The sequence below is a fragment of the Pauljensenia sp. 20925_1_34 genome, from assembly GCF_041432775.1.
Lineage (GTDB): Bacteria > Actinomycetota > Actinomycetes > Actinomycetales > Actinomycetaceae > Pauljensenia.
In genome coordinates this window covers 1-56,641 of the sequence record NZ_JAPWAG010000015.1, presented here as the reverse complement: position 1 = coordinate 56,641, position 56,641 = coordinate 1, and the positions used below count along the sequence as shown (strand labels likewise).

General features: G+C 66.2%; 38 protein-coding genes and 1 riboswitch. Of the genes, 24 read left to right on the top strand and 14 right to left on the bottom strand.

Features of this window, described 5'->3' with window-relative positions; translation table 11 throughout:
* Positions 1 to 619 precede the first annotated feature (619 nt).
* On the bottom strand, positions 620 to 1,213 hold the full coding sequence (locus O3669_RS07045) for a DUF2218 domain-containing protein (protein ID WP_371524182.1): 594 nt from the start codon (positions 1,211 to 1,213) through the stop codon (positions 620 to 622).
* A 161-nt stretch (positions 1,214 to 1,374) separates the two neighbouring features.
* Here O3669_RS07045 and O3669_RS07040 point away from each other — a divergent pair, with 161 nt between their 5' ends.
* The 6 genes from O3669_RS07040 to O3669_RS07015 all read left to right on the top strand — a co-directional run bounded on the left by O3669_RS07040 (position 1,375) and on the right by O3669_RS07015 (position 9,127).
* Positions 1,375 to 2,847: an amino acid permease gene (locus O3669_RS07040; RefSeq protein ID WP_371524181.1), complete on the top strand. Its 1,473-nt coding sequence runs from the start codon at positions 1,375 to 1,377 to the stop codon at positions 2,845 to 2,847.
* Between the two features lie 28 nt (positions 2,848 to 2,875).
* Positions 2,876 to 2,977: riboswitch (TPP riboswitch) on the top strand.
* A gap of 30 nt (positions 2,978 to 3,007) precedes the next feature.
* The gene (locus tag O3669_RS07035; RefSeq protein WP_295920718.1) at positions 3,008 to 3,607 is read left to right on the top strand and encodes an ECF transporter S component; all 600 of its coding nucleotides are present in this window, start codon (positions 3,008 to 3,010) and stop codon (positions 3,605 to 3,607) included.
* A gap of 10 nt (positions 3,608 to 3,617) precedes the next feature.
* Positions 3,618 to 6,134, top strand: coding sequence for an ATP-binding cassette domain-containing protein (locus O3669_RS07030; RefSeq protein ID WP_371524183.1), 2,517 nt, complete (start codon positions 3,618 to 3,620; stop codon positions 6,132 to 6,134).
* Positions 6,131 to 6,739, top strand: coding sequence for a hypothetical protein (locus O3669_RS07025; RefSeq protein WP_371524180.1), 609 nt, complete (start codon positions 6,131 to 6,133; stop codon positions 6,737 to 6,739). Before O3669_RS07030 ends, O3669_RS07025 begins: the two co-directional genes overlap by 4 nt.
* A 4-nt stretch (positions 6,740 to 6,743) precedes the next feature.
* Positions 6,744 to 8,276 carry a phospholipase D-like domain-containing protein gene (locus O3669_RS07020; protein WP_371524179.1) on the top strand — a complete coding sequence of 511 codons (1,533 nt, stop codon included), beginning with the start codon at positions 6,744 to 6,746 and terminating at the stop codon, positions 8,274 to 8,276.
* Positions 8,273 to 9,127: a class I SAM-dependent methyltransferase gene (locus O3669_RS07015; RefSeq protein ID WP_371524178.1), complete on the top strand. Its 855-nt coding sequence runs from the start codon at positions 8,273 to 8,275 to the stop codon at positions 9,125 to 9,127. The genes O3669_RS07020 and O3669_RS07015 overlap by 4 nt, the downstream gene beginning before the upstream one ends.
* 20 nt (positions 9,128 to 9,147) lie before the next feature.
* Here the strand turns inward: O3669_RS07015 and O3669_RS07010 are convergent, their stop codons facing one another.
* The 6 genes from O3669_RS07010 to O3669_RS06985 are packed head-to-tail and all read right to left on the bottom strand — an operon-like array spanning position 9,148 to position 12,336.
* Positions 9,148 to 9,480, bottom strand: a complete 333-nt coding sequence (locus tag O3669_RS07010) for a DUF2185 domain-containing protein (protein WP_371524177.1) — start codon at positions 9,478 to 9,480, stop codon at positions 9,148 to 9,150.
* A gap of 44 nt (positions 9,481 to 9,524) precedes the next feature.
* Complete coding sequence (locus tag O3669_RS07005; RefSeq protein ID WP_371524176.1) at positions 9,525 to 10,037, bottom strand: hypothetical protein; 513 nt, start codon at positions 10,035 to 10,037, stop codon at positions 9,525 to 9,527.
* Between the two features lies 1 nt (position 10,038).
* On the bottom strand, positions 10,039 to 10,590 hold the full coding sequence (locus tag O3669_RS07000; RefSeq protein ID WP_371524175.1) for an ankyrin repeat domain-containing protein: 552 nt from the start codon (positions 10,588 to 10,590) through the stop codon (positions 10,039 to 10,041).
* Positions 10,591 to 10,605: 15 nt separating this feature from the next.
* Positions 10,606 to 11,580, bottom strand: a complete 975-nt coding sequence (locus O3669_RS06995; protein ID WP_371524174.1) for a hypothetical protein — start codon at positions 11,578 to 11,580, stop codon at positions 10,606 to 10,608.
* Positions 11,570 to 11,908, bottom strand: coding sequence for a type VII secretion target (locus tag O3669_RS06990; protein WP_371524173.1), 339 nt, complete (start codon positions 11,906 to 11,908; stop codon positions 11,570 to 11,572). Before O3669_RS06990 ends, O3669_RS06995 begins: the two co-directional genes overlap by 11 nt.
* Positions 11,905 to 12,336, bottom strand: a complete 432-nt coding sequence (locus O3669_RS06985) for a hypothetical protein (RefSeq protein WP_295966933.1) — start codon at positions 12,334 to 12,336, stop codon at positions 11,905 to 11,907. The genes O3669_RS06990 and O3669_RS06985 overlap by 4 nt, the downstream gene beginning before the upstream one ends.
* Before the next feature lie 180 nt (positions 12,337 to 12,516).
* Between O3669_RS06985 and O3669_RS06980 the strand changes: the two genes are divergently transcribed.
* From O3669_RS06980 to O3669_RS06945, 8 genes are all read left to right on the top strand, one after another.
* A complete protein-coding gene (locus O3669_RS06980; protein ID WP_371524172.1) occupies positions 12,517 to 14,238 on the top strand; it encodes an alpha/beta hydrolase in 1,722 nt (573 codons plus the stop codon).
* Between the two features lie 311 nt (positions 14,239 to 14,549).
* A complete protein-coding gene (locus tag O3669_RS06975) occupies positions 14,550 to 16,412 on the top strand; it encodes an Ig-like domain-containing protein (RefSeq protein ID WP_371524171.1) in 1,863 nt (620 codons plus the stop codon).
* 693 nt (positions 16,413 to 17,105) lie between these two features.
* A complete protein-coding gene (locus O3669_RS06970) occupies positions 17,106 to 20,921 on the top strand; it encodes a S8 family serine peptidase (protein WP_371524170.1) in 3,816 nt (1,271 codons plus the stop codon).
* Positions 20,922 to 21,135: 214 nt separating this feature from the next.
* Positions 21,136 to 24,504: a S8 family serine peptidase gene (locus O3669_RS06965; RefSeq protein ID WP_371524169.1), complete on the top strand. Its 3,369-nt coding sequence runs from the start codon at positions 21,136 to 21,138 to the stop codon at positions 24,502 to 24,504.
* Between the two features lie 218 nt (positions 24,505 to 24,722).
* Positions 24,723 to 28,535 carry a S8 family serine peptidase gene (locus O3669_RS06960; RefSeq protein ID WP_371524168.1) on the top strand — a complete coding sequence of 1,271 codons (3,813 nt, stop codon included), beginning with the start codon at positions 24,723 to 24,725 and terminating at the stop codon, positions 28,533 to 28,535.
* 229 nt (positions 28,536 to 28,764) lie between these two features.
* The gene (locus tag O3669_RS06955) at positions 28,765 to 32,589 is read left to right on the top strand and encodes a S8 family serine peptidase (RefSeq protein ID WP_371524166.1); all 3,825 of its coding nucleotides are present in this window, start codon (positions 28,765 to 28,767) and stop codon (positions 32,587 to 32,589) included.
* Between the two features lie 220 nt (positions 32,590 to 32,809).
* Positions 32,810 to 33,346, top strand: a complete 537-nt coding sequence (locus tag O3669_RS06950) for a hypothetical protein (RefSeq protein WP_371524165.1) — start codon at positions 32,810 to 32,812, stop codon at positions 33,344 to 33,346.
* A gap of 262 nt (positions 33,347 to 33,608) precedes the next feature.
* Positions 33,609 to 34,007 (top strand): hypothetical protein, encoded by a 399-nt coding sequence (locus O3669_RS06945; protein ID WP_371524164.1) that lies wholly within the window; start codon positions 33,609 to 33,611, stop codon positions 34,005 to 34,007.
* An 857-nt stretch (positions 34,008 to 34,864) separates the two neighbouring features.
* On the opposite strand, the gene O3669_RS06940 is transcribed toward O3669_RS06945, so the two are convergent.
* Positions 34,865 to 38,092: a flippase-like domain-containing protein gene (locus O3669_RS06940; protein ID WP_371524163.1), complete on the bottom strand. Its 3,228-nt coding sequence runs from the start codon at positions 38,090 to 38,092 to the stop codon at positions 34,865 to 34,867.
* A gap of 113 nt (positions 38,093 to 38,205) precedes the next feature.
* Between O3669_RS06940 and O3669_RS06935 the strand changes: the two genes are divergently transcribed.
* The 3 genes from O3669_RS06935 (at position 38,206) to pheA (ending at position 42,197) form a co-directional block, all read left to right on the top strand.
* Entirely contained in the window at positions 38,206 to 38,832 is a 627-nt protein-coding gene (locus tag O3669_RS06935) for a DedA family protein (RefSeq protein WP_295921361.1), read from the top strand.
* A 3-nt stretch (positions 38,833 to 38,835) separates the two neighbouring features.
* Positions 38,836 to 41,121, top strand: a complete 2,286-nt coding sequence (locus O3669_RS06930) for a DUF6541 family protein (protein WP_371524161.1) — start codon at positions 38,836 to 38,838, stop codon at positions 41,119 to 41,121.
* Between the two features lie 68 nt (positions 41,122 to 41,189).
* On the top strand, positions 41,190 to 42,197 hold the full coding sequence (pheA, locus tag O3669_RS06925) for a prephenate dehydratase (protein ID WP_295921366.1): 1,008 nt from the start codon (positions 41,190 to 41,192) through the stop codon (positions 42,195 to 42,197).
* Positions 42,198 to 42,280: 83 nt separating this feature from the next.
* Here the strand turns inward: pheA and O3669_RS06920 are convergent, their stop codons facing one another.
* Positions 42,281 to 43,606, bottom strand: coding sequence for a diacylglycerol kinase family protein (locus tag O3669_RS06920; protein ID WP_371524159.1), 1,326 nt, complete (start codon positions 43,604 to 43,606; stop codon positions 42,281 to 42,283).
* A gap of 262 nt (positions 43,607 to 43,868) precedes the next feature.
* Between O3669_RS06920 and serS the strand changes: the two genes are divergently transcribed.
* Both serS and O3669_RS06910 read left to right on the top strand, forming a co-directional pair.
* Positions 43,869 to 45,146, top strand: a complete 1,278-nt coding sequence (serS, locus tag O3669_RS06915) for a serine--tRNA ligase (RefSeq protein ID WP_371524157.1) — start codon at positions 43,869 to 43,871, stop codon at positions 45,144 to 45,146.
* Positions 45,143 to 46,060: an HAD hydrolase family protein gene (locus tag O3669_RS06910; RefSeq protein WP_371524156.1), complete on the top strand. Its 918-nt coding sequence runs from the start codon at positions 45,143 to 45,145 to the stop codon at positions 46,058 to 46,060. The genes serS and O3669_RS06910 overlap by 4 nt, the downstream gene beginning before the upstream one ends.
* A gap of 16 nt (positions 46,061 to 46,076) precedes the next feature.
* Here O3669_RS06910 and O3669_RS06905 read toward each other — a convergent pair whose 3' ends face one another.
* The 3 genes from O3669_RS06905 to O3669_RS06895 are packed head-to-tail and all read right to left on the bottom strand — an operon-like array spanning position 46,077 to position 49,221.
* The gene (locus O3669_RS06905) at positions 46,077 to 46,661 is read right to left on the bottom strand and encodes an RloB family protein (protein WP_371524154.1); all 585 of its coding nucleotides are present in this window, start codon (positions 46,659 to 46,661) and stop codon (positions 46,077 to 46,079) included.
* 5 nt (positions 46,662 to 46,666) lie between these two features.
* Positions 46,667 to 47,983, bottom strand: a complete 1,317-nt coding sequence (locus tag O3669_RS06900) for an ATP/GTP-binding protein (RefSeq protein WP_371524153.1) — start codon at positions 47,981 to 47,983, stop codon at positions 46,667 to 46,669.
* Positions 47,984 to 48,039: 56 nt separating this feature from the next.
* Positions 48,040 to 49,221 (bottom strand): alpha/beta fold hydrolase, encoded by a 1,182-nt coding sequence (locus O3669_RS06895; RefSeq protein WP_371524152.1) that lies wholly within the window; start codon positions 49,219 to 49,221, stop codon positions 48,040 to 48,042.
* 132 nt (positions 49,222 to 49,353) lie between these two features.
* On the opposite strand from O3669_RS06895, the gene O3669_RS06890 reads away from it, so the two are divergent.
* Complete coding sequence (locus O3669_RS06890) at positions 49,354 to 49,953, top strand: TetR/AcrR family transcriptional regulator (protein ID WP_371524151.1); 600 nt, start codon at positions 49,354 to 49,356, stop codon at positions 49,951 to 49,953.
* A gap of 1 nt (position 49,954) precedes the next feature.
* Here the strand turns inward: O3669_RS06890 and O3669_RS06885 are convergent, their stop codons facing one another.
* Complete coding sequence (locus O3669_RS06885; protein ID WP_371524150.1) at positions 49,955 to 50,218, bottom strand: type II toxin-antitoxin system RelE/ParE family toxin; 264 nt, start codon at positions 50,216 to 50,218, stop codon at positions 49,955 to 49,957.
* Positions 50,202 to 50,444 carry a ribbon-helix-helix protein, CopG family gene (locus O3669_RS06880; RefSeq protein ID WP_371524148.1) on the bottom strand — a complete coding sequence of 81 codons (243 nt, stop codon included), beginning with the start codon at positions 50,442 to 50,444 and terminating at the stop codon, positions 50,202 to 50,204. Before O3669_RS06880 ends, O3669_RS06885 begins: the two co-directional genes overlap by 17 nt.
* A 248-nt stretch (positions 50,445 to 50,692) precedes the next feature.
* On the opposite strand from O3669_RS06880, the gene O3669_RS06875 reads away from it, so the two are divergent.
* The 4 genes from O3669_RS06875 (at position 50,693) to O3669_RS06860 (ending at position 56,173) form a co-directional block, all read left to right on the top strand.
* A complete protein-coding gene (locus tag O3669_RS06875; protein WP_371524147.1) occupies positions 50,693 to 52,297 on the top strand; it encodes a xylulokinase in 1,605 nt (534 codons plus the stop codon).
* Between the two features lie 543 nt (positions 52,298 to 52,840).
* On the top strand, positions 52,841 to 53,722 hold the full coding sequence (locus O3669_RS06870) for a DUF5926 family protein (RefSeq protein ID WP_371524146.1): 882 nt from the start codon (positions 52,841 to 52,843) through the stop codon (positions 53,720 to 53,722).
* Between the two features lie 91 nt (positions 53,723 to 53,813).
* Positions 53,814 to 54,659: a glycosyltransferase gene (locus tag O3669_RS06865; RefSeq protein ID WP_295920329.1), complete on the top strand. Its 846-nt coding sequence runs from the start codon at positions 53,814 to 53,816 to the stop codon at positions 54,657 to 54,659.
* Positions 54,656 to 56,173, top strand: coding sequence for a DUF2079 domain-containing protein (locus O3669_RS06860; RefSeq protein WP_371524144.1), 1,518 nt, complete (start codon positions 54,656 to 54,658; stop codon positions 56,171 to 56,173). The genes O3669_RS06865 and O3669_RS06860 overlap by 4 nt, the downstream gene beginning before the upstream one ends.
* The last annotated feature ends 468 nt before the right edge of the window (positions 56,174 to 56,641 follow it).

Sequence of the window (56,641 nt, the reverse complement as noted above, 5' to 3'; positions counted from 1 at the left end):
ACCCGTTACGGGGCGCTGCACCCGTTACGTAGCGCTGCACCTCTTATGGGGCGCTGCACCCGTTCAGAACGGGTGCATTGCTTACGGATCGGGTGCACCGCCCACACCAACAAGCCCAAACGCGGACATACGCGCCTCCCCACGCACAGGCAGCACACCACTAACGACCAAGCCGCCCCAGCGCACCGCCGCCCCGCAACGAACTCCTTCGCCAAGATCCGTTGCAACCACCACTAGAACCTAGAGGGTGTAGGAGTTGCTGTGCGAACCGTGGTGGAGCTTGTGACTCCGAAGCGTTGCGCCATTTTGGGGAGCGTTGCACTAGTTGAAGGAGCAATGCACTAGATGGGGGAGCATTGCACTGGATAGTAGCTAGTGCAATGCCCTGCTAAGTAGTGCAATGCTGGCGAAAGTAGTGCAATGCCTCCCGGGGTCGAACGCTGCGCGAGCTGCATCGACATGTGCCGGGAGTGGGTGTCAGCTTCCCGAAATTTCGCACGTAATTCCCCTGCGATTGTTTCAATGTTTGAAGTCAGAACGTTGGAATTCTGCGGTTTTGAGGCCTAAACGCGTCTGGCCGTCAGGGAATTACGTGCGGAATTGATGGGGCCCGCCGCGGCTACTCTGTTGCGTGCCCGGATGCCGCGTGCCCGGCCTCGCGCTCCGCGTCGCGCGCCGCCTTCTTGGCGCGGGCGTGCGCCTCGACCTCTTCGGGGGTGAGGGGGCCCTGTGTGGTGCCTTCGCTGCCGTCGGTGCGCTCCCACGAAATGGCGAGGCTGTCGCGCGCGCCGAAGCGCGCCAGGTGGATGCCGACGATGAATTCGAGGCGATCGGCGCGCTCGGGCTCCGTGCGTAGCTCGAGTCGCAGATCAGACGCCGACGCGATCACGTCGAAACGTCCCAGAACCGGACCCTCGCGGTCGAACAGCAGGTATCCGCTGCCCGCCTCCTCGTCCCACGAGCCCGTGATCTTGTGGCCCATGTGGCTCACAAGCTGCTTGCCGTAACGCGCCGCGCGCTCCGTGGACACCGATGCCGTGGCGATCAGAGGGAACGAGGCCGATGCGGGCTCCTCCGGCGCCGCATCGACGGGCGCGGGGGTGGCGGCTTCGATGGGGGCGGTTTCAGTGGATCGGGCGGGAGTGCCCGAGGTGGCCGCAGGGGAGTGGGTGGCCGAGGCCTCGTCGAAGGAGGAGTGTCTCTTTGATTCCATAAGGCTAACCTAACTTGCACGTGGGCTGCGTGCCATGCGACACCTGAATTCGGACGCGGGCGGGCCGTTGCGGTAGCGTTGGAGGGTCAAGCGCGCTACGTGCGCGCGCAAAGACCGCGCAAAGCGCCGCCCGTGGGCGGCATCGGCGGAAAGGAATACTTATGAGCAGCGAGCCAGTCGCGCATGACGAGCCCGGGCAGCAGGGCGGTGAAAAGCTCCAGCGAACGCTGAAAAATCGCCACATTCAGCTGATCGCCATTGGCGGTGCAATCGGAACGGGCCTGTTCATGGGCTCGGGTAAGACGATCTCCGTCGCGGGCCCCTCGATCCTGCTGGTGTACACGATCATCGGCGCAGTCCTGTTCCTCTTCATGCGGACGCTGGGTGAGCTGCTGCTCTCCGATCGCAAGTACGCGACCTTCGCGGACATCGCGCGCGACCTGATCGGCCCGTGGGCCGGCTTCGTGACGGGGTGGACGTACTGGGCGTGCTGGGTCGTCACCGGCGTCGCGGACATGATTGCGATCACCGGCTACACGCACTTCTGGTGGCCGGACCTGCCCCCGTGGATTCCCATCACTGCCACGACCCTGCTGCTCTTCGCCCTCAACGCGATGACGGTCAAGGCCTTCGGCGAGACGGAGTTCTGGTTCGCGCTCGTCAAGATCATCGCGATCATCGCCCTGGTCATCGTCGGTTTCGGTATGGTCGCCATGGGCACGATCGACGAGGAGGGGACCGCCGCCGCCGTCTCGAACCTGTGGAGCCACGGCGGCTTCTTCCCCAACGGATTCACCGGCTTCCTGGGCGGCTTCCAGATCGCGCTCTTCGCCTTCATCGGCATCGAAATGGTCGGCACGACGGTCGCCGAGACCGACGACCCGGACACCACTCTCCCCAAGGCCGTCAACTCGATCCCCGTGCGCATCATGCTCTTCTACGTGGCGGCGCTCGCGGCCATCATGATGGTGACCCCCTGGGACCAGGTCAGCCCCGAGCGTTCCCCCTTCGTCACGATGTTCTCGTTGACCGGCCTGGGCGCTGCGGCAACGATCGTGAACCTGGTCGTGCTTTCGTCGGCGGCCTCGAGCGCGAACTCGGGCATCTACTCGACGTCTCGCATGCTCTATGGCCTGGCCCGACAGGAGCAGGCTCCCGGCGTCTTCGCGCGCCTCTCGAAGCATCACGTGCCCCTCAACGCCCTGTTCCTGTCTTGCGTGTGCCTGCTGTCGGGCATCGTCATCATGGGGATGGGTGGCTCAATCTCGGCGGCGTTCACGCTGGTGACCTCCGTGTCCGCCACTCTGTTTATGGGCGTGTGGGTGGTCATCGTCGTGTCCTACCTGGTGTACCTGCGTCGCCGCCCCGAGCTACACAAGGTCTCTCGCTTCAAGTCGCCTGGCGGCGCGCTCGGCGCGTGGGTGGTCCTGGCGTTCATGGGGGCCATGGGCGTCATCCTGGCGATGTGGGACGATACTCGCCCCGGCCTCGTCTATTCCCTGGTGTGGATCGTGTTCATCGTGGGCGCGGCTTTCGCGAATCGTCACTACCTGCTGCGTCGTGCGGAGCGCGGAGTCCTGGGCGATGGGGGGACGGGCGAGGGGCGCCATCAGGGCCCCCACCTGCACGAGTAGCGCAATGAATACCAAGTGACTATGCTCACTAGTGTGCCACGGGAGCTCGAATCGAGCTGAGAGGGGACCATCCCCGACCGTAGAACCTGATCCGGATCATACCGGCGTAGGAAGGCTCTTCCCACGTGGCCGCCGTGCAACACGAAGGGAGTATTCTCGCATGGCCTCCACTGCCCCTTCCCTCCGCTGGAGGGTTATTGACATCGTCACTGCCGCAATCCTGGGTGTCGCGTGTGGCCTCATTTTCGTCGCCTGGAACCAGGTTGGTTACGCGGGCTACGAGGCTCTGAAGGCGATCCTGCCGGGTCTCGGCGGCCTGGTGACGGGCATCTGGCTGCTGGGCGGCACGCTCGGCGGCTACGTCATCCGCAAGCCCGGCGCCGCGCTCTTCGTCGAGCTGCTGGCCGCGACCGTCTCCATGGGTCTGGGTTCCCAGTGGGCGATTGGCGCGCTGTATTCGGGCATTGCCCAGGGACTCGGTGCCGAGATTGTTTTCGCCGCGTTCGTGTACCGCCGATTCAACGTGTGGGTGGTCTCTGCCGCTGGTGCCATGGCTTTCGCAGCTGAGTGGTGCCTTGAGCTCTTCACGGAGGGCAACCTCGCGAAGGAGGTCTCTTTCAACGTTGTTTACCTGGTGTCCGGCGTGGCGTCGGGCATCGTCCTGGCCGGCTTGCTCGCGTGGGCGCTGACGAACGCGCTGGCGAAGACGGGCGCCCTGGACCGCTTCGCCTCGGGCCGAGGAGCGCGCGAGCTTGTCTGATTCCCCCTCCATGAACGAGGCCTCCTCCGCCTCCCCCCGCCCCGTGTCCTCCCCGGATGGCCGGGTGCCGCTGGGTGAGGGGGCGGGCGCGCGCGTGTGCGCGCGCGGATGGGGATGGCGTCACGCTGGGCGCAAGAACGCCGCGCTGTCGGGCGTTGATCTCGATATCGCGCCGGGTGAGCGCGTGCTGGTGCTCGGGCCGTCCGGGTCGGGCAAGTCGACGCTCATGGGCGGCCTGGCGGGCCTGCTGGGTGGCGCCGAGGAGGGCGAGGCCACCGGCACGCTCACCGTTGACGGCGTTGCCCCGGCGCAGGCTAGGGGCCGCGTGGGCCTCCTCATGCAGGACCCCGAGGCCCAGGTGGTCCTGGCCCGCGTGGGTGACGACGTGGCCTTCGGCATGGAGAACCTGGGGGTTCCCCGCGAGGAGATATGGCCTCGCGTGGCCGACTCCCTGAATGCGGTGGGCTTGGATGTGCCCCTGCATCATTCGACGACGGAGCTGTCGGGCGGGCAGAAGCAGCGCCTGGCGCTCGCGTCGATTCTCGCGATGGGTCCGGGCCTGCTGCTCCTGGACGAGCCGACCGCGAACCTGGATCCGAGCGGCGTCGCCGAGGTGCGCGCCGCCGTCGAGGCCGTTGTGGAACGCACGGGCGCGACGATGGTGGTCGTCGAGCATCGCGTGGACGTGTGGGCGCCCCTCGTGGACCGCGTCATCGTGGTGGCCGACGGTCGCATCGCTGCCGACGGCCCCCTCGACGAGGTCCTCGACCAGCAGGGCGGCGCCCTGCGCGAGCGCGGCATCTGGCTTCCCGGCGACGACGTCGCCGCCGAGGTCGGCCCCGCCCCCGAGATAGCCCCGGCCTCGTCCGAAGCCGCCCCGATCGCCCGCGTTACTGACCTGACGATCGGCTACGCGGCGGACGCCCCGGTGCGCAGCGGCATCGACCTGACGCTCGAGCGCGGCGTCTCCACCTGCATCGTTGGCGCGAACGGCGCCGGAAAATCGACGTTTGCGCTGACGCTGGCGGGCCTCCTGCCGCCCCTGGAGGGCACGGTCGAGGTCGAGACCGCCGACGGCACGGCCGGCGATCCCCACGGCTGGCCGAGCAAGCGGCTGCTCGGCCGCATGTCCATGGTCTTCCAGGAGCCCGAGTACCAGTTCCTGGCCTCCACCGTCGCCGAGGAACTCGCCATCGGCCCGCGCGCGGTCGGCATGACCGAGGAGGAGATCGCCCCCCTCGTCGAAGAACACCTGGAGGCCCTGGGCCTCACTAAGCTTGCGCGCGCCAACCCGATGACGCTGTCGGGCGGCGAGAAGCGCCGCCTGTCCGTGGCGACCGCCCTCATCAGCGCCCCCGAACTGCTGATCCTCGACGAGCCGACTTTCGGCCAGGACCGCGGCACGTGGCTGGGCCTCGTGCGCCTGCTGCGCGCCGCCCTCGAGCGCGGCGTGACCCTGGTGTCCATCACGCACGACCCCGCGTTCGTGGCCGCGATGGGACAGCGCGTGATCGACCTGGGGTTGGTTGGGATCCGAGGTGGGGGAGAGTCGCGCGATTCCGCCGAGTCCGCGCTCGCCTCCCCACGTGACGAGGCCTACTCTGGTTGCGCGTCCCGCACGAGTGTCGGGTCGGAATCTGACGATAGCGCGGACGCGACGATAACCGGCGATGCGACGGGTGCTGACGCGCCTGCGGGCGAGGTGCCTGCCAGTGCGGCGACTGCGGGTGCCGCACGGATGTGTGCGCCCACCACCGCCCGAGCGCCCCGGCGTGGCCTCCTGGCCCGCACGAACCCGGTCGCCCGCGTGCTTGCCCTGCTGGTCGCGACCACGCCGCTGCTGATCTCGATCGACCCTGTGAGCGCAGGGGTCGCGCTGGCCCTCGAGCTCGCACTCATCCCTCTGTCGGGCGTGTCGGCGCGCAGCTTCGCGCTCAAGGCGACGCCGCTGGCGGTGGCCGCGCCGCTGGGAGCGCTGTCCATGCTGCTCTACGCCTCGCCGGGCGGCCGGGTGTTCTGGGAATTCGGCCCCGCAGCCATCTCTGAACACTCGATATGGCTGGCCCTGGGCATCGGCCTGCGCATGTGCGCCCTCGTCATCCCGGCGATTGCGCTGCTCGACCGCATCGATCCCACAGACATGGGCGACGGCCTCGCACAAATCCTGCACCTGCCCGCCAGGCCCGTTCTGGCGTCGCTGGCCGGTGCGCGCATGACGTCGCTCATGGCTGCTGACTGGAAGGCCCTCGAGAGGGCCCGACGCGCGCGAGGCGTCGGCGACGCCTCGCGCATCCGTTCCTTCCTGCGCGGCTCGTTCTCGCTGCTCGTGTTCGCGCTGCGTCGCTCCGGCAAGCTCGCCACCACGATGGAGGCGCGCGGCTTCGGCGCGAAGGGTCAGCGCACGTGGGCGCGTCCCTCGCGCCTGCGCGCCGCGGACGCCGTGCTTATAGCCGTCGCCGTGGCCATTCCCGCGATCGCGCTGGCCGTGAGCGTGTGGGCCGGAACCTTTGCGCTGGTGGGCCGATGACCGGCCAGCGTGGGGCGGCCACGTCCCCCGAGGCCGCGCGCAGGGGAGTGGGGGAGAGGGTCACCGTGCCAGTGACCCTCTCCCCCGAAGAGGCCGCGCGCGACCTCGCCCCTCGCCTGCGCGCCCTCGCGAAGGAGGCCGCCGGGGCCTCGTCGATGTGCGAGGCCGCGCCCGCGGGCGTCCCCGTCGTGACGATCGACGGGTACTCGGGGTCGGGCAAGTCCACCCTGGCCGCGGCCCTTGAGCGCCAGCTGGAGGGCTGGCAGATCCTCCACCTGGACGACTGGTACCCGGGCTGGGACGGGCTGGCCGAAGGTGCCCGCGTCGCCCGGGCAATCGCGCACGACCTGCGCGCGGGGCGACCCTCGTCCTACGTCACCTGGGACTGGGAGGCCAGCGCGCCCGGCCACGCCGTGCGGGTCCCCCTGGCGCCCGCGATCATCGAGGGCTGCGGTGCCCTCGAGGCCGAGGCCGACCTGTCCGTGTGGATCGCCGACCCCGGCGAGGAGGAACGCCGAAGCCGCGCCATCGCGCGCGACGGGCAGACCTACGCGCCGCATTGGCAGCGATGGGCCCGTCAGGATCTGGGGCGGCCGGTAAAATAGGCACATGATGCCGCCACATCCTGATCCCCCGCTGTGGGCCTGGCTCCTCTTCGGGGCTTTCGAGTTCGCCATCCGCGCCGTCGCGCTGGGCGTCGTTCCCAAGCACAGGCGCGCGTCGACCTCGAACGCGTGGCTGGTGCTGATTTTTCTCTCGCCGTTCGTGGGTGTGCCGCTCTACTTCATTTTCGGATCCTGGTGGGCGATGGGACGCCGCCTCGACGACGACCCGGAGGCACGAGAGCTCATCGACGCCATCGTGGCCGGCTCGACCGCGCCTCAAGCCGAGTCCTACGACGTGCAGACCGGTGAGGATGGTCTGCCCATCGGCTCGGACGACGACACCTCGTCCATCATGCGACTGTCGGGCAACCTGACCGGGTTTCCGGCGTCGGTGGGCTGCGTCGGCCACCTCTACAACGACACGGCCGAGACGTTCCGCGCGATGGCCGACAGCGTCGACAAGGCCACCCATCACGTCAACGTCCTGTATTTCCAGACATCCTGGGACGAATACACGGCCCCCCTGTACGAGGCCCTGGCTCGCGCGAAGGCACGCGGTGTCACCGTGCGCTTCCTCGTCGACCACCACGGCATGCGCACGATTCCCGGCCATAAGGCCTTCCGTCGGCGCCTCGACGACATGGGGATCCTGTGGCACCAGATGCTCCCCTTCGCGCCGCTGAGCGGCCAGATCCGCCGACCCGACCTGCGCAACCATCGCAAGATCCTCGTCATCGACGGGCGCGAGGCGTACGTAGGCTCCCACAACCTCGTGGCCCCCGACTACGACACCCCTTCCTACGCAAAGGCCGGCATACTCTACGACGACACGAGCGTGTCCGTCACCGGCCCCATCGTCTCCCAGATCCAGGCGGTTTTCGCCGTCGACTGGTACTACGCCTGCAAGGAAGTCCTCACGCCCGCCGACCTCACCCCGCCCATCGCGCCCACCGCGCCCACGGACGAACAGCGCGAGAATCCCCAGGCCTCGGCGATGCAGATCATCCCCTCGGGCCCCGCGTTTAAGGGCACGCCGAACCTGCGCGCCTTCGTGCACATGATTTCTTCGGCGCGCACACACGTGACGATCACGAGCCCCTACTTCATCCCCGACGAGGCGCTCATCACCGCCCTGACCAACGCCACCCTGTCCGGCGTCGAGGTCGAGCTCTTCGTCTCCGAGCAATTCGACCAGTTCTTGGTCGGGCACGCCCAGCGCTCGTACTACGGCACGCTCCTCAAGGCCGGCGTTCGCATCCACCTGTACCGCAAGCCGCGAATGTTGCATTCCAAGTACGTCATCGTGGACGGCAGCCTGTGTGCGATCGGCTCGTCCAATATGGATGTGCGCTCCTTCGGCCTGAACTACGAGATCACTCTCGTCGCGGACGACGCGCGCCTGGTCGAGCTGCTGCACGGTAACGACCAGCGCACCCGTGAGCGCTCGCGTGAGTTGACCTACGAGGAGTGGCGCAGCCAGCCCTGGTACGTTCACTACGTCGACGACGTGTGTCGACTGGGCAGCGGGCTTCTGTGAGCGCCCCCGGGGACGAGGCCGTGGTCGGCCTTGTGGATGAGCCGCCGGATGCGCGTGGGAGCGCGGATTGTGCCACGTTGTCGGACGGTGCGTCCGCCTCGCTGGATGTCAACCCATTCGTCGGGGAGGGCGGCGCCTACGCCTCCGTGCGCCCCGCCTACCCGGGCGAGGCCGTGGCCGCGTTGATCGATGCCGCGCGGCGCGCGCGGGGCGTGGATGCGTCGGGCCGGGATGGTTCGCTGCGCGCTGCCGACATCGGCGCGGGCACCGGCAAAATGAGCGAGCTCCTGGCCCGCGCCGGGGCCGTCGTGGACGCGGTGGAACCCTCTGGGGCGATGCGCGCCCAGGCCTCGTCCATTCCTGGCGTGACGTGGCGCGCCGGCGTCGCCGAGGAGACGACCCTGCCGGACGCAGTGTTCGATATCGTCGTGTTTGCCCAGTCGTGGCACTGGGTTGATCCCGAGCGTGCGGGCGTCGAGGCCGCTCGCATCCTCGCGCCGGGCGGCGTGCTCGGCATCGTGTGGAACCAGATGGACGTGTCGATCCCGTGGGTGCACCGCCTGACCCGCATCATGCGCTCTGGAGACGTCCACCGACCCGACCGGCCGCCCACGCCGGGCGGCGGGTTTGCGCCCATGCGACTGACGCAGGTCGCCTGGCAGGACGTCATGACGCCCGAGCAGATCCTCACCCTGGGGACCACGCGCTCGTCCTACATCCGATCCACCCCGGCCGGGCGCGAGCGCATGCAGGCGAACCTGCGCTGGTACCTGTACGAACACCTGGGCTACGCGCCGGGCCAGGACATCGCCATCCCCTACACGACCCTCGTGTGGCTCACTCACCTGTGAGGGCGGGGCCGCTGCGTGAGTCAGCGGAAGGAAATCTCTTTCTCGGTCTTGTTATCGAACCATCGCCGACGTCCGTCAGGTTCGACGACGAGCTGGATGTCGGAGCCGACCGGCAGGTCGTAGATGCCGATGCAGGCGGGCTCAAGGGCGCACAGCTCGTTGAAGTCGACCACCGTCATGTTGGCCGGATCGGCCAGGTACTCGTCGGTATCGCGGTCGGACAGGACGCGCCAGCCCGTATCCTGCGGGGCGATGGGTGCCTCGCGGGTCAGCCACTTGATGTTGCCCGTCCGCTCGACGATCTTGCGTGAGACGATCGCAGCCCCGGCGTTGGTAATGAACGTGGTGGTCATGAGCGTTCCTTTGTGTCTGCTGCCGCGCGGGCGGCGAGCGGGTCTTACTCGACGGGGACCATGAATCGGTCCGAGGCCCCCTCGGGTAGGGCGAGGCACTGGGCGCGAGCCTCGCGCAGGGCGGGTTCCAGGACCGCGAGGATCGGGTTCCACGAGTCGAGGGGACGGGCGATGTCCAGGCTTGTGCCATCCTCGCTCACGCACATCTCCTCGAAGACTTGGATCGTAACGCCCGCGAACTCCACGGCAGGGTGCTGGCAGAAGTAGGTCCCGGGCAGGTAGGTGACTTCCTCGAGGTTGAACGTCGGTGCGCCCGCCATGAGGGGTGCCAGGTCGCGCCCGTTCGCGCCCACGATCACCGCGACGAGAGGGGCGCGCAGGTTGTTCGTGGCGATTGCGATGCTGCGTGAGGTCGCCGTCAGTGCGGGCGAGGTAACCACGCGGGCCTGCGTGACGGAGGGGTCGACGAAGCCTCGGAAGGTGATTGCTGGCGTGGGGGGCAGCTTGTTGAGAAGCGACAGGAAATTGCGCGCGCTGTCCTCGAAGGTGGGGGTCATGTCATGTGTCCTGGGTCGAAGTGGTGGGGTCGATGCCGAGGCGTGTGGCGATGCGATCGGCCAGTGCCTGTCGGTGGGGCCATCGGCGAGCAACGTTGTACACGGTATCGTGCGAGCCTGTGAGCTGTGCGTCGAAACCGGGGTCGTGCGCCTCAAAATACAGGTCGTACAGGGGAGTGAGTTCCTCGTCGGAATACTCCTGGTTGGAGATCAGGTGGACGAGGGGGATACATCCGTGGGCGTCGGGCGCCCCGAGGGGGACGCCGCGTTCGATGAGGCGGCGACACAGGGCGACATCCTCGGTGATGTCGTGCGCGCGTTGCGCGAAGAGAATGTGGAACGGGTTCGTTCCATCCTTAGTGCCCGCATCGAGAACGCACTCGCGGTCTAAGAGGAACTCGCACATGGGGTAACGCTGCGCAGGGTCGACGTTGCTGATCGCCTCAATGAATAAGCTCTTGCCCCAACGCACACGCTTCTCGTCCCCGACCCGGTACAGTCCCATGAACTCGCCGAAGGTTCCCCTGTATGCAACTGTGAATACTGACTTCATAGGCGGCTCCAACCGTTACTCATCGATACGAGCCCTGTTTCTTGATGAAAATTCGACTCTGTAGTTGCCCGCCGGATCGCCCGAGTGGGGGTGTGGCCCCTCCGACAGGTCTCCCTTTGGGGTGGGTGCGTCGGCCGACGTTTTCGGCGCGGGGGCGTCGCTCGCCATCGAGGCCTTGGGCGGGGCCGCGCCATCAGCGCGAGCTGTCGGCGCGTCAGCGTGGGTGAGGTTGTGGAGCCATTCTTTGAGCGACTTGAGCAGCTGGTCGGCGTTGGTCAGCTGAGCGCCCAGGTTCGACAGGGATTCCTTCAGGGCGGTGATGCGCTTGGAGACGCCGCCCATCAGGGAGGCGACCCTGGTGGAAATCTGCTCCATGACGAGGGGGAATGCCGTCCCGAAAGACGCAACCAGCTCCACCGCATACGACAGGATCGAGCCGACGACCTGGCTGATCGCGTCGCGCACAAAGTCGTGAACGAATTGGATGATGACGGCGCACACGTCGTAGGCGGTGCCCACCGCCCCCGACAGGGTGCCCGCCATTGCGATGCCCGCGGTCGTGGCGCTGGAAGCGGTGACGTAGGCGCTGGCTGTGCTGCCTGTGGACGACCCGTCAGGGAATGAAGCCCGCACGTCTTGTTCGATGTTGTGCGCCGCTGCCCGCAGGGTCGCGGAGATGTTCTTCCAGGTCTGGCCGTTTGCGCGCAGCTGGTCGGAGTCGCCGGCGAGCTGGAGCATCCAATCCTTGAAAGGCTGGATATGGTCGAAGACCCACCCGATGCCCCAGGCCATGAGGGTTCCGAGGGGGTCGGACACGTACGCGATGGTGTCGACGCCCATGGCGACGCCCGCCAGGGCCTCGCTCACCCACGACTTGTTGGTAATGGCCGAGCTGAGTTGCTCGATATCGTCGAGGAGGCCCGCGCCCGACAGGGGCGAGGTGGTGTCCTGGCGCTCGGCGACGAGAGAATTCGTGCCGTCAGCGGACACCGAGGCCTCCCCGTCCACCCAGACTGACCTCGGTCAGGCTGGCCGCCGAAGCCGCCTCGTGCGCCTCGAAGTCGCGCGCGCTGGCGATCAGGGACTGGGAGAGCTTGTCCAGGGCGATGCTCGCACCGTTGATGGCCAGGTGCTCCCCGGCCTCGACGAGCTGGAAGAGAGGGGCGATGAAAGGGCCGACCATCGCCCCGAAAGCGCCCTTGTTGGCCGAGGCCTGGCGCAGCGCGTCGGAGGCCAGCTCCAGGTCGCCCTGGTAGGAGCTGAGCCGATGCGCGTGCGCGGTCATAGCCGACGGATTGGCCGCATAATTCTCGCTCACCCCCAGGGCCTCCGTCGGCGAACCAGGAGAGTGGAATCATCTTCGGCGGGGTCGTCGGGTTCGGGGATGCCGTACAGTGAGCGCATGCGTTCAATGCCTGTGTACCGGGGGCCGAAAGCCTCCTGGGAAGCTGCGATCACCTGTTCGCCAGCGTTGCGGCGGGCGGCCGCGTAGGCGGCCATGATGGCCTCGCACATCTCGTTGGGCGCGCCCTCGATGCCAATGCCGAGCAGCGTCCCTGCTGAATCGACAATGATCTCGACACTGCTGTCGGGAGAGACGCCTACTCCTTGGACAGATTCGATGCGCTGACGCATCGCGCGGGCGCGTTCCGCCTGCTCTCGTACCTGACGCTCCTGACGGCGAATCAGGTTGGGATCATCCTCGAATAATGACATTGTCACCCCCCACCAATAGACGATATCCATTGTAGATGAAGCCTTAACCTGGTGGCAAGAATACATCTCCGGCCATCACTGGGCACCCCGTTACAATCGCATCCATTTCCATGCGCCCGCTTGTCACTTGCGGCCGGGGCGAGGGTGCCTCGGGGTGAGAGGCCTCGTTCCTGCTCTGAGAGCGCACCCGCCTCCTGGCACAATGTCCGCATGGGTTTGTCGTTTCTGGGTGTCATTGCGGCGCTGGCGATGTACGCGGTGAGCGTGTCCCCCTCGCTCATGGCGCGCTCGTGGGCCTGGCACGCCGTTGCCTCGGGAATCCTGGTCGCCTGCGGATATGTCGCCGGCGTCGTCGTGCAGAACGTGGCCCAGCTTGTCATTCGCCTGACCGGCCTGACGATCAGCGCCTCCGAGCCCGTCGAGCTCGGCTTCCGCATCGGAATCGGAGCTCTCTTTGCGCTCTGGTGGATCTACGCCGTCATCCAGTCTTATCGCAGGGCACGCAAGGCTGCGGCGCTCGTGAACATGCCGGGGGAGACCTTCGGCGAATACCTGTTGGGAACCGCGGGAGCGGTCGTCGTGTCATGGATGCTGCTGCATATCGTTGGAGCCCTGAACCGGCTGTGTTGGATGCTCATCGCATCCCTGGACGCGCACATGCCGCGCCCGGCCGCCATCGTGGTGAGCATGGTGATCCTGTTCGCGATCATGTTCTTCTTGACGTCCAAAGTCATTCTGCGAGGCGGCATCGGTTTCTTTCGCCGCAAGGCCGAGCAGCTCAACATGCGTACGGCGCGCGGCATCTACCAGCCTGTCGTCCCTGAGCGTTCGGCGTCCCCGGCCTCGTCCGTCACCTGGGAGTCGGTGGGTGGGCAGGGGCGCGTCTTCCTTGGGCGCGGCCCCTCGCGCCTCGACATCGCGCAGGTGTGTGGTGGGGTGGCGATGGAGCCCATCCGCGTCTACTCCGGGATGCCCACGGGCGGGTCGGGCATTGAGCAGGCGGCCGCCACGGTCGTCGCCGAGCTGCACCGCACGGGCGCGTTCGACCGGGCCGTCATCCTCATCGCGGCGTCCACCGGGTCCGGGTGGGTGGACGAGTGGCAGGTCCAGCCCCTGGAGTTCCTCACGCGCGGGAACTGCGCCACGGCCTCGTTGCAGTACTCCTACGTGCCCTCGGCGCTGAACTGGCTGACGGGACTCGAGCCCGCGCAGGAGGCCTCTGCCGCGCTGTTTGCCGCCGTGCGCGCCGAGCTGGATCTCATGGACGAGGCCGACCGACCCGCCCTCTTCGTGTGCGGTGAGTCCTTGGGGGCCTTCGCGTCGCAGTCCGTGTTCGAGTCCTTCGAGGACGTCCTGGCGCGGGTGGATGGTGCCCTGTGGGTGGGCACTCCCTCATTCACGCCGATGCATGCGGCCCTGACGGCCGCTCGGCACAAGGGCAGCCCCGAGGTGGCCCCCGTCGTCCATAATGCTCGGCGCGTGCGCTTCGTCAACGAGCCCTCGGACCTGCGTACCGACCTGTATGGGCGCGAGCTTGGGCCGTGGGGGTTCCCGCGCGTCGTCTATGCTCAGCATCCTTCGGATCCGGTCGTGTGGTGGACCAACAAGCTCATCTGGACGCAGCCGGACTGGCTGCGCGAACGCGCCGGGCGCGACGTCTCGTTGAACGTGGAGTTCACGCGATTCGCGACCTACATTCAGGTACTCGCCGACCTGCCCGTCGCGGGGACCGCGCCCGGCGGCCACGGGCACACCTATCACGAGGAGCTCATTCCGCTGTGGCGAGGAATTCTCGGCTTCGATCGTCTTTTCGACGAGGCCCCCGTGCACCCGCGCCTGGCGGCCCTGGATGGGGGCTGGGTTGATGATGCGATGCTTGAGCGCATCGGGATCGTCGTGCGCGCGAACCTGGAGCTGTCGGATCGGCAGTGACGAGGCCGGGGCGGCGTGCGCTTACCGGGTAGACAGTAGAGTGGTTCATTGCAATATTCAGGAATTTAAACGATCTGTGATTGAGAAAACGTGCGCGCGAGTCGAAACATATGTGCATTGGTTAGTTTGCCGTTGAAAACCGGCCTAAAAATGGGCCTAGGTGTCACTGAAAGCTCCACGTAATAGCTTGTATCTTGCGGGTGGTAAGTGGGTAATGGCTTGCTAGGTATTCATTTACGCAGTAGCGTTCGTCCTACGAGCCTTAAGCCTAACCGGGCGGTATGGCTCGTTGGATCAACATTGGAGTGAGTATGTCCCAGTTAGTTCATAGGGCGTTCCTGGCGACCTTGGCGACCGGCGCGATGGTGGCGTCCGGTGCAGCCTTCGGAGCCCCCGCGTTTGCGGCGCCCGACCCCGACATGTACGGCCCCACGATTTCTGGTGTCACGACCATCAGTGAGGGGCTCGGCGGTTCCGTCAGCTTCAAGGTCGAGGACAACCCGGGCCTGTCCAGCATTGACCTGCGCGACCCGGCCACCGACGCCATCTTCTATCGTCGCGTCGTCGACTTCCCCGGCAACGTCACCGCCGACGGCGTTCACCACTACAGCTTTGAGATCAAGTTCTCCGACATCCAGGCGGCCTGGACGAAGGCTGGCCACACGGAGGCCTTGCCCGCGACCGTGAAGCTCGTTGCGTGGGGGAGCGACGGAAAGCCCTCGAAGCGTGCCGACGTCGCGATCGAGCCCGTCGCCATGACCTCCCTCGACTTCGGTATCGAGTCGGGTCGGCTCACCATGACTGTTGGTCAGCAGACGATGATCGGCGTCACGCACCAGCCTGAGAACGCCAACATGACGAAGATCAATTGGTCCGGCGATGACATCGACGTCCTGAACGTCGATGATGAGTCGGGCCTCGTGACTGCCCTGAAGGAAGGCTGCTCGGACGTTAGGGCTGTCGCTGACTACATGGATCCGATGGTCTTCGACCCGGTGATGGCCACCGTCAACGTCTGTGCCACCGAGCTGGGCGAGGACGAGATTGCCGTCGATCACCTCCGCGTGGACATGGAGGAGGGTGAGACCGTTACCCTCAAGCCGCTGCTGCCCGAGAAGTTCAAGGACGCGACCCTGACCTGGGGCCTGGAGTATGGCGGTGTGGTCATCCTGAAGGCTGCCGAGGACGGCAAGAGTGCGACGATCACCGGCGGCAACATTGCCGACTGGGATCAGGTGAACCTGACCGCCACCCTGCCCGACGGAACCGAGGCAACGGCGACGACGATCGCCGTTGTGAAGTCCCTGAAGCAGGATGCGACCGCTCCCGCGCCGTGGGTTGACCCGCAGCCGCAGCCCGATCCGCAGCCTCAGCCGGACCCGCAGCCTCAGCCGGACCCCCAGCCGCAGCCGGACCCGCAGCCGCAGCCTCAGCCTGATCCGCAGCCTCAGCCGCAGCCGGATCCGCAGCCTCAGCCGGACCCGCAGCCTCAGCCGCAGCCGGACCCGCAGCCTCAGCCGGACCCGCAGCCCCAGCCGCAGCCCGATCCCCAGCCTCAGCCGCAGCCGGACCCGCAGCCCCAGCCGCAGCCGGACCCCCAGCCCCAGCCGCAGCCCGCTCCCACGGGCACCTGGATGCAGGACTCGATGGGCTGGTGGTACCGCAATGCTGACGGTTCCTACCCGGCGAACACTGCAGTCACGATTGACCGTCGCGTCTTCCGCTTCGATGCCAGGGGCTACATGCGCACCGGCTGGGTGATGGACCAGGGCTCCTGGTTCTACCACGACGCGAACGGCTACATGGTGACCGGCTGGCTGAACCTGGGTGGCACCTGGTACTACCTGGACGGCAACGGCGCTATGAAGACCGGATGGCTGGACCTGGGCGGTACCTGGTACTACCTGAACGCCTCGGGCGCTATGCAGACCGGCTGGCTGAACCTGGGTGGTACCTGGTACTACCTGGACGGCAACGGCGCGATGGCGACCGGCTGGCTGAACCTGGGCGGAACCTACTACTACCTGAACGCCTCGGGTGCTATGAAGACCGGATGGCTGGACCTGGGCGGTACCTGGTACTACCTGAACGCCTCGGGTGCCATGCAGACCGGCTGGATCAACCTGGGTGGCACCTGGTACTACCTGGACGCCAACGGCGCATGGGTCAAGTGACCTGACGCCTCTGACACGCACCGGCCGGGCCCGGGAACGCGAAACGCTGCGTTCCCGGGCCCGGCCCGTTTGACAATTCAGTTGGGCTTAACGGGCTCTTCGCATTGTGGGGTGTGGGGGTGGTGTTCGAAGTGTCCCGGGGATCGTGGACAGTGTCGTGGGACGACGACCGCACACAGGAGTTCGCCTGGGGTGCCTCATCAACCAAAACTCGCACGTAATTTGGGTACCCTAACTTTTCATAGGTATCGGGAAAACCGCAGAATTCCAACGATGTGATTTCAATGTTTGAAATACATGTCGGGGAATTACGTGCGACATTTCTGAGGAACCACAACATGAGGCGCCACAAAGGCATCACGAAGTGCCCCAAGCAGAAGACAACCCAAGCCCGGAAGACAACCCACAACCCCGGCCAACACCTCGCCCTAGGCCACATCACACCACAACGACACGAAAGGGAGGGGCCGCACCCCTCCATGCGCACCTGGGCCCTACTGGTAGTAGGACGGGAACGCAGCGTTTCGCGTTCCCGGGCCCGGCCCGTTTGACAATTCAGTCGGGCTTAACGGTTGGGTAAGCGGGATTGAGATTGTCACTCTCGCCTTTTCCGGTAGCGTAGTCTCAGGCGGCTGCGACGTGGGGGTGCCCACACCGGCAGCAGTCGTCTGTGATACTCAATGGAGAAGGCTTATGTCAATGAAGAAACCAGCTTCCCTCCTGGCGTTTGTCGGCGCGCTCGCGCTCGTGGTGACGGGCCCAGCGTCCGTGGCTTCGCCGATGCTCCCAGGCCACTTTCCCGCACAGGACACCCCGGCCTCGGCCCCGGTGGGCGACGTCAATACTGCGCTGACCTCGAAGGACGGGCAGACGCAGGAGGCCGATTCGCCCGGCCAGGACCCGGCGCGTGTCGTCGGCATCATCGTGCAGCTCGCCGATGGGACCGACCGCGCTGCGGCCCTGTCCTCCGTGAACGAGGCCGTGGCCGGGGTTTTCCCAAACGCCTCGGTGAGCGTGGAGCGCGAGTACGCCAACGTCCTGGACGGCTTCGCCCTCAAGGCGCCCGCCGGGTCGCTGGACGCGATCCGCAAGGCCCCGGGCGTCACGGCCGCGTTCCTTGAGCGCGAGGGGCACGTGAGCGACGTGGCCGCCGTCGATGCCGAGGGCGGCACCCGGGCCTCGAGGGTGGAGGGGCAGGACCCTGCGAACCTGAGCGCCCAGCTCATGATGCGCACCGACCAGGTCACCCAGAAGGGCGAGGGAAAGGTCATCGCCGTCATTGACACGGGCGTGGACATGACGCACCAGGCATTCACGCCCGCGCTGGCCGCCACGCCCGCCCTGTCCGAGGATGCCGTGGACGCCCTGCGGCCCAAGCTGGGGCAGGGCACGACCGGCGTGTACGTCAACGAGAAGTTCCCCTTCGCCTACGACTACGCGGACGGTGACAACGATGCCTCCCCGCGTGAGGGCGGCTCGGGCTTCCACGGGACGCACGTCGCCGGCATCGCAGCCGGTAACGCCGACAAGATCGTCGGCACGGCCCCCGACGCGCAGATCATCGTCGGCAAGGTGACGCGCACCGAGGACGACGCGCTCCTGGATTCGGCGCTGCTCGCCTCCCTCGACGACATGGTGGTCCTGCACCCGGACGTCATCAACCTGTCGCTGGGGTGGACGGCCGGCATGGACAACGAGGCCGACTCGGTCTACGCGACCGTCTACAAGAAGCTGGCGGAGGAGGGCATCACCGTCAACGCGGCCGCGGGCAACGCCTTCTCGACCGGATACGGCAACAACTCCGGCAAGGGCCTGCCCTACGCCTCCGACCCCGACACCTCTGTGATGGACGAGCCCGCCACCTACCCCTCGGTCGTGGCCGTAGGCTCCGTCGAGAACGCGCTCATCCGGAACGCCTTCACGGCCGCCGGCATGGACATCGGCTACCAGCGCTCGCGCGGCATGAACGGCGAGAAGGTCGCCTACTTCTCCGACCTGCCGGCTGGCACCTACGAGTACGTGGACGCCGGATTCGCCTCCGAGGAGGATGTTGCCGCCCTGAAGGAGAAGTTCCCGAACGGGCTGTCCGGTAAAATCGCGCTCGTCTCGCGCGGCAAGATGACCTACCAGAAGAAGGTTGAGAACCTCTACGACCTGCACCCTGCGGCTGTCCTGGTCTACAACAACGTCTCGGTCGGCTCGCTGATCATCATGAACCTGACGACCCAGGACGTCCCGGCTGCGTTCATCTCCCAGGCCGACGGCCTGGCGATGCTCGAGGCCGCCGACCATCACCTCACGATGACCGAGGGGCAGGTCCTGCCCCAGTCCACGATCTATGAGGCCTCCGAGTTCTCCGCGTGGGGCGTGTCCCCGGACCTGCGCCTCAAGCCTGAGATCGCGGCGCCCGGTGGCAACGTGTTCTCGGCGATACCGAACGGTGCGTACGAGCAAACCTCGGGTACGTCCATGGCGACCCCGCAGATGGCGGGCATTTCCGCGATTGTCCTCCAGCGCGTCCAGTCCGACCCGCTCTTCGCCTCGATGAGTGCGCGCGAGCAGGCCGACGTCGTCCAGAACCTCATCATGGGAACCGCGCGCCCGCTGACCGACGCGGCCCAGACCTCGGGCGCCCTGTACTCCCCGCGCAAGCAGGGAGCCGGTCTGGTTGACGCCTTGGCGGCCACGACCTCGTCCGTGTATCCGACCGTGAAGGGTGCTCCCGAGCCGTCCCGTCCCAAGGCGGACCTGGGCGACGGCACCAAGGGCTGGCACTTCGACGTCGTCCTCCACAACCTTTCCGACGCGCCCGCGACCTACGAGCTCGGCTCCCAGGCGCTCTCGGAGATCGTCGACGGAGGGTTCTTCACCGAGCACTCCTCGGATTGGCGAGGCCGTGGCGTGGACATCGCGTTCAGCGGCTCCGCCTCGTCGGCGGGGGAGGGCGCGAGCGTGACCGTCCCCGCGGGCGGGGAGGCCACCGTCGGCGTTGACGTGACGCCCGGCGCCGAGTTCGCCCAGTATGTCGCGGACAACGCGCCGTCCGGCACCTTCCTCGACGGCTTCGTGCGCTTCGCCTCGCGTACCGAGGGTCAGCCCGACCTCGCTGTGCCCTTCCTGGGCTTCTACGGCGACTGGGGTAAGGCTCCGATCTTCGACGCGCTGGCCTCCGACGGCGGAGCGCACACCCGCGCCTCGGCCATCATCAACGGAAAGACCGGCGACCTCCTCGGCTACAACCCCCTCGTCAAGGCAGCCGATCGCGTCGGCGCCCCCAACGCCCAGCGCTACGTGATCTCCCGGGCCGAGGCCTCGGGCGCCCCCACGGTCCTCGAACCGCGCACGGGCACACTGCGCAGCGTCCACACGCTGACCAGCACCTACACGAACGAGGCCGGGGAAGCCGTCGCGTCGGTGACGAACTACCGGAACTGGAAGTCCATCTACCTGACGAGCACAGAGGAGAACACGTGGGTCGAGGCCTACCACGACCCCACGGCCCTAGATGCCACCGCAGACGCGTTCAAGGATCTGCCCGACGGCCAGTACACGCTCACGATTGCCGCCCGCAACGACGGGCCGTCACCCACCGAGCAGTCCATCTCCTACATGTTCCGCCTCGACACCGCGGCGCCCGTCATTTCCGAGCTGGTGTACTCCGGAAAGGATGAGGGCTTCGTCGTCACCTTCGACGTCACCGATGCCTCGCCGCTGGCGGCGGTCGACCTGCACGATCCGGCCGACGGCCTGTGGTTCTACCGCCACGTCTTCACCGAGGACGAGGGCAGTGTCGGCGCCGACGGTCGCTACACGTACCACGTGGAGATTCCGATGAGCGTGATCCAGCAGGCGTGGACCGATCAGGGCGGCACGGGCGACGTCATCGCCAACCCGTACATCCTCGCGTGGGATTACGGCTTGAACCCCTCCGAGGTCTTCCCGATCAACCTGCCGAGCGGCAACCCGGGCACGCCCAGCCCGTGCGTGAGCCCCGCGGGCGGCCACTGGGCCAAGGACGCCACCGGCTGGTGGTACGTGTGTGCCAACGAGACCGGCTACCTCGCCGGGGGATGGTTCACGATTGACGGCGCCGACTACCAGTTCGGCCCCTCCGGCTACATGATGACCGGGTTCCTCAAGCGCCCGAGCGGCGAGTGGGTCTACGCGGACGCTACCGGGGCGCTGGCGAACGGATGGGTGCGTGACGGCGTGTATGGAGGGCCCTACTGGTACTACCTCGACCCGGCTACGAACGTCATGCGCACCGGATGGCTGTTTGACCGCGGCTCCTGGTACTACCTGGGATCCTCCGGCAATATGCACACCGGATGGATAGAAGTAGGCGGCGCCTGGTACTACCTGGACTTGACAGGAGCGATGCGCACCGGATGGCTCAAGCAGGGTGACGCCTGGTACTATCTGGGGCCTGACGGAGTGATGTTGACCGATGTGCAGATAATCAATGGGCGCACCTATGTCTTCGGCCCTTCAGGTGCCCTGATCGGGTAAGCGGAGGGGAAGATATCCCTGCAATACCTGGGTTTGGCGGCGCTTCGTACGGGTGTCGTCAAACCCAGGATTCGTTGTTGAAAAAGTTTGGGAAATGTTAAAAAAGGGCTTTTAGATTCCGCGATAAGTGTTGTACTCTGATCTCCAGTGACCACTAGGTCAAAGTTTGTTCCGGCCCGTCCGGGTCACCGACACCATCATTGGAGTTAGACATATGACACCGAAGAAACCGGCGAAGCTGCTCGCTATCGCCGGCGCATGCGCGGTTGCCATCGCGCTGCCCACGTCCCTTGCAATGCCGGGGTCGTTCATCCACCAGGCCGGCTCTGATGCCGACGCCGCCCAGTCTGAACAGTCAGCCGCCGATGCGGCTGCGGCGAGCGAGCCCGCTCCCGAGCTTCCTGTGGGTGATGTCGACAACGCGCTGACCTCGCCTGACGGCGAGTCCCTCTTCGACGAGGATGCCCCTGCCACGGTCGAGGACGACTCCTCGACCGTCGTGGACATGATCGTCCAGCTGGAGGACGGCACCGACACGACCGCCGCACTCGCCTCCATCAACGAGGCCGTGGCTGCGGCCTTCCCGGACGCCTCCACCGAGGTGACCCACGAGTACGTCAACACCTTTACAGGCTTCGCGCTGAGCGCCCCCATCGGCTCGATGGACGCGATCCGTGGTGTGAGCGGCGTGCAGAGCGCGTTCCTCGACCACGAGACGCGCGTGAGCGACGAAGGCGATGACACGCCCACCGACGCGGAGGGCACCGGCGCCGCCGAGTCCGACAGTGCCGCCGACGCCGAGAGCAGCCCCATGGCTGCTATGCGCGCCGCGCAGCACGGTGACGTCACGTCCGCCCAGGCCATGATGAAGGCCACCAACATCTCCCAGACCGGCTCTGGCAAGGTCGTCGCCATCATCGATACGGGCGTGGACATGTACCACTCCGCGTTCCGTGGCAACCTGTCCGGAACCCCCGCCATCGATAGCTCCAAGGGCGCTGCCCTGGCGCGCCAGGTGGGCAAGAGCGGCACCTACGTGTCCGAGAAGTTCCCCTTCGCCTACGACTATGCGGACGATGACAACGACGCCTCCCCGGCTGGTTCTCATGGCACGCACGTGGCCGGCATTACCGCTGGTAACGGCGGTCAGATCACGGGTATTGCCCCCGATGCTCAGATCATCGTCGGCAAGGTCGCGCGCAGCCGCGGCGGTGGTATCCCCGACTCCGCCCTGCTCGCCGCTCTCGATGACATGGCGATCATCAAGCCCGACGTCGTGAACCTGTCCCTCGGCCGCACGGCCGGCATGGATAGCGCGGCCGACACCCTGTTCGCAGGCGTGTACGAGAAGCTGCAGAACAACGGCATCATCGTCGATGTGGCCGCCGGTAACGAGTACTCGGCTGCCTACGGCAACAAGTCGGGCAAGAACCTGCCCTACGCCTCCGACCCGGACTCCTCGACCCTGGGTGAGCCCTCCACCTTCGCGCCCGTCGTGTCGGTTGCCTCCATCGAAAACGCGCGCGGCGGTCGTGGCGCCTACAAGATGTCCGACTTCAGCTCGTGGGGCGTGTCTCCCGACATGCGCCTCAAGCCCGAGGTGACCGCCCCCGGCGGCAACATCTACTCCGCCGTGCCCGGCGGTGGCTACCAGTACATGTCCGGCACGTCCATGGCGACCCCGCAGATCACCGGCGTCAGCGCCGTTGTCCTCGAGCGCGTCCAGAACGACCCGCTCTTCTCCTCGATGACCGCACGCCAGAAGGTCGACGTGGTGCAGAACCTCACCATGGGTACCGCAGTCCCCGTCACCGACCCGAACGGCAGCAACGGCGCCTACTACTCCCCGCGTAAGCAGGGCGCAGGCCTCGTCAACGTTCAGGCTGCCACGACGACGGGCGTGTACCCGACCGTCAACGGCGCGACCGACGCCTCCCGCCCCAAGGCGGACCTCGGCGACGGCACCAACGGCTGGCACTTCGACGTCACCCTGCACAACGTGTCCGGCACGGCGGCGACCTACGACATGTCCGCTCAGGCCCTGTCCGAGAACATCTCGGGTGGCCTCTTCACCGGCACGTCCAGCGACTGGAACGGCAAGGGTGTCAACGTCACCTTCTCCAAGAACAGCGTGACCGTCCCCGCCAAGGGCGAGGCCACCGTTGGCATCGACATCACGCCCGGCAGCCAGTTCGCTCAGTACGTCTCCGAGAACGCGCCCTCGGGCACCTTCCTGGACGGCTTCGTGCGCTTCACCTCGCGCACGAATGGCCAGGCTGACATGACCGTCCCCTACCTGGGCTTCTACGGCTCCTGGGGCACGCCGTCGATCTTCGACCAGCTCGTCTCCGAGGGTGACGGCCACGCCGCGTCCTCGGGCATCTACAACGGTTCGAACGGCAACCTCCTCGGCTACAACCCCCTCGTCAAGGGCCGCGACCGTCAGGGTCGTCCCAACGCCGAGCGCTACGTGATCTCCCGTTCCACGGCCTCGGGTGCGCCCACGGCCATCGCTCCTCGCACGGGTACGCTGCGAAGCGTCCACACGCTCACCACGACCTACGCGAACGAGGCCGGCAAGAGCATCGTTTCCTTCACCTCCAAGCAGAACTGGAAGTCGGTGTACGACTCCGACGAGCAGCGCATGAGCTGGGTTGAGGAAAACCACGAGTCGCGCTCGATCAACCTCAACGACTACAAGTACTCGAACCTGCCCGACGGCAAGTACACGCTGACGATCGCCGCCACCAACGACGGCCCGTCTCCGACCAAGCAGTCCATCACCTACAACTTCCGCGTTGACACCAAGGCTCCGGTCGTCGAGAGCGCCACGGTGAGTGGATCCACCCTCGAGGTCGTGATCAGCGACGAGTCGCCGCTGGCAGGCTTCACCGTGAACGATCCGAACAGCGGCCAGTACATCTACCGCGACGTCATCCGTAACGATGCCGACCAGACCTACTCCAACGGTCGTTACCGCTACAAGGCAACCGTCAACATGAGCGAGATTCGCGGCGGCGGCTATAACAAGCCCTACGTCCTCGCGTGGGACTACGGCCTCAACCACTCCAAGGCCACCACGGTGGGACAGTCCGCCGGTAACGGCGGCGGCGCGGATCAGCCTGGCGACAACGGTGGCAACACCGGCGATCAGCCCGGCAACGGTGGCAACACCGGCGATCAGCCCGGCGACGGCGGTAACACGGGCGATCAGCCCGGCACCGGCAACGGCGGCAACCCCGGCACGGGCGTGTGCACCCCCTACAAGTCCGGCCGCTGGGTTGGCGACGGAGCGCGCTGGTGGTACGTGTGCAACGACGGCAGTGGCTACCTGCGTAGCGGCTGGTACCTCATCGGCAACCGCTACTACTACTTCGGCCCCGATGGCTACATGTACACCGGCTGGCTCAACCGTGGAGGCCGCTGGTACTACCTGAACAACTCCGGTGCCATGGAGACCGGCTGGGTCAAGGTCGGAAACCGCTGGTACTACATGGGCTCCGACGGCTCGATGTACACCGGTACGCAATCGATCGACGGACAGAGTTACACGTTCGATGATTCTGGCGTGTGGGTCAAGTGACCTGCTAGCTCCTTCCTGACACACCCCTGGGCCCGGAAACGCTGTGATGACTGCGTTTCCGGGCCCAGGCCTCGTTTATGGACGGGCTCCTTGTCAGCACGTGGAACGCTGACGAAGGGCCCTTGTTGTGTCGTGTACCCTACGAGACAATGACCGATGGGTTGAACTTTGCATGACACCCCATCGGTTTTCCATCAACACATGGGAGTTTTACGACTATGACACCGAAGAAACCAGTGGCGCTGCTTGCGCTCGCTGGGGCGTGCGCGCTCGCGCTCGTGGCGCCCGCGGCCATCGCGTCGCCGCCCGCCCCCGCCCCCGCCACCCCACAGCCCGCGCCGTCCGCGACCGAACCGATCATTCCGGTCGGCGACGTCGACACCGCGCTGACCTCGAAGAGCGGCCAGACCCCGGCCGCTGCGCCGACCCAGGCCTCCGCTGCTGAGGACTCTGCGCGCGTCGTCGGCATCATTGTCGAGCTGGCGAGCGGCACCGACCGCGCTGCCGCCCTCGCCGCCATGAACGAGGCCGTGGCAGCCGCCTACCCGGGCGCCTCCGCCGAGGTGAGCCGCGAGTACACCAACGCCTTCAGCGGATTCGCGCTGAAGGCCCCCGCTGGGTCGCTTGACGCGATCCGCGGCGTGGCCGGCGTGAAGGCCGCGTTCCTCGAGCGTGAGATTCAGGTCGACGATAACGTGACGCCCGACGCCGAGGGTGGTTTCGCGGCCGCGCGCCTGGCGGGCCAGAATCCCGACAACCTGAGCGCCCAGCTCATCATGCACGCCGACCAGGTGTCCCAGAAGGGCGCGGGCAAGGTCATTGCCGTCATCGACACGGGCGTGGACATGACCCACCCGGCTTTCGCCGGTGCCCTGTCCGGGACTCCCGCCCTGGATGCGGGAAAGGTGGCCTCCCTGGCCGCGCAGCTGGGTGCGGGCAAGACGGGCACCTACGTCTCCGAGAAGTTCCCCTTCGCCTACGATTACGCGGACGATGACGCCGACGCGTCCCCGGCAGGTTCCCACGGCACGCACGTCGCCGGTATCGCCGCGGGTAACGCCGGTGAGATCATGGGCGTGGCCCCCGACGCGCAGATCATCGTCGCGAAGGTCGAACGCGACAGCGGCGGTATCCCGGACTCCGCGCTGCTATCCGCCCTGGATGACATGGCGGTCCTGCGCCCCGATGTCGTGAATCTTTCGCTCGGCCAGACAGGTGGCATGGACAACGCCGCCGACAGCGTCTACGCGGGAATCTTCGAGACGCTGCAGGAGAAGGGGGTCGCAGTCGACGCGGCCGCCGGTAACGAATTCTCCGCAGGCTACGGCAACAACTCGGGTAAGAACCTGGCCTACGCCTCCGACCCCGACTCCTCGACCCTGGATGAACCCGCTTCCTACGCCCCCGTGGTTGCCGTTGCCTCCCTCGATAACGTGCTTCAGGCCAACGGTTTCAAGGCGGCTGGACGAGACATCGCCTACCAGCGTGCGCGCGCGGAGAACGGTGACAAGATCGCTGACATCGCCGAGCTGCCCGCTGGCGACTACGAGTACGTTGACGGTGGAATCGCCTCCGAAGAAGATGTGAAAGCTCTCAAGGAGAAGTACCCGGACGGACTGGCCGGTAAGTTCGTGCTCGTGTCGCGCGGTAAGCTGACCTTCGACGCGAAGGTGTCGAACCTTGCAGACCTCAAGCCCGCTGGCGTCCTCGTCTACAACAACGTCCCCGGCGACGCGCTCATGGTCATGAGCCTGTCGACGCTGAGCGTGCCCGCCGGTTTCATGTCGCAGGCCGATGGTCAGGCCATGCTGGCTGCCGCCGACCATCACCTGACCCTCGTTGAGGGCATGACGATCACGCCCAGCAGCAAGCATTCGATGTCCGGCTTCAGTTCGTGGGGCGTCACCCCTGATCTGCGGCTCAAGCCCGAGGTGACTGCCCCCGGCGGCAACATCTATTCCTCGGTGCCTGACGGCGCATACGGGTTCATGTCCGGCACGTCCATGGCGACGCCCCAGATCGTCGGCGTGAGCGCCGTCGTGCTTGAGCGCGTTCAGAACGATCCGCTCTTCGCCTCGATGAGTGATCGTGAGAAGGTGGACGTCGTCCAGAACCTCATCATGGGCACAGCCGCCCCCGTCGTCGATCCGCTCCAGGACACTGGTGCCTACTACTCTCCGCGCAAGCAGGGATCCGGCCTGGTGAACGTTCTGGCTGCTACGACCTCGTCTGTGTACCCGACCGTGAAGGGTGCCCCCGAGCAGTCCCGACCCAAGGCCGACCTGGGGGATGGCACGAAGGGCTGGCACTTCGACGTTGTCCTGCACAACCTGTCCGACGCCTCGGCGACCTATGAGATGAACTCTCAGGCGCTTTCCGACATCGTGACGGACGGCTTCTTCAGTGAGCGCTCCTCCGATTGGCGCGGCAAGGGCGTGGAGATTGCCTACTCCGGCGCTGCCTCGGCCACCGGCGAGGGCGCGACCGTCACTGTGCCCGCGAAGGGCGAGGCCACCGTCGGCATCGACGTCACCCCCGGATCCGCGTTCGCCCAGTACGTGACAGACAATGCGCCGTCGGGTACCTTCCTGGAGGGCTTCGTGCGTTTCACGTCGCGCACGCAGGGTCAGTCTGATCTGACCGTGCCCTACCTGGGCTTCTACGGCGACTGGGGTAAGCCCGCGATCTTTGACCAGCTTGCCTCTGAGGGCGATGGGCACGTCCTGGCCTCGGGCATTTACAACGGTAGGAACGGAGACCTGCTCGGGTTCAACCCCCTGCGCAAGGTGTCGGAGCGTACTGTTCGTCCCCAGTCCGACAAGTACGTCATTTCACGCTCGACGGCCTCTGGTGCTCCCACGGCCATCGATCCGCGTACAGGCACTCTGCGGTCCGTGCACACGATGACCACCACCTACACGAACGCGGCTGGCGAGGTCGTCGCCTCGTACACGTCTCACCAGAACTGGAAGTCCGCCCTGGACTCGAATGGGGTCATGACTGCGGTGGAGCAAGGCCATGCGTCCAGGGGCCTGGACCTGACGTCCGACGAGTTCAAGAACCTGCCCGATGGCGCGTACAAGGTGACGATTGCCGCCAGCAACGACGGTCCTTCGCCGACCGAGCAGTCTATCTCCTACGACTTCCGCGTCGATACGACGCCTCCGGTCATCGAGCGGGCAAGCGTGGACCTTGGTGATATGGCTGGCCCCGTTCTCGATCTGGAAATCAGTGACGAGTCACCCATCGCCGGCTTTACCCTGCACGACCCCGGAAGCGGACTGTGGTTCTACCGCAGTGTTACTGAGGATGACGCCCACCAGTGGTACAGCGAAGGCAGGTACCGCGAGAGCCTAAGTATCGGTCTGGGTGAGTTTGAGCTCGGTTGGACCGATCAGGGCGGCGAGGGCGACATCATTGCGCACCCCTACCTGCTCGCGTGGGACTACGGCCTCAACCACTCCGAGGCCGTCACGATTGACCTGCCTTCCGACAACGAGGGTCCGATCGCTCCGTGCGTGAGTCCCACGGGCGGACACTGGGCCCACGACTCCACTGGCTGGTGGTACGCCTGTGCGAGCGGCACGGACTACCTCAAGGGCGGCTGGTTCACGATCAACGGCTCCGACTACCTGTTCGGTCCCAACGGCTACATGTCCACCGGTTTCCTCCAGCGTCCCTCCGGCGAGTGGGTCTACGCGGATTCCGAGGGTGCTCTGGTGGGCGGCTGGGTCAGCGACGGCGGCTCCTGGTACTACATGGATCCCGACACCAAGGTCATGCGCACCGGCTGGCTGCTCGATCGCGGCTCCTGGTACTACCTGTCCGACAGCGGTGCGATGGCCGTCGGCTGGGTGCAGGTGGATGGTTCCTGGTACTACCTGAAGGCCTCCGGGGCGATGGCCACCGGCTGGGTCAAGGTGGGCGACTCCTGGTACTACCTGTCCTACTCGGGAGCGATGCTGACGGGCACGCACACGATCAACGGACGCACCTACGTCTTTGACGAGAACGGTGCGTGGGTCGGATGAGAGCGAGGCGCTAGCGCCTGACGATCATCGCCACGAGGCCCGGGAACCTTGCTATGTAAGTGTTCCCGGGCCTCGTCACAGTTTGTCGGTAAAATATTCTCCAATTGTTCCCCAATGTGAAACAAAGTTTGTCAAAAGTTGTTCGTGAGGTATGTTAGGTGTGGCGGCCGACACGGCGGAGCCCTTCCGCCCCAGGGACGGCCACTGTCGACACATTGGAGTTACGCACATGACAACGAAGAAACCAACGGCGCTCCTCGCGCTCGTCGGTGCCTGCGCGCTTGCGGCCACAGGCCCGGCGTCGCTCGCAGCGCCGACGACTCCCACGCCACCGCAACCCACCGAGCAGGCCACGGCCTCGTCCCTGCCCGTGGGCGACATCGACACCGCGCTGACCTCGAAGAGCGGGCAGACCAGCCAGGCCGATCAGGCCCAGGCGAGCGACGAGGCCGACTCGGCCGCCGTCGTGAGCATCATCGTCCAGCTCAATGACGGTGCAGACCGCGCCGCCTCCCTCGCCTCCATCAACGAGGCCGTGGCCGGCGCCTTCCCCGGAACCTCCGCCCAGGTGGAACGCGAGTATGACAACGCCCTGCGGGGCTTCGCGCTCAAGGCCCCCGCCGGCTCTCTCGACGCGATCCGCGCGGCGAGCGGCGTCAAGGCCGCCTTCCGTGATCGCGAGACCCGCGTCGAGGATGCCGACGACCAGGTCGCTGGCGAGGGAGCGACGAACTCCGCCCGTACCTCAACCCAGGACCCCGCCAACCTCAGCGCCCAGCTGATGATGCACGCCGACCAGATCACCCAGAAGGGCGACGGGAAGGTCATCGCCGTCATCGACACGGGCGTGGACATGACGCATCCGGCGTTCGCGGGCGCCCTCGGGGGAACCCCCGCGCTCTCGGCGGACAAGGTGGCGTCCCTGACCCCCCAGCTGGGCGACGGCAAGACCGGCACCTACGTGTCGGAGAAGTTCCCCTTCGCCTACGACTACGCGGATAACGACCCGGACGCCTCGCCGACCGGACAAGCCGGATCGCACGGCACGCACGTCGCCGGCATCACCGCGGCCAACGCGGGCGAAATCGTCGGCATCGCGCCCGACGCGCAGATCATCGTCGCCAAGGTCGCGCGCAGCGTCGAGGGCGACATCACCGATTCCGGGCTGCTCGCCGCACTCGACGACATGGTGATCCTGCACCCCGACGTCGTCAACCTGTCGCTCGGCCAGCTCGGAGGCATGGACAACGAGGCCGACTCGGTCTACGCGACCGTCTTCAAGAGCCTGCAGGACGTGGGCGTGACCGTCAACGCGGCAGCCGGCAACCACTACACGGCCGGATACGGCAATACCTCCGGCAAGAACCTGCCCTTCGCGTCCGACCCGGACTCCTCCACCCAGTGCGAGCCAGCGACCTACTCCTCCGTGGTCTCCGTCGCCTCCGTCGATAACTCGCTGGCGCACAGCGCGTTCACCGTCGGCGACCGCGACATTCCCTTCCAGCGGGCCGGTGGCGCTGACGGTCAGAAGATGCCCGACCTGTCCGACCTGACCGGCGGCCCCTTCGAATATGTCGACGGCGGTATCGGTTCGGCCGAGGACGGCGCCGCGCTCAAGGCCAAGTACCCTGAGGGCCTGGCCGGAAAGATCGTGCTGGTCAAGCGAGGCTCCCTCACCTTCCAGACCAAGTTCGACAACATCGCAGGCTCCAAGCCCGCCGGCTTCATCGTCTACAACAACGTTCCCGGTGACTCCCTCGTCGTCATGAGCCTGGCGACGAACGGCGTGCCCGCCGCATTCATTTCGCAGGCGGACGGCGAGGCCATGCTGGCCGCCGCCGACCATCACCTGAGTGTCGCCCCCGGCAAGGTCGTCGCACCCAGCTCGAAGTACTCCATGTCGAGCTTCTCCTCCTGGGGCGTCACCCCCGACCTGCGCCTCAAGCCCGAGGTCGCCGCACCCGGCGGCAACATCTACTCCTCGGTGCCCGGAGGCACCTACGAGTTCATGTCCGGCACGTCGATGGCGACCCCGCAGATGGCGGGCGTGAGCGCGGTCGTCCTGCAGCGCGTCCAGAATGATCCGCTGTTCGCCTCGATGAGTGCGCGCGAGAAGGTTGACGTCGTCCAGAACCTCATCATGGGCACGGCCGCTCCCATCGCCGACCCGCTCCAGGACACCGGCGACCCGTACTCCCCGCGCAAGCAGGGCTCGGGTTTGACGAACGTCCTGGCTGCCACGACCTCGTCCGTGTACCCGACCGTGAAGGGTGCTCCCGAGTCCTCCCGACCCAAGGCCGACCTGGGGGATGGGACCAAGGGATGGCACTTCGACGTCACCCTCCACAACCTCTCCGGCGTCGAGGCCACCTACGCCCTGAACACGCAGGCGCTCTCCGAGATCGTTGAGGATGGGTTCTTCACCGGCCACTCCTCCGACTGGCGAGGCAAGGGCGTGGACATCGCCTACTCCGGCGCGGCCGTGAGCGGCACCGGCGAAGGCGCGACCATCACCGTCCCCGCCTCGGGCGAGGCAACCGTGGGCGTGGACGTCACGCCTGGCGCCGCCTTCGACTCCTACGTCGCGCAGAATGCGCCCAACGGCACGTTCCTCGACGGCTTCGTGCGCCTCACCTCGAAGACTGACGGACAGCCCGACCTGACCGTGCCCTACATGGGCTTCTACGGCGACTGGGGCAAGGCCCCCATCTTCGACGCCCTCGCCTCCGACGGGGGAGCGCACACCCTGGCCTCGGGCATCTACAACGGCACCACGGGCCAGCTGCTGGGATACAACCCCCTGGTCAAGGCCGACGCGCGCACCGGCACGCCCAAGGCTGACCGCTACGTCCTCTCCCGCGCCGAGGCCTCGGGCGCTCCCACGGTCCTCGAACCGCGCACCGGCACCCTGCGCAGCGTCCACACGCTCAACACCGTGTACGCGAACGCCGCCGGTGAATCCGTCGCCTCGTACGTGACCCACCAGGTCTGGAAGTCCGGCGTCAACCCCAGCACCGGCAAGATGACCTGGGTCGAGGACGGCCACGAGCCCACGACCCTGGACCTGCGCTCCGACGCGTACAAGAACCTGCCCGACGGCGACTACACGCTGACGCTCTCTGCGCACAACGACGGGCCCTCGCAGGCCGAGCAGTCGATCTCGTACAACTTCAGCATCGACACGGCCGCGCCCGAGGTCGCCAACCTGGAGTACACGGAGGAGGGCGGCAACGCCCGCCTGCTCGTCACGGTCACCGACAACAAGCCCCTGGCCGGCATCGACCTGCACGACCCGGCCGACGGCCTGTGGTTCTACCGCCACGTCTTCTCTGACACCGACGGTGTCAAGGGCGACGACGGCAGGTACCGCTACGAGTTCGAGATCCCCATGTCCGAGCTCTCCCAGGCCTGGACCGACCAGGGCGGCTCCGGCGAGGTTATCGCCCACCCGTACCTGCTCGCCTGGGACTACGGCCTGAACCACTCCGAACCCAAGACGGTCGACCTGCCCACCGGCAACGAGGGCGTCAAGCTGCCCTGCACCGACCCCGCCGGCGGTCACTGGGCCAAGGATGCCGTGGGCTGGTGGTACGTGTGTGCCAACGGCACCGACTACCTGACGTCAGGGTGGTTCACGATCAACGGCTCCGACTACCAGTTCGGACCATCCGGCTACATGATGACCGGCTTCCTCAAGCGCGTTGATGGCCAGTGGGTGTACGCCGACTCCGAGGGCGCTCTCGTGGGCGGCTGGGTGCGCGATGGTGGCTCCTGGTACTACCTGGATCCCGCCACGAAGACCATGGCCACCGGCTGGTTCTTCGACCGCGGTTCCTGGTACTACCTGGGCGACTCGGGCGACATGCACACCGGCTGGGTGCAGGTCGGCGGCTCGTGGTACTACCTGAACTCCTCGGGTTCGATGCGCACCGGCTGGCTGAACCTGGACGGCGCCTGGTACTACCTGGGACCTGATGGCGCCATGTTCACCGGCACGCACACGATCAACGGACGCGTCTACACCTTCGATGAGTCGGGAGTCTGGCAGCGCTAAGCCTGTCTGTCCCTTCCGATTCACGAGGCCTGGGCCCGGGAACGCTCCCCGCGAGAGTTCCCGGGCCCTCCCGTATGCGCGCCCCGGCCTCGTTCCCCTCTCCTCATCGCGGGCACTCCAGCGAGCCGACGCGCGACTGAGGTATGTTGGGCGAGGCGGCCAACATAACGCAGGGATCCAAGGCCCGAGGTAGCCGCCCAGAATGACGGAGGAGCACCCCATGTCCATGAAGAAACCCGCTGCCCTGATGGCAGGCGTCGGCACGTGCGCGCTCGCGGTCGCGAGCTGTTCCTCCCCGGCCCCCGCCCCCCAGTCCGACCCGGTTGTCGATTCGTCGCCCTCAGCCGTCCAGTCAGGCGCTCAGTCAGGCGCTCAGTCAGGCGCTCAGTCGGGCCCCGGGTCTGCTGCCCCGACCCTGCCCGTGGGCGACGTTGACAACGCGCTGACGTCCAGGGACGGGCAGAGCGGCCCGGGCGCGCAGAGCGGCCCGGCCGACTCCGCCGGCGACGTGGAAGCCACCGGCCCCGCCGTCTTCGTCGTCGTCCTTGAGGAGGGGGCCGACCGCGCGGCGACCCTCGCCTCGATCAATAAGGCCGTGGCCGCCGCCTTCCCGGGCGAGTCCGTCGAGGTTGAGCGCGAATACGTGAACGCCCTTCAGGGGTGGTCGCTGCGTGCTCCCGCCGGGGCGCTGGAGGCGATTCGGGGCGCGAACGGCGTAGAGTCCGCGTACCTCGATGGCGAGATGCGGGTGCAGTAAAGCCCCCGCGCGACGAGGCCGTGGTCGGGTTATCCGATCGCGGCCTCGCTTGTTGTCTGGCGTCTGGTCGTGCCAGCCGGCCCGCACGGATATCCGTCGCACGAAGAAACAAGACTAGGAGTTGTACACGCCGAACTTACCGGCTGTATAGCAGTAAAAAGGGGTTTGTCAGATACGTTCTTGTGCTACGGTTATCCCGGAGCTGACAGGGGCGCGCCGCTGCGTTCCCACGTGGTCACCCATAACCATAGAGGAGCACATCATGTCATTGAAGAAGTCGTCTATCGTCCTGTCGTGCGTCGTGGGGTGCGCGCTCGCGGTCGCAAGTCCCTCGGTCGCCATGGCCTCGCCCGCGGCTCAGGTGGGAGTGACGCAGGCGGCGGGCGTCCAGGCGGCCATGGTTGGAAGTTGGTACCGACCCTCTGAGAGCGTCGAGGTTGTCGTGCGCCTTGAGGAGGGCGCCGACCGTGCGACCGTTCTTGCGTCGATCAGGGAAGCCGTGGCCGAGTTCTTCCCCGGCGAGCCCGTCACGGTCGAGTACGAGTACGGGTACGTCGTGCAGGGTTTCGGGCTGAGCGTGCCCGCCGGGTCTATCGACGTGATCAGGGGCGTCAGTGGCGTCCAGTCGGCCTACTACGTGCGCTCGAATCGCCTGTGGTAGGCCCGTCCTAGTGTGAGCGCCATTGACGAGGCCGTGGCCGGGTGTTCCGGTCGCGGCCTCGTTTGTTGTGTGGGTGCCCGCAGTGGTGAGGCTTGTGGCGTGCGTGCCACGGCCTCGGCCATCGTTGTGCGCACGTGACACTGGGAATCGGAACGTGGGTGACTGGCGAAGGAAGCCGTACGTAGTAGCGTCCCGCATAGTGGTGTAACCGTGTGGTGGTCGGCCCGTTTGATATGGGTGCGGTCACCGTGTGATCCTTCGAGAAAGCTCTCTACTTCTGACTCGAAATGATGTGGAGGCACAACGATGACCGCTCCTCATATTATTGACCCTGCTGGCATGCTTGGTGAGGCGTTGTCCCAGGCATCCCCAGATTTGATGCGTTCCTTGCTCCAGCACGTCATTAAGGAGTTGCGTGAGGTGTTGGTATCGCCGCGGCTCTGATGTGGCGAGATGTGATGCGGAGATCCGGTAGTGCGACAGATCGTCTACTAACTTCAAATTTGATCCAAATTTGAAGTTAGTAGAAGTAATCCTGTTGTTTGCGCGCGTGTGGTGGTTCGGGGCGCCCGATTGATCGGGAACGCGGTATCTCACGTCGATGGGTGGCCCCGATCGCTTAGGTGGCGCACGAAGCGCTGGTGCGGCAACGGGCGGGCGGATCGCGGTGCTGCGGGCAGCTGGGCCCGATAGGTGGTCGTACTAACCCGTCTCTGCGCAGCTGGGCCCTACTAGTGGAGCGTGGGCAGGGGTGCCCATGCTCCACCTGTGGGGTTAACGTGCGCATGGAGGGGCCCACACTGCCACCTGTGGGGTTAACGTGCGCAGGGAAGGGCCCAGGGGGCTACGCCTGCGCGTCAGATCAGGTCCTTCTTCTCCATGTACTTCATGGCCAGCCAGCCAAACGGGATGCGCCCGTAGAAGGTGACGAGACGGTAGAGCAGGGCCGTGGCGATGGCGACCGAGGAGGAAACGCCCGCAACCGTCAGGCCCGAGGTCAGGGCCGTTTCGACGGTACCGATACCACCCGGGGAGGGGATGAAGGAGCCTGCGGCGTTGGCCGTCAGGTAGGTGATCGCGACCGTCGAGAAGTTCAGGGAGCCACCCATGGCGACCATGGCGGTCCAGAACGCGCCCACGTAGCCGATGTTCATGAGCAGGTTCCCAGCAACGACCGCGGCGAGGCGGCGAGGCTGGCCGATGATCCACAGGAGGCGGGGGTAGACCTGCTGCCACGTCGGTTGGATCTTCGCCCAGATCCAGCGGCGTACCTTCGGGACGGCCACGATGACGCCGACCGCGAGCATGACGACCGCGACGACCGCGAGGATCGTGCCGTAGGGGAGAGAGACGGACAGGGAGGAGCCTGCGCTGACCATGACGAGCAGCAGCAGGATGATCGTGATGAGCGCCTGCGAGATCTGCATGAGCGTCACCGTGGTGACGGCGGCAGCGGTGGGAACACGGCGCTTACGCAGGTAGCGCAGGTTCAGGGCGGCTGGACCCACACCGGCGGGTGCGACGACCGTGATGATCGAGGCGGCCACCTGCGCGATGAGCGTGTCACGGAAGTGCAGCTTCTCGGGGGACAGGGCCATGAGCGGCACGGCCGACCCCACCCAGATGAGGCAGGCCAGGACGGCGGATGCGGCCATCCACCACGGGTTTGCGCTCTTGAGCGTCGTGACGAGGTCGCTGAAGTTGAGCGAGGACACGACGATGAAGACCGCGATGAACGCGATCGCGATTGTGAAGATCGTGCGCGGACGGAAGCGTTGCAGGTCGGCCGTGGGGGCGGTCTCTGCCTCGGAATCGCCCACGAGGGCGGCGCGCAGGTCACTGAGCAGGTCGGAGCGGCGCAGCAGCTGGTTGACGGATGCGGGCAGGACCGGCTTCTGGATGACGGGCGCGCACGCGATGAGGGTCTCGTCGCCAACGCAGCGGCGACCCGCCTCAAGCGCGCGCTCAGGGCCGACGGCCAGGGCGGTGAGGACCAGCATCTGAGCGATGTCGATGGACTGGTTGAGCTCGCTTGTCGCGACCTCGCCGGAATCCCAGTCCAGCAGCCACACGTCCGAGGAGGCGTCAACGACGACGGCCTCAGGCGTGAGGGCGCGGTGCGAAATACCCCGCGTGTGCGCGTACCGCAGCTGTTCCCACGCGCGATCCAAGACCTCGTCCGTGACCTGCTCACCCAGTTCCGTCAGGGGAGTGGTCGGCGGGAGCGCGGAGAGCACCATGATGATCGAGTCGTTCGCCGAGGCGATCGCGATGGGTTCCTGCGTGAAGACGCCGGCGCGCAGGGCCTGCAGGGTCGTGAACGAGGAGCGCTCGGCCTGTGCCTTGAGGGAGGGGGAGACCCAGCGGCTGATGCCGCGCAGGCGCAGGTTGTTCCACATTTCGAGGAGGGTGCCGGTCAGCTCCTGGCCGGGGTCCATGACGATGAGCTCGTAGGCCAACCCGGTGTCACTCCACACCTGGTAGTGGCGGTTGTGGTCGGGGTCGGGGCGGCGCGTGACGGTGATGCCCATGTCGCCCAGATCGGCGGGCACCTGGGCGAGGCGTCCGCGCGCGTTCTCGGCGACGGCCCAGGTCGACAGCGGTTCGGTGCTGGTGTCCAGGTCGGTGCGCACGATCCTCGAGGGCGTGATGCCGATGCCGAGGAGTGCCTCGACGAGGGCGGTTCCCTTGGCTCTCTGGTCGTCGTAGCCCATGATCCAGCGTGACCCGGACCCGAACGCGCGGCCGAGGAACACGGAGATGAAGGCGACGGGCAGGGTCATGGAGGAGCGCAGGACGCCCAGAATGAGAATGATCCACACGCCCGTCCAGCCCCAGCGAATGGCTCGCATGGACTGGGCTTCGCCGGCGGAGGTGAACATGGCGCACAGTGTGACGATCACCAGGTTGATGGCGATCACGAAGCCACTCTTGTAGCCCTGCGTGGCGATGAGCCGGTCGACGCTCAGGGGGATCGTGAGGTAGGCGGGCAGCAGTCCGGTGAGGATAGCGATGACCCAGCCGCCGAGGGCTGCGACGATGCTCGTGACGATGACCTGGATGATGGTGTGCAGGCGTTTGCGCAGCGCGAGGGAGATGATCACCAGGATCGGTGCGATCAGGATGATGAGGCCCTCGACCAGGTTGACGGGCAGGATCAGAATCTGGCGGATGAGTTGGAATTGCAGGACGTCCATGGTGACGCCGCGCGTGGTGGCGCTGGCGACGGTTCCGATGGTCCAGATGACGAGGATCGCAAGGATCGAGATGACGACGTCGACGACGTCCTCGCGCCTGCGCCGCATCGTGAAGATGCGGTCGGCAATGTAGGCGGGGCGGGGCAGGCGCAGCCTGCGCGCGGGGACGGGCAGGGCGACCTCGCCGCTCTTGGCTCGTGCCACCACGTCCGAGGCCGTGGTTGCCTGCGCGCCGGTCGTCTCGGCCGCGTCGGTGGAGTCGGTCGGCTCGGGTGCGGGGGCGGTCTCGGGTTCCGCGTCGTCGGTGGAGGTGAAGGCGGGGGCCTCGGCGTCAGCGCTGTCGTCCGGAGCGGGTGAGTCGGCGGGGTCGGGTGCGTCGGAGGAAGCCTGCGCGTCGTTGTCGGCCGGGGCGGAGCTGGCCTCGGGCGTGTCGGGGGGAAGCGGGGGCTCAGGAACCATGGCGTCTGTGGCGTCGGGGGCCGGGGGAGCGTTGTCCTCGGGTTCGGGTGCCGGGGGAGGTGCGGGCGCGTTCACGATCGACGAGGCCTCGGGAGGGGGTGCGGGCGTCTCCAGCGTGTTCTTAACGACGACGGGGGAGGCCATGGCCGACTCTGGCACAATCACGGCGGTGGGAGCGAAGCTGGGGGGAGTGGCGGATCCGCGCGTGGAAACGGAGGGTGCGACGACGGCGTCGATGATCTCGGTTTTGGCTTCAGACGGGGGAATCTCCTGCGGCTGGGCAGGGGCTGACGATGCCCCGGCCTCGTTAATCATGCCCATCAGATCATCGACCCCTAGCGAGGTCGGATCCTCGGCGGACGAGGGGACGAACAGGATGTTCGTACCGGCGGCCGGGGGGCCGTCGTGTGACTCCTTGCGCTTCCTCATGTTGACCATCCTATATTCGCGGTCAAGAAAGGTAGGGTTAGGGGGACACATTCCCGGCAGAAAAGGGCCTTATCGTGACCTGGTTGACACTCGCGTCAGCATCGGATCCGTCGATGCTTCACACAGTTATCGAGTGGTTTAAGAATCCTGAGACCCTTCTTGACGCGATGGGTCCGTGGGTCCTGTGGGGCACGATGCTCATTGTTCTTATCGAGTCGGGTGTCCTGTTCCCGGTCCTTCCGGGCGAGTCGCTGCTCTTCACCGCCGGCCTGCTGCACGACAAGCTCGGTATTCACCTGCCGACCCTGATCCTCCTGGTCGTGATTGCCGCCTTCGTGGGTGCTCAGATCGGCTACTTCCTGGGTGCCAAGTGGGGACGCCGCTTCTTCAAGCCGGACGCGCGCTTCCTCAAGACCGAGCACCTGGAGAAGGCTGAGCACTACTTCACGAACTACGGCGGTCGCTCCCTCGTCATCGGGCGCTTCATCCCCTTCGTGCGCACCTTCATCCCGATCGCCGCCGGCATGGCCCGCTACCCCTACCCCAAGTTCCTGCTGTTCAACACGCTGGGCGCAAGCATCTGGGGCGCTGGCTTCATCCTGGTCGGTGCGCTCCTGGGCAACGTGCCCTTCGTGCACGACAACCTGACGGTCATCCTGGCGGTCATCATCCTCGCGTCGGTCCTGCCCGTCATCATCGAGATGATCGGCAAGCGCCGCGCCGCTTCCGACAAGGAGTAATCCATGCTGGCCTGGTGGATGCTGCTCCCGACCCTGCTGGCCATGCTGGTGGCCCTGGTGCTGCCGGGGTTCATGTGGCTGCGCGCGGGCGTGCGCTCGTCGTTGGTTGCCATCGGCGCGGCTCCGGCATTCACCTTCGGCCTGATCACCGCGTTGTCGGTCCTCTATCCGGCGCTTGACATCCCGTGGGAGCCCTCCACGGTCATGCCCGTCTTGGGCATGAGCGCCGTCGGCGGCGCGGCCGCGTGGGCCCTGAGCTACTTTCGCCGCGTCAACGGGGGCTTTGCGCTCAACGGCGTTCCCTTCCGCGAGGCCATTGGCGTGCGCGTGCCGATCGGCGGGCGTCAGGCCGCGATCCGGACGGCGACGTGGGGGACGATTGTCGTCGGGTTCCTCCTGGCCGCCTGGCCGCTGATGTCCGTGGCTGACCCCGCGAATCCCGTTCAGCAGTGGGATCCGACGTTCCACCAAAATGGCGTCCACGCGATCCTGTACGGCAAGGATGCCAGCCCCTTTGGTGGCCTCCACGAGCTTTACGGCGGGCGCCGCGTCTACTACCCGACGGGCTGGCACGCTTTCGTTGCTCTCTTCGCCCGCTTCGACTCGGTCGTCCAGACCGCCAACGTGTCCTCCCTGGTCCTCATGGCCGTGTGGGTGACGGGCCTGGCCGCCCTGGTCTCGGTGCTGACGGGATCGCGCACGGCCCTCCTGGCGGCCCCGATTATCGGTGGCATGTTGCCGAATATGCCGGCTGACGCGCTGACCATGTACAACCAGTGGCCCAACTCTACGGGCACGGCCTTGGTCCCCGGCGTGGCCGCGGTCGCGATCGTCGTGGGTCGACGCTTAGCCGCGGATCTGAGCGACGGGTGCGGCGCCCGATCTTTTGCCCGTCGCATCCCCCAAGGGCTCTTCCTCCTCCTGGGCTGCCTGGGCCTCGTCGGCGCGCACCCTAGCGCCGCATTCTCCCTCCTCGCTTTCCTGGCCGCGCCCCTCCTGATGGTGATCGGGTTCTTCACTCGCACCTCGCTCGCGCGCGAGGGACGAGGCCAGCTCGCCGCCCTGCCGTGGATCGGCGCGGGCCTGGCGGTCGTGGTCCTGCCCCTGATCGCCCTGTCCTCCCCGAAGATCCAGGCGATGGGCCGCTACCCGAGGAAAGGCAGCAGCTGGTCGGAGGCCTTCTCCCACGCGCTCTTGCCCTACCCGCCCTTCGCGCAGACCACGGCCATGGCGTGGTGGACGCTCATCCAGGTGCTCCTCCTGATCGCCGGCATCATCGTGACTGCCCGCCTCCACACGCTCATGCGGCGCCCCGGCGTGCGCGACGCGGCGGACGCGAGGTGTGACCTTGACGGCGACGAGGATGAGGCCGCCGCGCTGGTTGACAACGACAAGGCTGCGCCCATGCCGGCCTGGCCGCTCGTCTCCTACCTGATTCTGGCCTTCCTGACCGCCCTCGCCTACGCGCCAGATTCCGCGCTGCGCACCTACCTGCTGGCCCCCTGGTACAAGGACGGGCGACGGATCATGGGCGTCGAAGACATCGCTCTGACCGTCCTCATGGCCGTCGGCGCCGCCGCCATCGTCCACCTCTTCCACGCGGCATGGACCTCCTCCCTGCGACGGATCCTGGTCGAGCGCGGGCTTGACGACAATGTCGAGGCGCCGCGCTGGCCCCTCCAGGTGGGCGTGGGCGCGATCGTCGTGCTCATGTCCAGCTTCGGCGCGATCGACGCGAGAAACTCCGCCGTCGCCTCCGTGTACGATCCCACGCGCCTGGGCAAGTCCGGCATGGCCAGCGAGGACGAGCTCGCGATGCTGCGCCGCATGGCCTCCACGACCGACCCTGACGCCCTCATCCTGGGCGACCCTATCGCGGGCGCCGCCTACGTCGAGACCCTGGCGGGCCGCAAGGCAGTCTTCCCCCAGCTCAGCACGGTGAACGCCGACGGGGCCTCGCAAAAGGTCCTCACCCAGCGCTTCCGCGACATCGCCGACGATCCCGAGGTGTGCGAGGTCGTGCGCAACCTTGGCATCACCCACTTCTACGAGGAAGAAGACGGCAGCTACTACAACATTCAGCGCTCCAACCGCCACCCCGGCCTCTACGGCGTCGACACGTCGAGGGGCTTCGAGCTGGTCGACGAGGGCGGCACCGCCAAGCTGTGGAAAATCACCGCGTGCGGCTGGGTCACCCCCGGCGGAGGAGCGCAGGCCTTCGCCGACGGCATCAGGTCCGTCCAGCCGGGAGCCGAGGAGCCGGAGGGCCCTCAATCAGGCGACGAGTAGGCCACAAAGCGCCCGTGACGTGCGGACAGTGACGACCGTGCTCGGCGCGGGTCGATACCCTTGACTTCATGACGACGAACATTCCCGGCCCCGCGCCCCTGGGCGACAAGCTTCGTATCGCCTTCCTCGGACCCTTCGGAACTTTTACCGAACAGGCCGTCCACCAGGTCGCTCCCGCCGGCGCGATCCTCATGCCGATGACGAGTGCCCCGCAGGCGCTCGCGGCCGTACGCCGTGGCGAGGCCGACCGCGCCGTCGTCCCGATTGAAAACTCCATCGAGGGCGGCGTGAATGCGACGTTGGATTCGCTCTCGCACGGCGAGCCCCTCGTCATCGTCGCCGAGATGCACGTCCATGTTGTCTTCCAGCTGGCCGTCCTGCCGGGCACACGCCCCGAGGATATTCGCCGTATTGGCACCCACCCGCATGCGTGGGCGCAGTGCCGCGGCTGGGTCGAGGAGACCTTCCCCGGTGCGATCCACGTGCCCGCCACGTCGACGGCTGCCGCCGCCGAGCTCCTCTCCGACGGCGATGCGTCTTTCGACGCTGCCCTGTGCAACGCAGTCTCGGTCAACACCTACGGCCTGGAGGCCCTGTTCACCGACGTCGCCGACAACCCCGGCGCGATCACCCGCTTCGTCCTCGTGGCCCGCCCCGGCGTGGTGCCCCCGCCGACCGGCGCGGATAAGACGACCATCCAGGTGGCCCTGCCCGTCAACGAGTCGGGCGCCCTGCTGACCCTCCTCGAGCAGTTCTCGGCGCGCGGCGTCGACCTGTCGCGCATCGAGTCGCGCCCGAGCGGCGATGGCCTCGGCAACTACACGTTCAGCATCGATATCGTCGGCCACATCCGCGAGGAGCGTGTCCAGGCTGCCCTCGTGGGCCTGCATCGCTACTCGCCGGAGGTCCGCTTCATGGGCTCCTACCCGCGCGTTGACGGCGTTCGCGCGCGCGTCGAACCGGGCACCACGGACGACGCCTTCCGCGCGGGTCGCGCGTGGGTCTCGGACCTGCTCCACGGCGGCGACGGCACGGGTGAGGCGGGCGGGGCCGCCCCGTGCTGGCCGCTGGTCTGACACCTTCGCGTCCACACTGACAACGTGCTGCGCCCCGGCCTCGTGTCAGACGAGGTCGGGGCGCGCTCTATGACGGGGCCGAATTAGCCGGGCAGCAGCTCCATCCACGTGCGCTCGACGGGAACGGCGATGTCGAGGGCGCCGGCCTGCATGCGAATGTGCATGGTGTGGGCGAGGCCGATCGCGTCGCCGTCCACCTGGCACACCTGGGCTTCTTCGGCCGTGACGGACGCGCCCCTCGCCTGGCGGAATGCGACCGTGCCGGTCGAGACCGGCAGGTTGATGGGGCGCAGGCCGATGAGCTGGCCGAGCATCTTCCAGGTCACGTCCGCCCAGCCGAGCAAGCCGGCGTGCGCGTCGACCGCGATGACGTCGATGAGGCCGTCCGACAGCTCCGCATCGGGGGCGAGGACCAGCATCTTCAGCTCGCCCGCGTTCGCGAACATGACGGAACGCGCCTCGACGCGGGTGATCTCATCGGCGGGCGAGCGCAGGGGTTCCGTGCGCGAGGAGGTCGCCTCGGCCTCGTCGATCCTGTCCCCGGCAATCTGGTCGCCGACGCCCAGGGGATCTGCCACGCGTGCGGCGGGGGAACGCAGGGTCAGGCGCGCCTTCATGCGCGGCACGCCCATTGCGCCCAGGCCCGCCCACACGTAGGCGATCCATCCGATCCGCTTCTTCAGCTCGGGGTTCGTGTCCGCCATCGTTGCGCCGTCGTAGCCCATGCCCGCGACGACGAGGCACGCGTACTCGTCCGCGCGCGGCTCAATCGACGAGGCCGGGGCGCCCTGGTCCGCAGCGCTGGCTTCGGGGTGTAGCGCGGTGCGTGCCGCGAGGCGCAGTCCGCCCTCGGCGGGCTGAGTGGACTCCTGGGTGACGTCTTCGACGCGCACCCATGCCAGGTCGACGGCGCGGTGGTTGCGGTCGAGCGCGACGGCGAGGGCCTCTTCGGGGTCGTCGGGGACGGAGAGGTTTCCGGCTAGGACGTTGCCGGTGCCCACGGGGATGATGCCCATGCGGACGCCGGATCCTGCCATGCCGGCGGCGACGGCGCGCACAGTCCCGTCTCCGCCCGCGGCGATGACGACGGAGGCTCCCTCCTCGAGGGCGCGCACGGCCTGCCCGGTGCCGGGGTCCTCGCGGGTGGTTTCGCGCCAGTGCACGTGATCGATGCCCAGTTCCTTGGCCTTACGGTTGATGCGGTCCTTGAAGGCCTGGGGGTCCTCGTGCTTGGAGGGGTTCATGATGATCCAGGGACGTGGCCGTCCGCGCGTCGGGTCGTCCACCGATGCGGGGATGTCAAGGGCCTTGCGGCGACGGTGCCGGCGGGTGAAGCAGGTTGCTAGACGCGCGACTCCGATCGTTCCGGCTACGGCGGAGGCTGCGAGTGCCCAGTATATTCCGTCCATGTGCACATCTTAGTGCCCTTGTGGATTGCGTGGTTGTGGACAGGTTGTGGATGGTCTTTTCGTTGCTGTTCATATTGGCTGTGACCTGCTGGCGTGCGCGAGGGCTCAACTTATCCACACGGTTATGCACCAAAGGTGGATAACTTTCAGGTTTTTAATCCAATTGATCGGCTGGTTGGTGCATAACCCTGACCTGCGGTTCGGATTTGGTATCGCGCACGGCAAGGGACACGGCGGGGCTACCTGGCATAGGATGGGAGACATGATTGATGTGCGTGCCCTGCGTGACAACCCCGAACCCGCCCGCGCCTCCCAGCGTGCCCGCGGAGCCAACCCCGGCCTCGTCGATGAGATCATCGCGGCCGACGCCGCCCGCCGCGAGGCCCTGCAGGCCTTCGAGACGCTGCGCGCCACCCAAAAAGAGGTCTCCAAGTCCGTGGGCCGCGCCTCCAAGGAGGAACGTCCGGCGATCCTGGCTCAGGCCAAGGAGCTCGCCGAGCAGGTGAAGGCCGCCGAGGCCGCCGCGAACGCCGCCGACGCCGAGGCCGACCGCCTCGCGCGTCTCCTGCCCAACCTGGTCGTCGACGGCGTCCCCGTCGGTGGCGAGGACGACTTCGTGGTCCTGCGCCACGAGGGCCCCACCCCCCGCGACTTCGCAGCCGAGGGCTTCGAGCCCCAGGATCACCTCGCGCTCGGCGAGGGCCTGGACGCGATCGACACCAAGCGCGGCGCGAAGGTCTCCGGCGCCCGCTTCTACTACCTCAAGGGCATCGGCGCCCGCCTCGAGCTGGCCCTCATGACGATGGCCATGGACCAGGCGCTCGCCAACGGCTTCGTGCCGATGATGACCCCCACCCTCGTAACCCCGCAGGTCATGGGTGGCACCGGCTTCCTCAACGAGCACTCCGACGAGATCTACTACCTGCCCGCCGACGACCTCTACCTGACGGGCACGTCCGAGGTGGCCCTCGCCGGCTACCACGCCGACGAGATCATCGACCTGAGCGCCGGCCCTAAGCGCTACATGGGCTGGTCCACCTGCTACCGCCGCGAGGCCGGCTCCGCGGGCAAGGACACGCGCGGCATCATCCGCGTCCACCAGTTCAACAAGGCTGAGATGTTCAGCTACTGCCGCCCCGAGGACGCCGCCGAGGAGCACCAGCGCTTCCTCGCGTGGGAAGAGGAGATGCTCGCCAAGGTCGAGCTGCCCTACCGCGTCATCGACACGGCCGCCGGTGACCTGGGCACCTCCGCCGCCCGCAAGTTCGACTGCGAGGCGTGGCTGCCCACTCAGGAGCGCTACATGGAGGTCACTTCGACCTCGAACTGCACGACGTTCCAGGCGCGCCGCCTCGGCATTCGCGAGCGTCGCGAGGACGGCATGACCGCGGTCGCCACCCTCAACGGCACCCTGGCCACCACCCGCTGGATCGTCGCCTTCCTGGAGAACCACCAGCGGGAGGACGGCTCGGTTTACGTGCCCGAGGCGCTGCGTCCCTACCTGGGTGGACTCGAGGTCCTGACCCCCGTCGCTCGATGAGCCAAGAGCGCTTCCTGACGGTCCCCTCCACCGGGGAAGTCGCTCGCCCCTTCGAGGTTCTTCTCGACGAGGCCTCGGCCGCCCTGCCCGCCTACTTTCCGACGTCGGCGGGCCAGGTCTTGGTCGCGCTCGACATCGACGGCACGATCCTCACCCCCGCGGGGGCGACCCCGCGCGTCCTTGAGGGGATCCACGGCCTCGCCGACGCGGGCGCCCACGTGCTCATCGCCTCGGGCCGCGCGCTCGAGGGTGTGATTCCCGTTCTCGACGCCCTGGAGTTCACGGACGGGTGGGCGCTGTGTAACAACGGCGCGACCCTCGTACGCGTGAGCGGCGGGACGTGCGAGATCGTCGAGGAGCGCACCTTCGTGCCCGGCCCGATCCTAGAGGAGATCGCCTCGGCCGTGCCCGGCTCGGTGTTCGCGTCGATGCCGCACCCCGACATCCTGCTCTCCGCTCCCTTCCCGAACAATGAGATCGAGGGGAGCGATCACCGCATCGTGTCGATGGAGGAGCTGGCCTCCACGCCCACGCCGAAGATCGTGGTGCGCGCCGCCGACACGGACCGCGAGGAGTTCGATCGGATCCTGGCCTCCCTGGACGTGTCGCGCACCCACGAGGTGTTCGTCGGCTGGACGTCCTGGGCGGATATTGAGCCGCTCGGGGTGACCAAGGCGAGTGGCCTGGAGTCTCTGCGGGCGCGACTGGGTATTCCCGTGTCTGGGACCGTCGCCGTCGGGGATGGCACCAACGACATCGCGATGATCGAATGGGCCGCCTTCGGTGTCGCCATGGGCGGCGCCTCCGACGAGGTGCGCGCCCACGCCAATCACGTGACGGCCGCCGTCGAAAACGACGGTGCCGCCGCCGTCATGCACGCGATCATGCGCCGCTGCGGGGTTGCCGTCCGCTGAGCTGAGCTGAGCTGAGCTAGTTTTTCAGGGGAGGCGTTGTCATTAGGTCGATGAGCCACGGCATGGCGGATGACGGGTTGGGGCCCTTCTCGTTCGGTGCGAGCTCCGACCACGCTTGTTGTGCCCGCTTCGCGGCCTCGGGGAAGTTGGCAATTGGGAACTTCGTGTTGAGGTCCTTGTCTCCCGTCAGATTGTTGATGCGCGCGAGCCTGATACACTCGCGTGTTTCTGTATACCCCCGTCTATCGGTGGCATGCCACAGCAGCCACAGCTCGAAACACGGGTTGGAAACGAGTGCGTTCACATGAGGAGAGCGTCTGCAATCATCAAGCATCTCTTCGAGTCGTTCGTGCTGGTCTACGTCCACCACGATAATTCCTTGGTCGAAGTTATCCTGTTTAAGGACTCTCAGGCATCTCTTATAGATTGCTGAAGGGTCTTTTCCGATCTTGATGAACTTAAACTCTGCGTGTTGAGGACGTATACGTTGGCGTAATTGTTCAAGGTACTGAAGTTCGGTTACACGACCTTCTGTGAAGACTGCGTAACGCGTTTTGTGTTGTCTTGGCTTACGTGAATTCCGTGGATTAGGTCGTCGCAAGGGTCTTACTTCTCTTCTGTGCTGTGGGTGTTCAATAGGTTGTACACGAGCGAAGGTGCAGTATAAGGAAGGCCTCCAAATTGTCCCTCAAGGTATTGCTTGGCGATGTTGCTGCCCTTCTGTAGGGGGAAATCTGAGAGATTGAAGAGTTCGCTCGCCCCATCGGCGCCTTTCTCGACAAACCACACCTGTTCGCGTTTCTCTCTGTTACCACGGCCTGCGTCGAGCAGTGTCATGTCATGGCTCGTGAAAATGAGCTGTGCGCCTGTTGTGTTCATCTCAGGGTCATCGAACCAGTCGATGATGAGGCGCGAGAGCTGCGGGTGAAGGCTTGAACCAAGTTCGTCAACGACGAGCACTTGTCCCTCTTTTAATGCATCAATTGCAGTCATGCCAAGGGCTAGCCAGGCTAAAGTCCCGGTTGACTCATCGTCTTCCTCTAGTGTGCGTCCGCTGTCGCTATGATGGAAGAGAAGATTTGGCGGAATAATGTCTGCCAAGTCCTCTTTTGTGTTTTGGGATCCGGTTTGCGTCTTTCCTTCTCTAGTTACTCGCTGAGTAGAAGATTTTTTGATAAATAACTCTTTGATGGCATCTGCAACTTCGGGTGGTAGATCGGGATCTTCGATTTCAATATCGGTAATCCCCGTATCCGCGATCCTTGCTAAGGTTATTAACTCATTTAAGTCCATGTTGTGGTCGCGAAGTTGTTTCGCGATGCTATTGATACGGTTTCTTATCTTTCGTTCGCCGACTCGATAGATGTCAAAACCATTCATTATGCCCGTCCATACTGGATGGGCTTTGGTGAAACCTAGTTGCCCAGCGCGTGATAGCGCAAGTTCCCTTTTGGCAACGCGCGGCAGGCCGGGTAGCTCCTGTACGTGTCCGTCGCTGGAGCGGCTAAAGACTCTTCTCCACTTTTGGCCAACTTCGTATAGGATTTCATTCAGAATTCCTTCATTTGTGGCTGTGAACTTGTATTTATAGCGAACATTGTCGTGCACAAATTCTAGCTCGTAGCTGGAAGGAGCTTCTTCGGACTCGTTGTCTAGAGCAAATGGCTTCCGTGGAAAGTGTTCATTTTCAAGCCATGACGTCGCTGAGGCGTAGATAGCGCTGAGCATGTAATGGAGCGCGTCGAGAACGTTAGTCTTGCCTGAAGCGTTTGCGCCGTAGATGCCGTCAACGTGGTGGATGTGGTCGGTCCACTCTGTGCCCTTGGGAGGGTGGAGCGTCTTGAGTGTGGGCCGTGTCAGGTCGAGGGTGGCCTCATCGCGAAACGAGCGATGGTTCTCAAACGTGAATCGCAGGATATGCATAGGGATATGCTACATCATCGATCCGATTTCGATAAAAGTTATCGAAAATGAAGCGCTCACAGCTTAATTGAATTGCGGAGTGATTTCATTGGTGCCTGCAGCCACTCACCCATGATCGCGAAGGCGCGGTCCAGATCACCAATCTGGCAGTGCTGGGCCATATCCGGGTCCTGCGCGTAATGGAACGCGCGCACCTCCAGCGACTCCGCGTTCCGCAACGCTCGGCGTACGTCGCCCAAGCGCTCAAAGGGAACGTACTGATCCGCGTCGCCGGCGAGGACGAGGCATGGCTGGGTGATGCGCCCCTCGAAAGGTTCCATCGTGTAGTCGCCGAACGCTTGCAGCACCTGGCTGGGACTGTGTAGTCCCGTGAGGTACCGCCCCTGCTGAAGCTTCCACGCCAGATCCGCGCTGAGTCGTGAAGCCATCCCCAGACCGGCATCGATGAGTCGCGCGGGCCTCGGATTCTTGACGACCGCCTCCGCGATTGGGCGCAGGGCGCGAGGCAGTGGCGCCGTCAGGCCGTCCAGGAGCCGATACATCATGTCGAAGGCGATCACGTGAGTGATCCGCGGGCAGTGGGCGGCCGCGCGCGTGACGAGGTAGCCGCCAAAGGAGACGCCGAGCGCGGCCGCGCTGGTCACCCCGAAGTAGTCCATCACCGCCTCCGTCGGGTGCTCCCACTCGGGCTCGAGGGGCATGCCCGCTGCCGCCGTGTGCCCCTGGCCGGGACCGTCGAAGGTGATGATGTCGAAGGGGCGGGTCGGGAAGTGGGACGCGAAGTCGATGATTTCCTCCGCGTACCCGTCGAAGCCGTTCATCATGACGAGGGTGGAAGGCGCGTCGGGGAAGCGGGCACGATCGTCAGGATCAGCCTGCCAGTGGATCGCCGTCAGTGAGCCATCTTTATAGGGGACTGTATGTCGGCGCATCGCCAGGTGAGTGTGAGAGGCATCGAAGTTACGCGATGCCGCGTCGATGAAGTGCCGCTTTCGTTGGTCGTGCTCGGGCAGGTAGAAGGCGGCCAGACAGTAGAGTCGCCACGCGGCCGCCGCGTCCCCCTCGGCGTCGAAGCGAGCCGCCATGCGCCCGGCGAACTGCGTGATCTGGGAAGTGGAACGGATTCGGGCAAGGGTGCTCGTCGTCAACGGATCCATTCCAGGCCGGTCCAGAATCGGTCCGAGGTAACGGTTCAGCTGCAGGTCAAATTGGCGATTGCCGGTGTATTCGGTGAACATGCATCGACCGTATCGCGGGTCTACGTGCGGTGAGCCGTACAATAACAAACGGAGTGTTGGATACCGGACGGCACGACCGCTATGCGTGGGATAAGCCTATCGATAGTGGAAAAATGATCGGGGAGCAGAACAGTGTACCTTCGGAGCCAGGATAAGCACGGGCGCGAGGCCGAGAAGAACCTGGACCTGCGCATCCGCAAGACGCGCCGCGCGATCCGCTCCGGCCTCGTCAAGGCGTGCCAGGCAAAGCCCTACGCGCACGTGAGCGTCGCGGACATCTGTCGCGCGTCGATGGTCTCGCGCACAACCTTCTACGACCACTACACCGACAAGGACGCCCTCCTGGCCGAGGTCGTGTCCTTCCTCCTCGAAGAGATCACCCCTGCCCTCGAGGGCCTGTGGTTCGGCGAGGGGCGCGACGCCCGCACCGTCGCCCGCCACCTCGCCGACGTGTACGCGCGCAATGGGCAGGCCCTGACAACCCTGCTGGCAATCCGTGTGGGAGGCGACGGCGACCTGCACGAGCAGCTGTATCGCACGTGCTGTTCGGTATTTACCGATTGGGCGCGCGGTCGCGTCGACGAGGAGGTGCTCCCCCTGGCCTCGGACGTCTACGCCTCCGTCGTCCTCACCTTCATCCGTCGCAGCGCCGCCAAGCCCCTCACGGACAAGGAGCTGGCCGCGATCGACCGCGCGCGTGAGCTCTTCATCGAGGGCTTCGGCGCAAGGTAGGTCAGCGGTAGATGCGTGACCGCTGATCGATGTTGATGGCGAGGGTCAGTAACTCATCATCTTCGGTGGAAGCAATAATTTGATAGTTGCCGACACGGTATCGCCAGAAGCCAGCGAGGTAGCCGGTCAGTCCCTTCCCTCGTGAACGGGGATCCTCGCCGCTCGCAGTCTCGCGGAGGTAGTCGATGATACCGCGTGCGGTTGGCTTATCGAGCTTGCTGAGCTGCTTCAGTGCACGCGGTGACAGCTCAGCCCTCCAGGCCAAGGGACTTCACCGCCTCGTCAAGGCCCGCAGATGCGGCTCGTCCGCTGCGAATGTCCTCGAGTTCCGCCTGCAGCGAGTAGGCCAGCTCGATCTCTTCGAGCGCTGACTCGATCGCGCGATTCATGTAGAACGACTTCGTTCGTCCCGTCCGCTTAGCGAGGGCCGTGAGACGGGCGTCGATCTCGGGATCAAGCTTGACGGAGCGTGCAACCCGTGCCGTAGACATGTGTCCTCCTCAAATGTGACTACGCGTAGTCTATTGCTCTTTGGAAATAGTTGGAAGAGTGTGTGATCCGTAATGAGTCGTGAATGAAATGATGATCGACATGCTATAGGGGCACGACAATCAGGAATCAAGACACTAATAGTGAACAGAGTGTCCGATAAAGGTCCACAGGTCGCTGTCGTTGCGTGCGCGAAAGTGTTACCGTTAACGCAACCCCGGCCTCGTCAATGAAGACACTAGGAGTACACGTGACCACCGACCCCCGCGCGCTCATCGCCGCCGCCGACACCGCGCTCGGCATCGAGTTTGGCTCGACCCGCATCAAGGCCGTCCTGATCGGCCCCGACCATGAAGTCCTCGCCACCGGGGGCCACGCCTGGGAGAACCATCTGGAGGGCGGTCTGTGGTCCTACACCCTCGACGAGGCCGTGGCCGGCCTGCGGGGCGCCTACGCCTCCCTGGTCGCGGACGTGCGCGAGCGCTACGACGTCACCCCGGCCTCCTACGGCTCGATCGGCATCTCGGGCATGATGCACGGCTACCTGGCCTTCGACGCCGAGGGTCGCCTGCTCGCGCCCTTCCGCACGTGGCGTAACACCAACACGGGGCGAGCGGCGGACGAGCTCACCCGACTGTTCGGATTCAACATCCCCCTGCGCTGGTCGATCGCGCACCTGCACCAGGCGGTCCTCGACTCCGAGGAGCACGCCCCGCGTGTCGCCCGCCTGACGACGCTGGCCGGCTGGGTCCATCACCAGCTAACGGGCCTGCATGTGATGGGCGTCGGCGACGCCTCCGGCATGTTCCCGATCGACTCGGAGACCGGCACCTACGTGGAGTCCTACCTCGATCAGTACGAGGCCCTGGTGGCGAGTCGGGTCCCGTGGCGCCTGCGCGACGTGCTCCCGACCGTGCTGAGCGCTGGCCAGGACGCGGGCGTGCTGACCCCCGAGGGTGCGGCGCTCATTGACCCGACGGGCACACTGCAGCCCGGGATCGCGCTGTGCCCGCCGGAGGGTGACGCGGGCACCGGCATGATCGCGACCAACGCGATCGCCCAGCGCACGGGCAATATCTCGTGCGGCACGTCCGTGTTCCTGATGGCGGTCCTCGAGCGGTCCCTGTCGAAGCTGCACACCGAGATCGACATGGTAACCACGCCCGACGGCTCGCCCGTCGCGATGGTGCACTCGAACAACGGCGCGTCCGAGCTCGACGCGTGGGTGGGCTGGTTCGCGGACTTCGCACGCCTCGTCAGCGCCGAGGTGAGCGTGCCCGCGATCTACGAGGCCCTCTACAACCACGCGCTCACAGGCGAGGTCGACGCTGGCGGCGTCATGGCCTACAACACCCTGTCCGCCGAGCCCCTCGTCGGCCAGGAGGCGGCCCAGCCCGTGTTTACGCACAGCCCCGACGCGCGCGTGACCCTGGCGAACGCGATGCGCTCCCAGCTCATGAGCGTCTTCGCGGCCGTGCGCATTGGCGTCGACATCCTGCGTGAGGAGGGCGTCGGCCTCGACTCGCTCTTCGCTCATGGCGGCCTGTTTAAGACGCCGGGCGTCGCGCAGCAGATCCTCGCCGACTCGCTGAACATCCCTGTTTCCGTTGGCGACACGGCCGGTGAGGGCGGCGCGTGGGGCATCGCCGTGCTCGCGCGTTATCGCGCGGTCCTGGCCGCTGGCGAGTCCGGCCTCACGCTGCCCGCCTACCTCTCGGAGCGCGTCTTCGCGGGCGCCTCGGTGTCCACTCTGGATCCGAGCCCCGAGGGCGTGGCCGGCTACGAGCGTTTCCTGTCCTCCTACCGGGCGTCCCTGCCCGGCGTGGAGGTCCTGGCGCGAGGCGCTGCCAGCTGACGAGGCGCGGGCCCGGACCCTGCGCAGGCGCATGCTTACCCAAAAATGTCGCACGTAATTCCCCTCGAGCTATTTCAAGTTTTGAAATCAGATCGTTGAAATTCCGCGCTTTTCTCGATGCCTTACAAAACTTAGGGGACCCAAATTACGTGCGACATTGGGGGAGGGGGCGGAGTGTGGGGGGAGGGGTGCCGCCCGCTGCCCGGGCCGACAGTTGCGGGTTCGCTCTACTCACCCGTGTGCCTCTTGCATGCTTACCCAAAAATGTCGCACGTAATTCCCCTCGAGCTATTTCAAGTTTTGAAATCAGATCGTTGAAATTCCGCGCTTTTCTCGATGCCTTATAAAACTTAGGGGACCCAAATTACGTGCGACATTGGGGAGGGGGCGGAGTGTGGGGGGAGGGGGACAGGAAGGGGGCGGAGTGTGGGGCGCCCGGGGTGTCGCTGACGAGGCAGGGTCTGGGGAGGCGCGGGGGGTGAGTGGACCGGCTCGCCCCGCCCTGACCTCGTCGATTGGGGGAAACCCGCTACGATTACTCCCATGGGTAAAGCTAGCCGCCGTAAGAAGGTCACCGATCCCGCCAAGCTCAAGGCGTATCGCCCGCCGATCCCCTTTGTTGCACGTCCCTACGAGGGTCTGCCCAAGGAGATCGAGCTGGTCGCCATGCGCGAGCTCATCCCGGCGGCCACGCTGACCGCACGTACCGACGCCGACCACGGCGCCATTGAATTTGACTTCGTCACTCTCCTGCCCGAGGGGCAGCCCGCCATGGTGCGTCCCGACGGGCGCATCCTCGTCGCGCTGCAGACCCGCTCGAACTCCGCGGACCTCAGCCACGACGCGGGCGCCGCGCTGCTCGCCGCGATCGCCGCGAAGGAAGCGGGTGACGAGGGCGTCATCTCGATCGACGTGCGCGAGCCCTCCGAACGCCTCCAGGACATCGTCGACACCTCGAGCTTCACGGACATGAAGCTTGAGGAGGACTTCTCCTTCTGGTTCGACCCGGCCGAAGAGATCGACGAGCAGACGCGCCGCGCGCTCGAGCAGAACCGCGACGAGATCATCCCGACCGAGCCGGTGCCCGGCGTGCCCGGCGCGTACTGGTGCGAGATGAACCGTAACTTCGTGCGCTTCCTGACGGACAACGACGAGACCAAGCTCTTCGACGCGCTGGCCCGCCTGGCCGCGCGCGGCGAGGCCAACGTCGGTGAGGGCTCGCGCTATGTGGGTTCCTTCCGCGCGTGCGGCCTGATCGTCCCGGTTTTCGAGCTGCCCGAGGGCGCCAGGGCGACCGACGTCGCGCCCGGCACGCAGGCCCTTGCCAAGGCTCTCGCCGAGGCCCTGACCGTCACCGAGCGCCTGGATGACAAGGAACGCCGCGCGCGTCAGGGGCTCGTGTCCCGCGCTGTGACGATCCGCTGAGCCTATTTTTACCTGCCGTTTAGGCGGGCTTGTCGCTCACATTACGGGTGGCGGGGCGCAATCGCGCCCCGCCACCCGTAAACTATGTAGTGTGAACTATGCCAGCGGATCTCGAAGTTCCCACCCGCAGCGCGTCGCTGCAGTCATCGCTGCGCACAACGTCGGCCGTGCCGTTGCGGCCACCGTGCGTGCGTGCCGCGCTATACCGGGCGTTGACCTTCTCATTGTCGTTGATGACGGGTCGACGGATGATACTGGCCGCGCTGCCCGGGCTGCGGGCGCTGTCGTCGTGCGTCACTCCGTGGAGCGTGGGCGCGCCTCGGCCATCGAAACGGGCGTGAAGGTCGCCGCCATGCGTGACCGCCCCGACGGTCCTCCCCGTCACATCCTGCTGCTGTCGCCCGACCTGGGCGAATCCGCGGTCGAGGCCACCGCGCTGGTCGAGGCCCTCTTTGCCCGACAGACGGACATGAGCATCGCTGTTCCCGCCACCGGGCGCGAGTACTCCGGCTACGGCCCCGCTGTCATGCGCCGCCTCATTCGCCGCAAGACCGGCTGGTACTGCCATTACCCGCTGAGCTACCAGCGCTGCCTGACGCGCGAGGCCATCGATGCCGCCATGCCCTTTGCGGGCCGCTACGCTCTCGAGGCTGCCATGACGCTCAGCGTGCTGCGTGCAGGATTGTCTGTCATGGAGGTCCCCTGCAACTTCACGCACTCGGGTGCGGACCGATCCCTCGGATCCCTCAACCGCCCGGCGCGCATGTTCGACGCTGTGTGCGCGACCGTCAGCCAGGTCTTCCACTCGGACGCTCGTTCGAAGCGCCGCGCCGACCACGAGCAGGGGATCGGTGTGCCCTACCCGGCCCCGGCCTCGTCCCGTGACGAGGCGGAGGACAAGGATGCGGCAACGCGCCGCTCGGAGATGGTCAGGTGAGGTTCCCGGATCGATCGAGCGTCGCGCGTGCCGTCACGGCGTGGTGGCTGCCCGCTGTGATCGCCTGCGCGGTTGCGGCCCTGTATATCTCCTTCTCGCTGGCGCAGTGGCGCACGCTCAGCGACCCCTCGTGGGACCTCGCGATTTTCACCGAGGCGGCCCAGGCCTACTCGCGCTTCGAGGCGCCCATCGTTTCGATCAAGGGGCCGGGCTACAACCTGCTGGGTGATCACTTTCATCCGATCCTCATGTTGCTCGGGCCGATTTTTCGCTTCTTTCCGTCGGCTTTCACCCTCCTGATCGTCCAGGATCTGCTGATTGCGGCGTCGGTGCTGCCGATCGCCCGGCTCGCGCAGCGCTTCCTGGGGCGCGGGGGTGCGGTCCTCGTGGGGCTGGCCTACGGGCTGGGTTGGGGCTTGCAGGGTGCGGTCGCCGCTCAGTTTCACGAGGTCTGTGTGGCGGTTCCGCTGTTGGCGTGCGCGGGTGCCGCTTTCGTTGAGCGGCGCTGGGGCGCGTGTATGGCGTGGTTGGCGCCGGTCATCCTGGTCAAGGAGGACCTGGGCCTGACGGTCTTCGTCGCGGGCTTGGCGCTCGCGTGGCGCAGGCGGGGTGAGGATCGTTCCGGGATGCTTGCGTCCCTGGCGTACGCACTGTTCGGTATTGTCGCGTTTGCCGTGACTGTGAAGCTGTTTCTCCCCGCCATGAACCCCGCCGGAACGTGGGCCTATTCGCTCGATGGTTCGGCGACGGGGGCGGGCACGGCGATGGCGGGGGCGACCGCCGCCCGTAAGGTGCCTTCGCTGTGGCAGATCCTCGCTGTCCCCTCGGTCAAGATCGTGACGCTTGTGGTTCTGCTCGCGGGAGCCGGTGTCGTGGGCGCGCGCTCTCCGTGGTTCGCGCTCGTGCTGCCCACTCTCGCCTGGCGATTCGCGGGCTCGGTCGACGCCTATTACCAGTGGAGCTCGTGGCACTACAACGCCGTGTTGGTACCCATTGCCGCCTGCGCCCTCCTCGACGTGATCGCCGGGTGGCTTGCGCCCGCGGACGCGCCCGCCGGCCTTGCTGCCGCGGGTGAGACCGACGCGGATTGCGCGAACTCAGCCCCGGCCTCGTCCGGCAGGCGCCGCGCGCTAGCGTGGGCGGCTGCGTGCGTGCCCGCTATCTCCCTGGCGCTCACCGCCACGTCCCTGCCCCTGTGGAAGCTGCCCGTCCTCACGGATAGCCCGCGCCTGGATGCCGCTCAGGGCGCGATCGATGCGGTGCCTGTGGGGGCGTCCGTCGAGACGGACACGACGCTGCTCGCGCGCCTCGTGCCGGGCCGCGACGTCTACTGGGTGGGCACGACCGTCGGCATGGATGCCCCGCCTGAGTATGTTGTCGTCGACCGGCAGTCCTACGCGTGGGGCGGTGCCGAGGTTGACGCCGAGTCCTGGGCCAGTGCTGCTCATCCTGGCCACACCTACGCGACCATATACTCCGCGCAGGGCTTCCGCGTCGCGCGTCGCACCTCGTGATACGAGAAGTGCCGCGCAGCAGCGATGCTCGGCGCGCGCACTGTCGTCTGACGTACTACTTTGTGCAGCCGACATTACCTATACAAGCGCGCCAGATATAAAGGCACGCATCACGGTCAGCGGCTGCCGAAGACTAATTGGTTGTTGCGGTGAGTATTGCAGCCGATCGGGGAGATTACACAGCTTCTGATCGGGTGTATTGCTCCTTAATGAGTGCATTCCTGAGTCAGGGCTGGAGTCTTGCGGGGAACTCGCCTGTGGGAGGTAGCCATGGTGGCAGTGTTAACCCGTCAATGCGCAGCTAAACCCGATAGGTGGAGCGTGGGCACGGCCGCCCATGCTCCACTTAAGGGGTTAACGTGCGCATCGAGGGGCCCAGACTGCCACCTAAGGGGTTAATGTGCGCATCGTCGAGGGTGCGCGGTATGAACTGTTGACAGTGAGGGGCTCGGGGTGAGGCCGCACCCG

What these genes read in the sequence shown, in the direction of transcription:
- O3669_RS07045 (WP_371524182.1), bottom strand. Translation starts at nt 1,213, where the DNA reads ATGGAATCAAAGAGACACTCCTCCTTCGACGAGGCCTCGGCCACCCAC.
- O3669_RS07040 (WP_371524181.1), top strand. Translation starts at nt 1,375, where the DNA reads ATGAGCAGCGAGCCAGTCGCGCATGACGAGCCCGGGCAGCAGGGCGGT.
- O3669_RS07035 (WP_295920718.1), top strand. Translation starts at nt 3,008, where the DNA reads ATGGCCTCCACTGCCCCTTCCCTCCGCTGGAGGGTTATTGACATCGTC.
- O3669_RS07030 (WP_371524183.1), top strand. Translation starts at nt 3,618, where the DNA reads ATGAACGAGGCCTCCTCCGCCTCCCCCCGCCCCGTGTCCTCCCCGGAT.
- O3669_RS07025 (WP_371524180.1), top strand. Translation starts at nt 6,131, where the DNA reads ATGACCGGCCAGCGTGGGGCGGCCACGTCCCCCGAGGCCGCGCGCAGG.
- O3669_RS07020 (WP_371524179.1), top strand. Translation starts at nt 6,744, where the DNA reads ATGATGCCGCCACATCCTGATCCCCCGCTGTGGGCCTGGCTCCTCTTC.
- O3669_RS07010 (WP_371524177.1), bottom strand. Translation starts at nt 9,480, where the DNA reads ATGACCACCACGTTCATTACCAACGCCGGGGCTGCGATCGTCTCACGC.
- O3669_RS07005 (WP_371524176.1), bottom strand. Translation starts at nt 10,037, where the DNA reads ATGACCCCCACCTTCGAGGACAGCGCGCGCAATTTCCTGTCGCTTCTC.
- O3669_RS07000 (WP_371524175.1), bottom strand. Translation starts at nt 10,590, where the DNA reads ATGAAGTCAGTATTCACAGTTGCATACAGGGGAACCTTCGGCGAGTTC.
- O3669_RS06985 (WP_295966933.1), bottom strand. Translation starts at nt 12,336, where the DNA reads ATGGATATCGTCTATTGGTGGGGGGTGACAATGTCATTATTCGAGGAT.
- O3669_RS06980 (WP_371524172.1), top strand. Translation starts at nt 12,517, where the DNA reads ATGGGTTTGTCGTTTCTGGGTGTCATTGCGGCGCTGGCGATGTACGCG.
- O3669_RS06975 (WP_371524171.1), top strand. Translation starts at nt 14,550, where the DNA reads ATGTCCCAGTTAGTTCATAGGGCGTTCCTGGCGACCTTGGCGACCGGC.
- O3669_RS06970 (WP_371524170.1), top strand. Translation starts at nt 17,106, where the DNA reads ATGTCAATGAAGAAACCAGCTTCCCTCCTGGCGTTTGTCGGCGCGCTC.
- O3669_RS06965 (WP_371524169.1), top strand. Translation starts at nt 21,136, where the DNA reads ATGACACCGAAGAAACCGGCGAAGCTGCTCGCTATCGCCGGCGCATGC.
- O3669_RS06960 (WP_371524168.1), top strand. Translation starts at nt 24,723, where the DNA reads ATGACACCGAAGAAACCAGTGGCGCTGCTTGCGCTCGCTGGGGCGTGC.
- O3669_RS06955 (WP_371524166.1), top strand. Translation starts at nt 28,765, where the DNA reads ATGACAACGAAGAAACCAACGGCGCTCCTCGCGCTCGTCGGTGCCTGC.
- O3669_RS06950 (WP_371524165.1), top strand. Translation starts at nt 32,810, where the DNA reads ATGTCCATGAAGAAACCCGCTGCCCTGATGGCAGGCGTCGGCACGTGC.
- O3669_RS06945 (WP_371524164.1), top strand. Translation starts at nt 33,609, where the DNA reads ATGTCATTGAAGAAGTCGTCTATCGTCCTGTCGTGCGTCGTGGGGTGC.
- O3669_RS06940 (WP_371524163.1), bottom strand. Translation starts at nt 38,092, where the DNA reads ATGAGGAAGCGCAAGGAGTCACACGACGGCCCCCCGGCCGCCGGTACG.
- O3669_RS06935 (WP_295921361.1), top strand. Translation starts at nt 38,206, where the DNA reads ATGCTTCACACAGTTATCGAGTGGTTTAAGAATCCTGAGACCCTTCTT.
- O3669_RS06930 (WP_371524161.1), top strand. Translation starts at nt 38,836, where the DNA reads ATGCTGGCCTGGTGGATGCTGCTCCCGACCCTGCTGGCCATGCTGGTG.
- pheA (WP_295921366.1), top strand. Translation starts at nt 41,190, where the DNA reads ATGACGACGAACATTCCCGGCCCCGCGCCCCTGGGCGACAAGCTTCGT.
- O3669_RS06920 (WP_371524159.1), bottom strand. Translation starts at nt 43,606, where the DNA reads ATGGACGGAATATACTGGGCACTCGCAGCCTCCGCCGTAGCCGGAACG.
- serS (WP_371524157.1), top strand. Translation starts at nt 43,869, where the DNA reads ATGATTGATGTGCGTGCCCTGCGTGACAACCCCGAACCCGCCCGCGCC.
- O3669_RS06910 (WP_371524156.1), top strand. Translation starts at nt 45,143, where the DNA reads ATGAGCCAAGAGCGCTTCCTGACGGTCCCCTCCACCGGGGAAGTCGCT.
- O3669_RS06900 (WP_371524153.1), bottom strand. Translation starts at nt 47,983, where the DNA reads ATGCATATCCTGCGATTCACGTTTGAGAACCATCGCTCGTTTCGCGAT.
- O3669_RS06895 (WP_371524152.1), bottom strand. Translation starts at nt 49,221, where the DNA reads ATGTTCACCGAATACACCGGCAATCGCCAATTTGACCTGCAGCTGAAC.
- O3669_RS06880 (WP_371524148.1), bottom strand. Translation starts at nt 50,444, where the DNA reads ATGTCTACGGCACGGGTTGCACGCTCCGTCAAGCTTGATCCCGAGATC.
- O3669_RS06870 (WP_371524146.1), top strand. Translation starts at nt 52,841, where the DNA reads ATGGGTAAAGCTAGCCGCCGTAAGAAGGTCACCGATCCCGCCAAGCTC.